The organism is Verrucomicrobiia bacterium (assembly GCA_035946615.1).
Taxonomy (GTDB): domain Bacteria; phylum Verrucomicrobiota; class Verrucomicrobiia; order Limisphaerales; family UBA8199; genus DASYZB01.
This window is the reverse complement of the sequence record DASYZB010000115.1, coordinates 1-57,671: the sequence shown is the minus strand read 5'-3', so window position 1 is coordinate 57,671 and position 57,671 is coordinate 1. Positions and strand designations below refer to the sequence as shown.

The 57,671-nt window shown below is 57.6% G+C and carries 49 protein-coding genes and 1 tRNA gene (1 of these 50 running past the window's edge); 15 read left to right on the top strand and 35 right to left on the bottom strand.

The window, feature by feature from the left end:
• The 7 genes from rpiB to tilS form a co-directional block, all read right to left on the bottom strand.
• Nucleotides 1-527, bottom strand: partial view of a ribose 5-phosphate isomerase B gene (rpiB, locus tag VG146_16875; protein ID HEV2394028.1) — the beginning only. 1,639 nt of this gene lie to the left of the window's left edge; the window shows 527 of its 2,166 coding nt (coding positions 1-527); its start codon is at nucleotides 525-527; the stop codon falls past the left edge of the window.
• Between the two features lie 49 nt (nucleotides 528-576).
• Entirely contained in the window at nucleotides 577-1,572 is a 996-nt protein-coding gene (locus VG146_16870; GenBank protein HEV2394027.1) for a S41 family peptidase, read from the bottom strand.
• A 218-nt stretch (nucleotides 1,573-1,790) separates the two neighbouring features.
• Nucleotides 1,791-3,131 (bottom strand): Gfo/Idh/MocA family oxidoreductase, encoded by a 1,341-nt coding sequence (locus tag VG146_16865; GenBank protein HEV2394026.1) that lies wholly within the window; start codon nucleotides 3,129-3,131, stop codon nucleotides 1,791-1,793.
• A gap of 186 nt (nucleotides 3,132-3,317) precedes the next feature.
• Nucleotides 3,318-4,736 carry a phosphoglucomutase/phosphomannomutase family protein gene (locus tag VG146_16860; GenBank protein HEV2394025.1) on the bottom strand — a complete coding sequence of 473 codons (1,419 nt, stop codon included), beginning with the start codon at nucleotides 4,734-4,736 and terminating at the stop codon, nucleotides 3,318-3,320.
• 27 nt (nucleotides 4,737-4,763) lie between these two features.
• Nucleotides 4,764-5,468, bottom strand: coding sequence for a ribulose-phosphate 3-epimerase (rpe, locus tag VG146_16855; protein ID HEV2394024.1), 705 nt, complete (start codon nucleotides 5,466-5,468; stop codon nucleotides 4,764-4,766).
• A 283-nt stretch (nucleotides 5,469-5,751) separates the two neighbouring features.
• Complete coding sequence (ftsH, locus tag VG146_16850; protein HEV2394023.1) at nucleotides 5,752-7,770, bottom strand: ATP-dependent zinc metalloprotease FtsH; 2,019 nt, start codon at nucleotides 7,768-7,770, stop codon at nucleotides 5,752-5,754.
• 57 nt (nucleotides 7,771-7,827) lie between these two features.
• Nucleotides 7,828-9,279 carry a tRNA lysidine(34) synthetase TilS gene (gene tilS, locus VG146_16845; GenBank protein ID HEV2394022.1) on the bottom strand — a complete coding sequence of 484 codons (1,452 nt, stop codon included), beginning with the start codon at nucleotides 9,277-9,279 and terminating at the stop codon, nucleotides 7,828-7,830.
• Nucleotides 9,280-9,723: 444 nt separating this feature from the next.
• On the opposite strand from tilS, the gene VG146_16840 reads away from it, so the two are divergent.
• The 4 genes from VG146_16840 (at nucleotide 9,724) to VG146_16825 (ending at nucleotide 14,231) form a co-directional block, all read left to right on the top strand.
• Complete coding sequence (locus tag VG146_16840) at nucleotides 9,724-10,404, top strand: metal-dependent hydrolase (GenBank protein ID HEV2394021.1); 681 nt, start codon at nucleotides 9,724-9,726, stop codon at nucleotides 10,402-10,404.
• A 205-nt stretch (nucleotides 10,405-10,609) separates the two neighbouring features.
• Nucleotides 10,610-12,367 carry a BatD family protein gene (locus VG146_16835; protein ID HEV2394020.1) on the top strand — a complete coding sequence of 586 codons (1,758 nt, stop codon included), beginning with the start codon at nucleotides 10,610-10,612 and terminating at the stop codon, nucleotides 12,365-12,367.
• Complete coding sequence (locus VG146_16830; GenBank protein ID HEV2394019.1) at nucleotides 12,364-13,173, top strand: tetratricopeptide repeat protein; 810 nt, start codon at nucleotides 12,364-12,366, stop codon at nucleotides 13,171-13,173. Before VG146_16835 ends, VG146_16830 begins: the two co-directional genes overlap by 4 nt.
• 104 nt (nucleotides 13,174-13,277) lie before the next feature.
• Nucleotides 13,278-14,231, top strand: coding sequence for a PmoA family protein (locus tag VG146_16825; GenBank protein HEV2394018.1), 954 nt, complete (start codon nucleotides 13,278-13,280; stop codon nucleotides 14,229-14,231).
• 51 nt (nucleotides 14,232-14,282) lie between these two features.
• Here VG146_16825 and VG146_16820 read toward each other — a convergent pair whose 3' ends face one another.
• The 3 genes from VG146_16820 to VG146_16810 are packed head-to-tail and all read right to left on the bottom strand — an operon-like array spanning nucleotide 14,283 to nucleotide 17,847.
• The gene (locus tag VG146_16820) at nucleotides 14,283-15,608 is read right to left on the bottom strand and encodes a hemolysin family protein (protein ID HEV2394017.1); all 1,326 of its coding nucleotides are present in this window, start codon (nucleotides 15,606-15,608) and stop codon (nucleotides 14,283-14,285) included.
• Nucleotides 15,609-15,622: 14 nt separating this feature from the next.
• Nucleotides 15,623-16,609, bottom strand: a complete 987-nt coding sequence (locus tag VG146_16815) for a CNNM domain-containing protein (GenBank protein HEV2394016.1) — start codon at nucleotides 16,607-16,609, stop codon at nucleotides 15,623-15,625.
• Nucleotides 16,606-17,847 carry a hemolysin family protein gene (locus tag VG146_16810; GenBank protein HEV2394015.1) on the bottom strand — a complete coding sequence of 414 codons (1,242 nt, stop codon included), beginning with the start codon at nucleotides 17,845-17,847 and terminating at the stop codon, nucleotides 16,606-16,608. Before VG146_16810 ends, VG146_16815 begins: the two co-directional genes overlap by 4 nt.
• 232 nt (nucleotides 17,848-18,079) lie before the next feature.
• Here VG146_16810 and VG146_16805 point away from each other — a divergent pair.
• A tRNA-Lys gene (locus VG146_16805) sits at nucleotides 18,080-18,155 on the top strand.
• Between the two features lie 221 nt (nucleotides 18,156-18,376).
• On the opposite strand, the gene VG146_16800 is transcribed toward VG146_16805, so the two are convergent.
• Nucleotides 18,377-18,733: a hypothetical protein gene (locus VG146_16800; protein HEV2394014.1), complete on the bottom strand. Its 357-nt coding sequence runs from the start codon at nucleotides 18,731-18,733 to the stop codon at nucleotides 18,377-18,379.
• Between the two features lie 343 nt (nucleotides 18,734-19,076).
• Here VG146_16800 and VG146_16795 point away from each other — a divergent pair, with 343 nt between their 5' ends.
• Nucleotides 19,077-19,646: a DUF4256 domain-containing protein gene (locus VG146_16795; protein HEV2394013.1), complete on the top strand. Its 570-nt coding sequence runs from the start codon at nucleotides 19,077-19,079 to the stop codon at nucleotides 19,644-19,646.
• A 207-nt stretch (nucleotides 19,647-19,853) separates the two neighbouring features.
• On the opposite strand, the gene VG146_16790 is transcribed toward VG146_16795, so the two are convergent.
• Genes VG146_16790 through VG146_16780 form a run of 3 tightly spaced genes read right to left on the bottom strand, consistent with a single transcriptional unit; the run spans nucleotide 19,854 to nucleotide 22,167 of the window.
• A complete protein-coding gene (locus VG146_16790) occupies nucleotides 19,854-20,366 on the bottom strand; it encodes a DUF302 domain-containing protein (protein HEV2394012.1) in 513 nt (170 codons plus the stop codon).
• 12 nt (nucleotides 20,367-20,378) lie between these two features.
• The gene (locus VG146_16785; protein HEV2394011.1) at nucleotides 20,379-21,698 is read right to left on the bottom strand and encodes an SCP2 sterol-binding domain-containing protein; all 1,320 of its coding nucleotides are present in this window, start codon (nucleotides 21,696-21,698) and stop codon (nucleotides 20,379-20,381) included.
• Between the two features lie 46 nt (nucleotides 21,699-21,744).
• Nucleotides 21,745-22,167 (bottom strand): MarR family winged helix-turn-helix transcriptional regulator, encoded by a 423-nt coding sequence (locus VG146_16780; GenBank protein ID HEV2394010.1) that lies wholly within the window; start codon nucleotides 22,165-22,167, stop codon nucleotides 21,745-21,747.
• Nucleotides 22,168-22,246: 79 nt separating this feature from the next.
• On the opposite strand from VG146_16780, the gene VG146_16775 reads away from it, so the two are divergent.
• Together VG146_16775 and VG146_16770 are read left to right on the top strand one after the other, a co-directional pair.
• Nucleotides 22,247-22,462: an ice-binding family protein gene (locus VG146_16775; protein HEV2394009.1), complete on the top strand. Its 216-nt coding sequence runs from the start codon at nucleotides 22,247-22,249 to the stop codon at nucleotides 22,460-22,462.
• A gap of 816 nt (nucleotides 22,463-23,278) precedes the next feature.
• Entirely contained in the window at nucleotides 23,279-23,425 is a 147-nt protein-coding gene (locus VG146_16770) for a hypothetical protein (protein HEV2394008.1), read from the top strand.
• 24 nt (nucleotides 23,426-23,449) lie between these two features.
• Here the strand turns inward: VG146_16770 and VG146_16765 are convergent, their stop codons facing one another.
• Nucleotides 23,450-24,982, bottom strand: a complete 1,533-nt coding sequence (locus VG146_16765; protein ID HEV2394007.1) for a tetratricopeptide repeat protein — start codon at nucleotides 24,980-24,982, stop codon at nucleotides 23,450-23,452.
• A 250-nt stretch (nucleotides 24,983-25,232) separates the two neighbouring features.
• Complete coding sequence (locus tag VG146_16760; GenBank protein HEV2394006.1) at nucleotides 25,233-26,243, bottom strand: hypothetical protein; 1,011 nt, start codon at nucleotides 26,241-26,243, stop codon at nucleotides 25,233-25,235.
• Nucleotides 26,244-26,665: 422 nt separating this feature from the next.
• Between VG146_16760 and VG146_16755 the strand changes: the two genes are divergently transcribed.
• Entirely contained in the window at nucleotides 26,666-27,175 is a 510-nt protein-coding gene (locus VG146_16755) for a glutathione peroxidase (protein HEV2394005.1), read from the top strand.
• Between the two features lie 21 nt (nucleotides 27,176-27,196).
• On the opposite strand, the gene VG146_16750 is transcribed toward VG146_16755, so the two are convergent.
• Both VG146_16750 and VG146_16745 read right to left on the bottom strand, forming a co-directional pair.
• On the bottom strand, nucleotides 27,197-30,322 hold the full coding sequence (locus tag VG146_16750; GenBank protein HEV2394004.1) for a hypothetical protein: 3,126 nt from the start codon (nucleotides 30,320-30,322) through the stop codon (nucleotides 27,197-27,199).
• 250 nt (nucleotides 30,323-30,572) lie between these two features.
• Nucleotides 30,573-31,163 (bottom strand): hypothetical protein, encoded by a 591-nt coding sequence (locus VG146_16745; GenBank protein HEV2394003.1) that lies wholly within the window; start codon nucleotides 31,161-31,163, stop codon nucleotides 30,573-30,575.
• A 393-nt stretch (nucleotides 31,164-31,556) separates the two neighbouring features.
• Between VG146_16745 and ftsH (VG146_16740) the strand changes: the two genes are divergently transcribed.
• Nucleotides 31,557-33,551 (top strand): ATP-dependent zinc metalloprotease FtsH, encoded by a 1,995-nt coding sequence (gene ftsH / locus VG146_16740; GenBank protein ID HEV2394002.1) that lies wholly within the window; start codon nucleotides 31,557-31,559, stop codon nucleotides 33,549-33,551.
• A 78-nt stretch (nucleotides 33,552-33,629) separates the two neighbouring features.
• Nucleotides 33,630-34,670, top strand: a complete 1,041-nt coding sequence (locus VG146_16735; protein ID HEV2394001.1) for a DnaJ C-terminal domain-containing protein — start codon at nucleotides 33,630-33,632, stop codon at nucleotides 34,668-34,670.
• Nucleotides 34,671-34,769: 99 nt separating this feature from the next.
• Here the strand turns inward: VG146_16735 and VG146_16730 are convergent, their stop codons facing one another.
• From VG146_16730 to VG146_16715, 4 genes are all read right to left on the bottom strand, one after another.
• The gene (locus VG146_16730; GenBank protein ID HEV2394000.1) at nucleotides 34,770-35,345 is read right to left on the bottom strand and encodes a hypothetical protein; all 576 of its coding nucleotides are present in this window, start codon (nucleotides 35,343-35,345) and stop codon (nucleotides 34,770-34,772) included.
• Between the two features lie 100 nt (nucleotides 35,346-35,445).
• A complete protein-coding gene (nrfD, locus tag VG146_16725; protein ID HEV2393999.1) occupies nucleotides 35,446-36,705 on the bottom strand; it encodes an NrfD/PsrC family molybdoenzyme membrane anchor subunit in 1,260 nt (419 codons plus the stop codon).
• Entirely contained in the window at nucleotides 36,702-37,631 is a 930-nt protein-coding gene (locus tag VG146_16720; protein ID HEV2393998.1) for a 4Fe-4S dicluster domain-containing protein, read from the bottom strand. The genes nrfD (VG146_16725) and VG146_16720 overlap by 4 nt, the downstream gene beginning before the upstream one ends.
• Before the next feature lie 8 nt (nucleotides 37,632-37,639).
• Nucleotides 37,640-38,284: a hypothetical protein gene (locus tag VG146_16715; GenBank protein HEV2393997.1), complete on the bottom strand. Its 645-nt coding sequence runs from the start codon at nucleotides 38,282-38,284 to the stop codon at nucleotides 37,640-37,642.
• Nucleotides 38,285-38,450: 166 nt separating this feature from the next.
• On the opposite strand from VG146_16715, the gene VG146_16710 reads away from it, so the two are divergent.
• Entirely contained in the window at nucleotides 38,451-38,693 is a 243-nt protein-coding gene (locus tag VG146_16710) for a hypothetical protein (protein HEV2393996.1), read from the top strand.
• A gap of 25 nt (nucleotides 38,694-38,718) precedes the next feature.
• On the opposite strand, the gene VG146_16705 is transcribed toward VG146_16710, so the two are convergent.
• The 9 genes from VG146_16705 to VG146_16665 all read right to left on the bottom strand — a co-directional run bounded on the left by VG146_16705 (nucleotide 38,719) and on the right by VG146_16665 (nucleotide 48,573).
• The gene (locus tag VG146_16705) at nucleotides 38,719-40,488 is read right to left on the bottom strand and encodes a cytochrome b/b6 domain-containing protein (protein HEV2393995.1); all 1,770 of its coding nucleotides are present in this window, start codon (nucleotides 40,486-40,488) and stop codon (nucleotides 38,719-38,721) included.
• Between the two features lie 167 nt (nucleotides 40,489-40,655).
• The gene (locus VG146_16700) at nucleotides 40,656-40,868 is read right to left on the bottom strand and encodes a hypothetical protein (GenBank protein ID HEV2393994.1); all 213 of its coding nucleotides are present in this window, start codon (nucleotides 40,866-40,868) and stop codon (nucleotides 40,656-40,658) included.
• 218 nt (nucleotides 40,869-41,086) lie between these two features.
• Nucleotides 41,087-43,162, bottom strand: coding sequence for a hypothetical protein (locus VG146_16695; protein ID HEV2393993.1), 2,076 nt, complete (start codon nucleotides 43,160-43,162; stop codon nucleotides 41,087-41,089).
• Nucleotides 43,163-43,430: 268 nt separating this feature from the next.
• Nucleotides 43,431-44,945: a NapC/NirT family cytochrome c gene (locus tag VG146_16690; GenBank protein HEV2393992.1), complete on the bottom strand. Its 1,515-nt coding sequence runs from the start codon at nucleotides 44,943-44,945 to the stop codon at nucleotides 43,431-43,433.
• A 121-nt stretch (nucleotides 44,946-45,066) separates the two neighbouring features.
• Complete coding sequence (locus VG146_16685; GenBank protein ID HEV2393991.1) at nucleotides 45,067-45,396, bottom strand: cytochrome c; 330 nt, start codon at nucleotides 45,394-45,396, stop codon at nucleotides 45,067-45,069.
• 11 nt (nucleotides 45,397-45,407) lie between these two features.
• Nucleotides 45,408-46,742 (bottom strand): NrfD/PsrC family molybdoenzyme membrane anchor subunit, encoded by a 1,335-nt coding sequence (gene nrfD, locus VG146_16680; protein ID HEV2393990.1) that lies wholly within the window; start codon nucleotides 46,740-46,742, stop codon nucleotides 45,408-45,410.
• A gap of 2 nt (nucleotides 46,743-46,744) precedes the next feature.
• Nucleotides 46,745-47,551 (bottom strand): 4Fe-4S dicluster domain-containing protein, encoded by an 807-nt coding sequence (locus tag VG146_16675; GenBank protein HEV2393989.1) that lies wholly within the window; start codon nucleotides 47,549-47,551, stop codon nucleotides 46,745-46,747.
• Nucleotides 47,548-48,006: a hypothetical protein gene (locus VG146_16670; GenBank protein ID HEV2393988.1), complete on the bottom strand. Its 459-nt coding sequence runs from the start codon at nucleotides 48,004-48,006 to the stop codon at nucleotides 47,548-47,550. The genes VG146_16675 and VG146_16670 overlap by 4 nt, the downstream gene beginning before the upstream one ends.
• Nucleotides 48,007-48,240: 234 nt before the next feature.
• Nucleotides 48,241-48,573, bottom strand: a complete 333-nt coding sequence (locus tag VG146_16665) for a cytochrome c (GenBank protein HEV2393987.1) — start codon at nucleotides 48,571-48,573, stop codon at nucleotides 48,241-48,243.
• Nucleotides 48,574-49,003: 430 nt separating this feature from the next.
• On the opposite strand from VG146_16665, the gene VG146_16660 reads away from it, so the two are divergent.
• On the top strand, nucleotides 49,004-49,939 hold the full coding sequence (locus VG146_16660) for a radical SAM protein (GenBank protein ID HEV2393986.1): 936 nt from the start codon (nucleotides 49,004-49,006) through the stop codon (nucleotides 49,937-49,939).
• Nucleotides 49,940-49,946: 7 nt separating this feature from the next.
• Here the strand turns inward: VG146_16660 and VG146_16655 are convergent, their stop codons facing one another.
• From VG146_16655 to uvrB, 4 genes are all read right to left on the bottom strand, one after another.
• Nucleotides 49,947-52,247, bottom strand: a complete 2,301-nt coding sequence (locus tag VG146_16655; GenBank protein HEV2393985.1) for a beta-galactosidase — start codon at nucleotides 52,245-52,247, stop codon at nucleotides 49,947-49,949.
• A 10-nt stretch (nucleotides 52,248-52,257) separates the two neighbouring features.
• Nucleotides 52,258-52,716 carry a hypothetical protein gene (locus tag VG146_16650; protein ID HEV2393984.1) on the bottom strand — a complete coding sequence of 153 codons (459 nt, stop codon included), beginning with the start codon at nucleotides 52,714-52,716 and terminating at the stop codon, nucleotides 52,258-52,260.
• Nucleotides 52,717-52,837: 121 nt separating this feature from the next.
• Nucleotides 52,838-53,017 carry a CPXCG motif-containing cysteine-rich protein gene (locus VG146_16645; GenBank protein HEV2393983.1) on the bottom strand — a complete coding sequence of 60 codons (180 nt, stop codon included), beginning with the start codon at nucleotides 53,015-53,017 and terminating at the stop codon, nucleotides 52,838-52,840.
• A 4-nt stretch (nucleotides 53,018-53,021) separates the two neighbouring features.
• On the bottom strand, nucleotides 53,022-55,085 hold the full coding sequence (gene uvrB / locus VG146_16640) for an excinuclease ABC subunit UvrB (GenBank protein HEV2393982.1): 2,064 nt from the start codon (nucleotides 55,083-55,085) through the stop codon (nucleotides 53,022-53,024).
• A 222-nt stretch (nucleotides 55,086-55,307) separates the two neighbouring features.
• On the opposite strand from uvrB, the gene VG146_16635 reads away from it, so the two are divergent.
• Entirely contained in the window at nucleotides 55,308-56,408 is a 1,101-nt protein-coding gene (locus VG146_16635; GenBank protein ID HEV2393981.1) for a hypothetical protein, read from the top strand.
• Between the two features lie 397 nt (nucleotides 56,409-56,805).
• Nucleotides 56,806-57,492, top strand: coding sequence for a hypothetical protein (locus VG146_16630; GenBank protein ID HEV2393980.1), 687 nt, complete (start codon nucleotides 56,806-56,808; stop codon nucleotides 57,490-57,492).
• The last annotated feature ends 179 nt before the right edge of the window (nucleotides 57,493-57,671 follow it).

The following is a 57,671-nucleotide window of genomic DNA, read 5'->3' as shown; positions in this document are numbered from 1 at the left end:
TCATAGCCGCCGTGATCGGCTCCCAGGGCAACCGCGGCCGGACGGCCTGTGGCCACCTCGGGGATAGGCTGGCCCTGCTCGAGAAAGCGCAGCAAGGACGCTATCCCCTGCTCAATCTGATCCCGGCAGTTCAAATAAACATCATAGGAACCGCCGATGGGATCGCTAATGTCTTTTTCAAATTGGTCGAGTGTTTCGTCAAATTCCCTCAGCAAAAAGGTTTTCTCGGCCGCAAAGGGAAAAAGAAGCATCACCGTATCGATATGGCTGTGAGTCATGCCAAAGATATAATCGGCCTGCTGCACCAGCTCAGGGGTCAGCATCCGGCTGCGCTGGTTCGAGATGTCGATTCCCAATTCCTTCACCGCCGCTACGGCATGCGCGCTGGGAGGCTGCCCCTCCAGCGCCCCAAGCCCCGCCGAAATCACCCGATAATCGCCCCGCCCCTGAACGGCCCGGCGGAAAATGCCTTCGGCCATGGGGCTGCGGCAAACGTTGCCGGTACAGACGAAAAGGACGTTTCTCATCTCGATTTGCTGAACTTGGGTTGCCCTGCCAAAATCGTCAACGCGGAAATCAGAATCGCGATTGGCGCACTAATGCCAGCCCTTTCAATAAATCCAATGCCCTCGCCAGGACCGGGTCGTGGACCAAAGGCGGTTCGGCTTGACTATTGGCCGTGGCCGGCAGCTCGGAGTCCAAACCATCTCTGCGCTCTCGCACCAGCTCCGCTTCATTCAACCGCACCCGGCGCACGCGGTTAGTCGTGTCTCTGGCTGCGGAAAGGCCGCTCCCGGCGATCCGATTGGTCCTGGAAATCTCTTTGAAGGCATCGGCATAGTAGGCCTTTTCGTCCGGGGCGCTCACCTCGACGGTGATATCGGGCTGGAGTCCCTCCGGGGAGATTGCCGAGCCGTCTCCGAGCCGGATAGGCCCGGTTGCAATACGGAGTTGCTGCCCATTGTTCAAGGGGTATTCCTGGGCAATCATGGCCTGGCCGGCAGTGCGGCTGCCCAAAATCAGCCCGGCGCCTGCTTCCCGCAAGACCGCGGCCAAAACCTCGGCTGCCCCGGCGGTTTTACGGTTGACCAGGATCGCCACCGGAACGGTCAATGCCTGCGGGTTGGGTTTGGAAATCACCACGCCATTGCCCCAATCCATCAGTGGCTGTTCATTTTTAATCAATAATCCTGCGGCATCTGCCGCCGAGGCGTAATCCGTGCCGCCGGCATACCTAAGATCAAGCACAAGACCTTTGAGTTGATTAGTTCCGTGCCCTTTCCAACCATCCTGGAGCGCGCCCGCCAGCCCTGTCCCTATCTGACTGACACGCAGATAACAGATCGGACCATCGAACAGGTTGGTTTGAATGACTAATCGGCCTGATTCAGTTACCACGCCCGGGCGGCCAGCTAACGAGACCTTTGGGCTCAGAGCCGATACGAGCGCTTCGACCGCCGTTCGGTCCAGGTCTTGTGGAGTGCTGCCTGCAAGGTGCTTTTGAATTAGACCATAGACTTCATTGAAATCCGGCGCCGGGGCAGTCTCCGCCCCGCGAGCAAGGAAGAGCACCAGGCAACCGAAAAATGTCAACCAACGTAATCCCAAAATGATCATGCCTGCCTACCATGCGCGATGGACGCTCGAAAGTAAAGCAGGACAGGGAGGCTGCCGAGTTCGCGTGACACCCCCTCGGCATTCAAGGACAAGAATATCTTCGTTTTTGATTCAGCGCTGAAGGTTGGGTAAAGGTCATGTCTTAACGGGAAAGATGTTGGAGCATTTAGCAGCTATACCGGCTCGGGATGCACCCAAGGCGCGCGATAGGTGCGGCTTAGAAGACGGTTGGCATCTTCATCGCCGGCAATTCGGCCACTCGCCGGGTCCCACGCCAGACTGCGCTTCAACTTCATCGAGAGATTGGCAAGGATGCAGGACGCCGTCGAAATGTAGCCCTGTTCGATATCGGCCACCGGCTTGCCGCGAGTTGCAATACAGGCCAGGAGGTTTTTCATATGCCCGCGAATGGCTGGGGCGACATGCCGTTCCAGGTCCTTTTCGGTCCTATCCTCGGGATATTGCTCGAACTCATAGGTGACGTCTTTATGCACCGGTTGTCTGCCGTTTGTGGGAATGAAATCGTAGCTCATGACACTCGCCTTCAGCGTCCCTTTATCGCCGTAAAAGGTGGCTGCCCACGGATATTTCGGGTCGGGCGCATCGCCCCAGGTGCGGTGCTGCCAGACGATCTGCAGGTCGCCAAAATCGAACGTGGCCGTTTGGGTGTCGGATATGTCGGCTTTGCCGCCTTTGCTCACCAGGATGCCGCCGGATGAATCGACGGTTTTTGGCCAGCCCAAATCGAGCATCCAGCGGGCCATGTCGAACATATGGATGCACATGTCCCCGACGATGCCATTGCCGTATTCCATAAAGGCGCGCCAACCACGCGGATGGATCATTCGGTTGTAGGGCCGCATCGGGGCGGGACCTGTCCACATCTCCCAATCCAAATAGTCCGGCGGCGCGCTATCGGGAGGGTTCTGGGAGGAGCGCATGTGGTAATAGCAGCAGATTTCAACCAAGGCGATTTTGCCGAGCTTGCCTTCTTTAATAATGCTGTCGCGAGCTTCGATCAAATGGGGTGTGCTGCGGCGTTGGGTGCCAACCTGGACAACGCGCTGGTATTTGCGGGCGGCGGCGAGCATCGCCTGGCCCTCGCGGATGTCCACGCTGATCGGTTTCTGAACATAAATGTCCGCCCCGGATTCGACTGCCGCGATCATCGCCAACGCATGCCAGTGATCGGGTGTGGCAATGAGCACGATGTCGAGGTCCTTTTCCTTGAGCATCTCGCGGTAATCGGAGTAAGTCCGCGGCTTTTTCTTGGAAAGCTGGCGGGAGGCGACGATGTCGGCGGCCTCAGCCAGCATATGCTTATCGACATCGCACAGCGAGACCACCTCGACGGGGGCGACTTGGATTAAACGTAATAAATCGCATTTGCCATACCATCCTGTCCCGATAAGGCCCACGCGCTTTTTCTGGTCTGCGAATTCAGCGGCATAGCTGCCCAGCGAGGACAAAGCCAAACCTGCGGCCCCGAGCTGAAGGAATTTCCGGCGGTTCATGGAATGGTTTTAGGTCCAAGCGCGGTCAAAGGCAAGAGCATAGAGAATCCGGTGAGACACGAATTTTCACTAATTAACACGAATTGTTTCGAAGCCCACGGTAGCGCAAGGGCCCATTCACTTGGCTACAAGACGCAATTCCGCCCTTCCGTGCGAATTCGCAAAATTCGTGTCACGACCTAATGGCTAGACCTTGCGCGTGAGTTCCACCCCTAAGGCTAGCAATTTCTTCACATCCGCGCCCGTAGGGGCCTCCGCATAGATACGCAGGATAGGTTCAGTGCCGGAACCGCGGACCATCAGCCAGGAGGTGTCTTGGGCGATAAACTTCACGCCGTCGTAAGCTTTCAGCTCGGCCAGGGGAGAGCAGAGCAGTTTGGCGGGAGGATTCCTGGTCAGGAATTCCATCAACGCGCTACGCTGTTCGAGCGGAAATTGAGCATCGATGCGGCCATAACGGTGCGGACCAAACTGCCGCTCAAGGCGCGCGATCAATCGGTTGACCGACACCCGTTCGGTCGCCAGCAATTCCAGCAGCACCAGGCCGGCCGCAATGCCATCTCGCTCGGGGATATGCCCGGGGAACCCTATCCCGCCGCTCTCTTCAGCGCCGAGCAATACACCGCCCTTAATCATCTCTGCGGCGATATACTTGAAACCCACCCCAGTCTCGCTCAACTCCAGCCCATACGCAGCGCACATCTTATCCACCATCGAGGTCGTCGTCAGGGCTTTGACGACCCGTCCCTTGCCCTGCCGGTTGGCGACGAAATGATGCAACAACAGACAGATGACCTGATGGGTGGAGAGGGCCCGCCCCCGGCCATCCATGGCGCCGACCCGATCAGCATCCCCATCGGTGACAAGGCAAATGTCATGAGGATGTTTCCTCAAGAACGCCGCGCTGCGGCCATAATTCTTTTCAATCGGCTCGGGGTTAATGCCGCCAAAGAGCGGGTCGTGCTGGCCGTTCAAAGTTGTGACTCGGCATGTTGTGCCGGCCAGGAGTTGCTCGAAACACCCGGCGCCCACACCAAACAGCGCCTCATGGGCAAAACGCAATTTCGAGCGCGCAACGAGTTTAAAATCCACCAGTTTCTTTAAGGCGGCGAAATGCGCCGGGCGCAGGTCCTTTATCAAGATTTTACCTGCCTTAATAGCGGCGCTCAGTTCCAGGGACTGAACCGGATTGCGGTCCAGCAGTGCTTCGATGGCTTGGCATTTCTCTGGCTCCTCTGAGGCGCCGAAGTGAGATTTGAGTTTAAAGCCGTTAAAAATGGGGGGATTATGGCTTGCTGTGATCATGACCCCGCCGGCAGCGCGCCGGGTTTTTACGGCGTAGGAGACCGAGGGCGTAGGTGTTGGGTCCGGCACGAGCAGCACTTCGAAGCCATTGCCTGCGAGAACCTGGGCCGCGCGCCGTCCGAAGTGATCGGAAAGAAACCGGCGGTCAAAGCCAACCACCACCCGCTGGTCAGTGCCGGAAACAGGATTTGCCCGCCAAAAATCGGCAGCGGCCTGCGCGACGCGCTCGACGTTGGAAAAGGTAAAATCCTCGGCGATAACCGCCCGCCACCCATCCGTTCCAAATTTGATCGTTGCCATTGCGCGAATGCGGCAGACCGAGGCAGGCTAGGCCGGCTTAGGGTTCAGGACGTTGACCGGAGAAGAATCCGAGACTTGCGCCGCCTCTGCCGCTTTGCGCATTTTGCGAACAGCAGCGGCGAGATTGCGATGCTCAAAGAGGGTTGTGCCGCTGATGAATGTGTCGGCGCCGGCATGGGCGCATTCGGCGGCGGTTTTGAAATCAATCCCCCCGTCCACCCCGATGTCGAAGCGCAAGCGACGGTCGCGCCGCCAGGCATGGGCCTGCTGAATCTTGGGCAACATCTCGTAAATGAATGCCTGCCCGCCAAAGCCCGGATTGACGGTCATGATGAGGAGGGCGTCGATTTGGTCGAGGAACGGCTGCACCATGGCGATGCCGGTTGGCGGATTAATGGCCAGGCCAACCTTTCTGCCCAGGGCTTTGATCCGCCAGATCAAAGATGTCACCTGGTCGCCGAGCTCAATATGAATATTCATCTGATCGGCGCCTGCCCGGGCAAAGGGCTCGAGCAGAATCTCCGGCTTCGAGCACATCAGGTGTACGTCAAAGAACAAACGGCTTAGCGGACGAACGGTCTTGACCACAGCGGGTCCGAAGGAAATGTTCTGCACAAAATGTCCGTCCATGATGTCCAGGTGCAAGCGGTCTGCCCCGGAGCGATTGACCCGTTGAGTCTCTTTGGCCAAACGCCCAAAATCCGCTGCGAGCAACGAGGGCGCAATTATCATCCCGATACGCTAAAGAGAACCGGGGCGGTTGTCGAATGGGGAATAAACTCCTTAGCCGCCGGGGCCCTCCTGGCCTCTTCCGGCCCTGGTCCGCGCGAAGCGTCGTGGACTGCGCCAGTCCTCGGGCGCTTTTAGGCCGCATGTTGCGTAAAGCTGCACTCTCACGCCCGGTGGCATTGAATTGGGCAGGCGAGTTTAGAATGAAAGGACATCCAAAAGCGGTAGAGGACCATCGCAGTCTATGACTGCTAGCGCGCCCTCGATGGTTGGTCCGCGGACCCCTTTACACCGCTGCTGGCGCTGGCGTGCCCAAACCGGGCAGGTTGGGCTTGGCGGGCTTGCCAGGCGGCTCGGGCAAGGGCGTTCCGGCAGGAGCGCCCAGTGGCGGCTGGACATCGGGCATGGGCGGCGGCGGGGTGAACTTCCCGGTCTGCACAATTTCATGAACCTGGTCGCCGTCGAGTGTCTCGTACTCGAGCAAGGATTTGGCAATCAGCTCGAGCTTATCCCGATTGGACACCAGCAGGTCCTTGGCCGTTTTATAGGCTGCGTCAATAATCCGCTTCACCTCGGTGTCGATTTCCTGCGCGGTAAACTCGCTGTAAACCTTGGCTCGGGAAACCTCGCGTCCTAGAAAGACGAACTCATCGTCATCTCCATATTGCACCATGCCGAGTCGATCGCTCATCCCCCATTGGGTGACCATGGCACGAGCCATGTTCGTGGCCTGCTGGATGTCGCCCGCGGCCCCGCTGGAAATATCACCCGAGATGATTTCCTCAGCGATACGGCCCGCCATCGTCACGGCTATCATGTCCAGCATCTCCTTGCGGCGCCGGTTGAGGATATCATTCTTAGGCAGCGACATGGTCGAGCCGAGCGACTGGCCGCGCGGGATAATAGTGACCTTGTGAAGAGGATGGGTGTGTTCGAGCAGGACATTGACCAGGGCATGACCCGCTTCGTGCCAGGCGGTAAACTTCTTGTCTTCATCCGTCATCGCCAGGCTGCGCCGTTCGCGTCCCCAACGAACCTTGTCGCGCGCCTCTTCCAATTCTTCCATGCTCACGGCCTTCTTGTTCTCACTCGCTGCAAGCAGGGCCGCTTCGTTAAGCAAATTCGCCAATTCGGCGCCAGAATAACCCGGGGTGCCACGAGCGATCACCGACAAATCGACCGCCGGCGAGAGCTTCACGTTTTTAGCATGGACCTTGAGAATGGCCTCCCGGCCGCGCACGTCCGGCAAATTAACTGTGACCTGCCGATCAAATCGGCCAGGGCGCAGCAGCGCCGGGTCGAGGACGTCAGGGCGGTTGGTTGCCGCAATGATAATAATGCCCTCCTGCGTATCGAACCCATCCATCTCGACCAAGAGCGCGTTGAGGGTCTGTTCGCGTTCATCGTTGCCGCCACCCAGGCCATGGCCACGACTCCGGCCAACCGCGTCGATTTCATCTATAAAAATCAAGCATGGGGTGTTCTTGCGAGCCTGTTCGAACATATCGCGCACGCGGCTGGCGCCCACGCCGACGAACATCTCGACGAAATCGGAACCGCTGATGCTGAAAAAGGCGGCGTCGGCTTCCCCGGCAATGGCCTTGGCCAGCAAGGTCTTACCCGTTCCGGGAGGCCCAACCATCAGCACACCTTTTGGAATACGCCCGCCCAGGCGCTGAAACTTTTTCGGGTCCTTCAGGAACTCCACCAACTCGGAGACCTCCTCGATGGCCTCATCGATACCGGCGACATCTTTGAAGGTGGTCTTGTTGCGCTCCTTGGCCAGCAACCGCGCTTTGCTCTTGCCGAAGCTCAGCGCGCCTTTGCCTGCCATTTTGATCTGGCGAATAAAAAAGAACCAAATCAGCGTGGCGATCAACACGATGGGCAACACACTCCAAACCACGCTCAAGAGCATGGTATTGGGCTCGTGCGGTTCAAAGCCGTCGTTAAGGAGTTTCTCCTCCATTTTGGGGGTCAATCGCACTTTGGCGTGGAATGGCGCCTCGACCTTGTGGTCCCCCTCTATTTTCATGTATTTGCCCACGACCTCCGTGAGGGAGGCGCTTTGGGGCGGGCTGTAGTTAATTGTGGCTTGGGTGATCAGGTTCGATTCAACCAGCCGTTGAAAAGTGGCTTGGCTAATCGCGTCATTGGGCGAATCCATCCGCTCCTTGAAGAGCATCAGAAGAATGATGCCGCCAAAAATTGCAATCCAAACAATCCAAGTACGGGGCGGTACTCGAAACTCGCCGCCCTTTCGGGAATTCTTGTCGTCGTCGTTATATTTATTATCGTCTGCCATCTTAAAATCAGTTGCGCATAAACTACCATCTCCACCCCAGGGCCGCAACCGCCTCAATTAAAGCCGTCGCCAAGTCCAATGCAAGCGGCGAATGGTCTTGGCCGTAAGCTTAAACCGTTCCGTTACCCTTTGGCCCTCAACCCAAAACACTTCACCCAGAGGCGTGGTAGCCACAATTAATCGGTGGCGCTCTCCCTGCGGCACCTTACGGTTGGTGAGAAAATCCTGGAGTTTTACCGAACGGGGCATGCCAATGGGCTGAAAGCGGTCCCCAGGCAGCCAATGCCGCAGCAGAACCCGGCTGCCAACCTTTTCCGCATCGAAGAACTCACGTCCAGTCAATGACTTAGCCACTCGGCCCGGCGCGCCCTCCAAGACCTTCCATGCCACGTTTAACCCCTCAAAAACAATCCGTCCAGCCTTTCCCAAGCGCACTTCCAGCTCGCTGGTGTTGCTAAATGGCCTTGCCGCATTTTGCACATGTAGAATGCCCTGTTTATCTCGCACGACCGCGCTCCGTTCGGGGACGCCTATTGGCTTAGCTTTTGGCGCACCCGCTCTTCCGATGGTGATTTTTTTTTCGGCGGTCAAACGCAACTGTTCGACCAGATCAAAGGCCGGCGCAATGTGGTGTTCGCGCAATTGCAGTTCAAGACAGCGCCGCTGAACCGCGGCGTGCAAGTTCTCAAAGGGGATTGGCTCTCCTTTGAGTGGGGGACTTCCACGCGGTCGATCGCCCCTAATCGTGCGCGTTTGTCGTAACCACTGCTGCGCCCAAGCCGAGATGAAGTCCGCTTCGGCCCCAATGATGGAGGCAACGCGCAGCAAGGTCCTATCTACCGCGGGCTGGTACTTGGTTCGCAGAAACGGGAGCAACTCATGGCGCACTCGGTTCCGGGCGATATCCAGACATGCATTCGTCGCGTCTTCCCGAAACCGAATTCCATTTAGCCGGGCATATTCACGCAACACCGATTTGGGTTGATCGAGGAGCGGCCGGACCAACTGGACCTTTCGGTCGCTCGGCGATGGGCTTCGCCATCTCATCCCGGCAAGGCCTTCGCCGCCGCTGCCCCGCAGCAGGCGCAGCAGGAAAAGCTCGATTTGATCGTCAGCATGGTGGGCCAAGGCGATTGCCCTTGCCCCCACGCGAGCGGCGGCACCGGCCAGGAAATCATGGCGCAGCTTGCGTCCCGCCATTTCCATTGAGATTTTTGCGCTTTTTGCAAACCCGGGCACATCGGCTGACTCGACCACAGCGCGCAAACCCAAGCTCTGTGCCGCGCGGCAAACCAGCCGCTCATCGGCGTCGCTGCTGCGGCCCCGGAGCCGATGGTTCAGATGGCCAACGATCAGCCTCCATCGATTCTTTTGGGCCAGGGTGTGAAGAACTGCAAGCAGTACCATCGAATCCAGGCCTCCTGAAACAGCCACCAGGACGGAGTCTCCACGGCGGAGCAAACCCTGATTGCGGATTGATTGCGCAACGCGCTCGGCAAGGCCACTCACCCTCTGATCTTATGAGAGCCTGCCAGGGAAGCAAGAGAGAGATTTGAGGAGCGGGATTTGATTCTTCGCTGGCAGCCGGTGTGCAATGAGCTTATCGAGAGCTGACGCGAAGCCCTTTGGCTTTTCTGGCGTTGGTGTCTTTGCGTTAATCGTTTTCTTGAGATTCTGATTTAAACGCAAAGACGCCGTGGAACACTGCAGGCCCAGAGCCGAACCAATCGGCAATGGCGATGCTCGTCTGTAGGAGGGATTCCTTGTGTTCGGTTTGCCAAACGGAAGAATTATAATAAATTGCGGGGGCGGGCGAGGAATCGGGAAGAAATGTTAAAACAGGCGCTACCAGCGTGTTTTGAACATGGCTTGCTCCCTCTCCTTATCGTTCTTGTCCTCGATTCTTCAGGGCCTTCAAAAACGGGGAGGAGAACGAATGGCGGCAAATGATATATGAAAATCACTTACTATGGGCATGCGTGTTTTGCGGCGCAGGTTTCTGGCCGAACGCTGCTGTTCGATCCGTTCATCAGCGGCAATGAACTGGCCAAGGCGATCGATATCAAATCAATTGCTGCTGATTATATTCTCATCTCGCATGGTCACCAGGACCACATGGCCGATGCCGCCGAAATTGGCCGGCGGACCGGCGCCACACTCGTCTCGAACTATGAAATCGTTCAATGGTTCAGTAAGCACGGCCTTTCCAAAGGCCATCCACTCAATCATGGAGGAGGCCACCCATTCGATTTCGGACGCGTCAAATTCACCAATGCCATTCATTCCAGCAGCCTGCCCGACGGCGCCTATGGCGGAAATCCCGGCGGCTTTCTTGTCGAAAGCCACGAAGGCAATTTCTACTACTCCGGCGACACGGCCTTGACCATGGATATGAAACTGATCGGCGAATCCACAAAACTCGCCTTCGGAGCTCTATGCATTGGAGATAACTTCACGATGGGCGTGGACGACGCGGTCAGGGCGGCGGATTTTATCGGCTGCCACGAAATCCTGGGATTGCATTACAACACCTTTCCTCCAATCCAAATTGACCAGAAGGGCGCTATCGCAAAATTCAAGGCGGCCAGCAAAAACCTGGTTCTGTTGCCACCAGGTGGGAGCCATACCTTCTAATCCCCCCTGGCGGTTCCCAACCATTCCAGCAGCACCTTTGCCCGAACAAAATGGGCGCTGAATTGTCCATATAGAAGCGCTGGAAAACTTGCGCAGCGCCGCGCGGTTAACCGAGAATGAACGAATATTGATGTTTGTGTTACGTGTCCATGGCATGAGAGCCAGGAGTCCTTCCGCCTGGTGGAGGTGGGATTTGAGACTGGCGATGGCGCTTTGCCTTTGCCTGATGATAGTGATTGGCGCTGATGCCGCCACGTTCACCGCCACCCTCGACCGCGACACCATCACTCTGGGAGAGAGCGTTTCATTGTCACTCACTTTTGAGGGAGGGACGCCAAGCCAATTGCCGGGGTTGCCAGCGATCCCCAACCTGCAAGTCGCAGGGTCCGGCACCTCGATGTCCACCTCCTTTATCAATGGGCAGTCCACATCGAGCACCAGTTACAATTTCATCGTCACTCCCAGCCAACCGGGCAATTATACTATTCCGGCCTTGGCTGCCAATGTCGGTGGCCAAAAACTCACCACACAGCCTTTGGTGCTTAAAGTCCTTAAACCGACAGCTCCGCCGCCGGACGTTGCAAACTCAGGCGCCCAGGACGCTTTCCTGAAACTCGTTCTGCCGAAGAAGGAAGTGTATGTCGGTGAAACGTTCACCGGCCAGATTGAAATCTATCTGGCCAGCCGCGTGCTGGGGGTCGGCGCAATCCAGCTCACCGGGTTTCCTGCAGACGGGTTCAATGTCGGCAAGATGATCGAAGGCCAGCGCCGCTCGGTTCAAATCAATAATGGCGTCTATACCGTCATTCCTGCCTTTGTGGCGCTCAAGGCCATTAAAGCCGGGCCGCTGACCATTGGCCCTGTGACCTTCAACCTCGTGCTGGAACTGCCCTCAGCCAATCGCCAGCGCGATCCTTTCGATCCTTTCGGCTTTTTCGGCAGCCGCAATGAGCAAAAGCAAGTTGCCATTGCATCCGATGCCATGGCGATGCAGTCCTTGCCACTGCCCCGCGAAAACGTTCCCCCCTCCTTCAATGGGGCCGTAGGCAACTATTCCCTCTCAATGACAGCCGGACCGACCAATGTGGCTGCCGGTGACCCCATTACCGTCAAAGTCCAAATCTCAGGCCACGGCTCCCTGGACTCGCTCCTGCTGCCCGAGCAACCTGCCTGGCACGATTTCAAAACCTATCCTCCGACTGTTAAAGTCGATACGGTAGATAAGCTGGGCACCCAGGGAACAAAAACTTTCGAAGAAATCATCGTCCCGCAAAATGCCGAGATTAAAGAGCTACCGCCGATTTCATTCAGCTTTTTTGATCCTGACCAGAAGGCTTATCGGACGCTTACGCATCCGGCGTTGCCGCTCCTGGTGCGGGGGGCGGGAGCTGAAGCGGCGCCGAGCTTCTTAGCCGCCTCGCGCGGACCCGAGGATAACGCGCCGCCAGCGCAGGGCATCGTGCCAAACAAACAACGCCTCGGGACGGTTGCGCAACTGGAGCCGCCGTTGCTTAAGCGAGGTTGGTTCCTGGCGCTCCAAGGGGTGCCCTTGCTCGCATTGGTTTCAGCCTTTGTGTGGCGTCGGCGCGCCGAGAAACTGGCCAACAACCCCCAAATCAGGCGGCGCCGGACCGTCAGTCGAAGAATTCGCCACGGGCTCGAGGAACTGCGGCAACAGGCTCAACAGAACCAATCCGAGCAGTTCTTCGCGACTCTTTTCCGCCTGCTGCAGGAACAATTGGGCGAGCGGCTTGATCTGCCTGCCTCGGCCATAACGGAGGCGGTGGCCGAGGAACGTTTGCGCCCGCAAGGTGTGGGTGACGAAATGCTTGCCCCGTTGCAGGAGCTGTTTCAGGCCTGCAACCTCGCGCGGTATGCCCCAATCCGAACCAGCCAGGAGTTGACGGCGATGATTCCGAAAGTTCAGGACGTTCTCCGGCAATTGCAGGAGCTCAGGTTATGAACGGCTTCAACAACCGCCGTAATGCGGCGCACTCCAGACGCTCCTCCCCGTTCGGGCGCTCCTTCGCCGCCCTGTGCATCTGCGCCTTGAATTGCTGGGCCGTGTCCTTGCAGGCTGCCCCTGTTGAGATTCCCGATGCCACGTTTGACGCCGCCAACAAGCTCTATGAACAAGGCAAGTTCACCGGCGCGGCGGCAGCTTTCGAAAAGCTGGCTCAATCAGGCCGGGTGTCTGCCGCTCTTTATTTTAATTTGGGCAACGCCTTTTTCAAAGCGGGCCAGCTCGGGCGCGCTATCCGCGCTTATGACATGGCAGAGCAAATCAATCCAAGAGACCCGGACCTGAGGGCCAACCTGCAATTTGCGCGCAACCAGGTCCAGGGACCCACCCTGGCTCCCGGCTGGCAGGAACGCTGGCTGGATAAACTCTCTCTCAATGAATGGACCTGCCTGGCGGCAGGGGCGGTTTGGGTTTGGCTTCTGCTGTTAAGCATCCAACAGTGGCTGCCGCGCGCCAAACCGGCCTTGCGGGGATGGATTCCACCGGCGGGTCTCGCCTCAGGTTTGCTGTGCGCCTGCATGGCTGTCGTATGGGCGCGCCACTCCCGGCATGAGGCCATTGTGGTTGCGCGCGAGGCCGTCGTGCGCCAGGCGCCTCTTTTGGAGGCCCAGACTTCTTTCAGCACTCATGACGGCGCGGAACTGCGCGTGCTCGATTCCAAAGGCGACTGGCTCCAGGTCAGCCCTGACCCGCAGCGGATTGGATGGGTGCGCAAGGACCAGGTCCTCCTGGCGCCGGGGGCCTAAAGGCTCACCTCCGCCTCATGAAGAATTAGCATTGACCGGGCCTGCGGCGCTGGGTCAAAGTCGTCGCTATGTTAAGAACGGTTTTATGGTGTATTGGAGCTGGCTTGTTCGCAACGCACCTGAGCGCCGGGACGAGCCAGGGCCTGACTCCCGCGCAATTGGACCAAGGCGTCCAAATCAAGCAGTTGTCAGATAGGTTGCGCATTGAAATCGATGGCCACCTGTTCACCGAGTATCGGTTTAAAGACGTGCCGCGGCCCTACTATTACCCTCTCATTGGTCCCGGAGATTTGCCCATGACCCGCAATTGGCCAATGAATGACGCGCCCGGCGAGCAACACGATCATCCTCATCACCGCTCACTTTGGTTCGCCCATGGCAATGTGAACGGCCACGATTTCTGGTCCGAACAGAAAGGTTTTGGCAAAATTGTTCATGATGGCTTTGCAGAGACGATATCGGGCAGAAAGGAGGGCGTGATCAAATCTCGCGATAAATGGGTCACTGAAGACGGCGTTGTCGTTTGCACGGATGAAAGGACACTGCGAATTTATGAACCAATCAGTCCTGCCGAGCGCCTCTTTGACTTTGAAGTCACGCTCCATGCCTCAAATGGCGACCTGACCTTCGGTGATACGAAGGAGGGGACAATGGCGGTGCGTTTGGCCGCTACCATGCGGCTCAAAGGCAAAGTCGGTCAGGGGCATATCGTCAACAGCGAAGGTGTCCGAGACGATGAAACCTGGGGCAAGCGAGCCGATTGGTGCGATTACTACGGCCCGGTCCAAGGCCAAACAGTCGGCATCGCCATTTTCGATAACCCGCACAACCCGCGGCATCCGACCTGGTGGCACGTGCGCGACTACGGCTTATTCGCCGCCAATCCATTCGGACGCCACGATTTCGAGAAATTACCGAATAAATTAGCCGGAAACCTCACGATCCCCGCCGGCCAAAGCGTCACCTTCCGCTACCGCTTTTACCTTCACCAAGGTACTGAGCAGGAGGCAAAGGTGGCGGAAAAATACAAAGAATACATCACAGCAGAAAAACATTAAAAACAGTCTCTCAGCCATAACAATTCAGTTAACAGCAGCACGTCTGAATGGTTACGGCTCAGGTCTTTTAGAAACGCGCAATCGGGCGACGCGCATTCCATCGGTTTCCTTGACCTGCAGGTCGTAGGACCCCGCCTTCAGCACATCACCCGGTTTGGGAAAGCCCCCCAAGCGGTGCGTGACCCACCCGCTCACGGTTGTGATGCCTTCCTGGGCCAAAGGCGCGCCCACCAATTCCTCGAGTTCGTGCAGCGGCAGTGCCCCGGCGGCGTCCCAGATCGAGTCGCTGACCCGCACCAGCAACGGCTTTTCCTGATCGAACTCATCCTGGATTTGGCCGACCAGTTCTTCGAGAATATTTTCGAGCGTAATCATCCCCACCGTCCCGCCGTATTCATCCACCACAATGCCCAAGTGCAGTTTGCGTTCCAGAAACAGGCGCAGCAGCTTTTCCAGATGCCCCACCTCGGGGACATAAATCAGTTTGCGGGCAACCGGGAGCAGGTCTGCCCCGCTGCGGACCTTGAAGCGCATGGTAAAGAGGTCTTTGATGTGAATCACGCCGAGCGTTTTGTCCAGGTCGCCCCCTTCGCAGAGTGGGAATCGGGAATAGCGGGTCTTTTCTGCCACATCCAGGCATTGAGCGATGCTGGCCTCGGTATCGAGGCAAACGATTTCCTGGCGTGGCCGCATGACCTCGCATGCCAGGCGCCGTCGCAGGTCCAAAGCGTTGAGAAAAATATCTCGCCCCAGGTCGCCGCCGCCGGCCCGCCCTTGGAAGCTGCTCACCAACAGGCGTAGTTCCTCTTCGGACTGAACCCGTTTGGTTTCGCCAACGATGACAATGCCAGCCTGGCGTAATATCCATTGGGCGGTCAGGTTCAGCAGCCGGTTCAAGGGATAGGATGCCAGATAGAACACGCGCAAAGGCAGGGCAATCCGCAGCGTAAGCGGCAGCGGATATTGGATGGCCAGCCATTTTGGGGCAAGTTCCCCGGCGCTGATGTGCAGAAAAGTCAGTGCCGTAAACCCGACGGCAAACGCAATCGAATGGCGGACTGCCGGCGACTCGACGCGCAACCAGACCAGAACCGGCGAGAGCAGCGCCAAAAAGACGGGCTCGCCCGCCCAGCCCAGGCCCAGGCTGGCCATGGTAATCCCAAGCTGGGTGGCGCTCAGGTACGAGTTCAGGTTGGCAATGATCGACCGGGCCACTTTCGCCCGCCGGTTGCCCTTGATCACCAGCATGTCCAACTGCGTCTCGCGAATCCGCGCCAGCGCAAACTCCGCCGCGACGAAGAATCCATTGACGCTCACCAGCCCCAGGACAAGCAGGACCTCCCACAAGATGGTCAGAAGATTCGCGGCATTCTGCATGATATCAATTCAACTCATAAACTGACCTGCCCGAAAATGACCTTCAGCACGTCCTGCAATGTCAGAATGCCAATCTCCCGCCGCTCGCGGTTCAGGACAATGCCCAGGCGCTGGCCGCTGCGTTGCATGCGGCGCAAGGCAACTTCCAGGCGCAGGTCCTCTTCCAGATAAAGCGCCGGCTTAACCAGTTCTCCCGCAAGCCGGGCCGGCTCGATCTCGGCTTGGAACAGGAGCGGGTTGATGTTGATGAGGCCGATAATCCGCATTTGGCCGTCGCGGGCATCCAGGACGGGAAAGCGCGAAAGCTTGCGCTCGCGACAGAGGGCCAGGACGTTGCCCACTGGGGTTTGCGCCGCAACCGTGACGGCGTCCTTGAGAGGAACCATCACTTGGCGCACCGTCAGCGCCTGGAGATCGAGCACCCGGTTAATCATCATGCGTTCTTCCGAGGTAAAGCCCTGGGCGGATTCCTGCATCACCAGCAGCAGCTCTTCCCTGTTCCCGAATAGATGGCCGGTAAAGGCCTTCCCGCCGCGCCAGCGCAGCAGCAGGTCGGAGAACCACTCCATGAGGATGACCAGAGGGCGCAACATCAAATGAATCAATCGAAAGGGCCTGGCCAGGAACAGGCAAAGCCGCGTGGGGTATAGGCGGAACAGCATTTTGGGCAGGAAATCGAACCAGGCATAAAACAGAAACACGGCCACCACGTAAATGAGAGTAAACCAGAACAAATGCCGGCCCAGCGTCCGGTTCAGGATGACCACCAGCCAGCCCAGGATTAGGAAGTTGGCCAGCGTGTTGCCCACCAGGATCGTCCACAAAAAGTCCTCCGGGTTTTCCAGATACTCGTGCAACGCCCGGGCCGAGCGCCGCCCGGCGCGCATCTGCTGGCGGATGCGCAGCCGGCTTAAGGCGAACACCCCGGACTCCATCCCCGATAAAACAAAGGACAATACCAGGCTCAAGCCAAAGCACACCCAAATGAGCGTCTCGGTCATTGCACCCCCTTGACGGCTTCAACCAGCAACTCGCGGACGCGCCGCTCATCAGTCGCTTTGGCCGTGAGCTTCAGTCCCCGATAGACCGCCGAATCCCCTGGCGTCGGCACCACATCCACCAGGCTCATCAATAAGCCACCCATCGTTTCGACTTCCGGCACGTCTCCCAGGGCGGGGTACTCCCGGCAAAAATCGTCCAGGCGCAGCGCGCCGCTGACTCGCCAGCGGCCCGGCCCGAGCTTTTCCAGGACGAACCCATCGGTCTGGACCTCACTGCGAATTTTTCCGATCATTTCCTCCAGGATGTCCTCCATCGTCACAATGCCGGCGGTGCCGCCGAACTCGTCCAGCACAATCGCCAAACCCCGTTGCTGGCGCTGAAGACTCTTGAGCAGTTGGAGCAGGTTCATCGTTTCGGGCACAAACGAGGGGAACTCGATGGCATCGGCGAGATCGATTTGGGGGTCCAGCAGCAGCGCCCGGGTGTTGAGGATGCCCACGATCGTATCGGGGTTTTCATCGTAAATGGGCAGCCGGCGGTGTTTGAAACAGCGGGCAGCGGCGATCATTTCCTCAATGGACAGCTCGTCGGATATGGCGGCCATCTGCGAGCGGGATTTCATCACCTCCTTGGCCTTGCGGCGGTCCAGGCTGATGATTTGGAGGATGATTTCCTTTTCCGATTGCGCGAGCGCCCCTTGCTGGTAGGCCATTTCGAGCAATTCCTGGTACTCGGCGTCGGTCAGGCCGCTGGGAGGCTGGACCGTGCGCGGGGTCAACCGCTTGAGCAGCGCGGCATTGGCCCCGCCAGCTACCTGGCATAAGGGCTGGCTGACAGCCATGATCCACGATAACAGCCAGGCCACCCGCAGCGCCCATTGCTCGGGCTTGCGCACGGCCATGGTTTTGGGCAGCACCTCGCCGGCGATGAGCATCAGCCCCAACAACCCGCCGATAACCGGGGCCGAAGGCCAATGCCGGTGAAGGACCATCCAGGCGGCGACCACCAGCATCGCCGCGTTGGCTGAGGTGTTGCCCAGGGCAATGGCCGCCAGGAGGTCCTGAGGCTGTGCCAACAGCCGGGCCACTGTCCTCCCGGCCACCGGCTTGCGCTCAGACAACTGCCGCACCTGCCATTTGCTCAGAGAAAAAAGGGAAGTCTCCGCGAGTGAAAAGAAGAAGCTTGCCCCCGCAAAGACCAAAACCAGCGCTACAGGGATTATCGGCCCGGCCGCCATGCCCTCAGCATGAAGGATTAAAGACCCAAAGGCAAACCGGGAAAGAGCGTCGGGTCCCGCGCCAACCGTGGACTGCGACAGCCCTGACTAATTCTTCCGCGTATTGCGCGTATTCTGCGGCCTAAAGAAATTCTTCCGGCGAGGTTTTGGGACTCCCGAAACCCCTTGCGCCCCTACAAATCGTCAGGTAGTTTGCGCCGCCCCTTGGATTGGCGTCGAGGTCTTCCACAACGGGTTGGTAGCTCAGTCGGTAGAGCAGCGGCCTTTTAAGCCGTTGGTCCTGGGTTCGAGTCCCAGCCAACCCACCACCTTCAAACCTCCCGAAACCGCTGAAAAACCCCTGAAAACACGTTCTAGAACACGCTTCTGCTCTCTCGCTCTCCATTGCGCCATTGAATTTTCCGCCGCCTTGCAGCATCAATTTTCGCAACTTGAAAACCGACGCCAATTTCCAAAGCGCCATATGCAGGTTTACCTCTCTTTCTCCGCAAAAGATGTACGAAACACCAGCGGCCTGCAAATGCGAGAGCTAATCGTTGCCCACGCGCTCGGTCACGAGGAGCACGACGTGGTCCCCACCGACCTCGTTTTCCTGGAACCGCAGCACGCCTTTCGCATCCGCGCCGATCGCCAGCCGCTTCGCGTTCGGCTTTGCGACATGGTCACGCCGGACAAATCCTTTCGGCGCGCGAGGCAATTTTATTTTGCGCCCGTCAAATTCGTCCATCGTGGTCGTGCCAACGAGCCATGCTCCGATGCCGAAACTGGCTGCTGTCGTTTCGAATAAATCGCTCTCGTGCTTGTACCCCGGCAGCTTTCCCCAGCGGTGGCCCAGAATCCTGCCGTCCACCGTGGTGCACATATGACAGAGGACGTAAGGTCTCATGCGTTTCGAAAATGACTTTCATGCCGAACATAGCCCGCCTATCAACAAAGAACAAACGCCTCAGACAACCCGATATTGCCGGATTTGGCAGTGATGAAACTGCCGTCAACAATCAGCGCCTCAAACAGACCGCTGGATCGCATGGCCGCTCAAAAGGACCTCGTGACCGTCCTGGGCCAGTTCGACCAAAAGCTCGTCAAAATGGCGGCCCACAGGGAAAGGGCGGAAGACTAATAGGTGCAGAATGCAGAATGCGAAAATCGCGCAATTTACCAGTCGTTCCTAGGCTGCTAAGCTGAAACCAAAATCGACGGGATGAAAAAGCATACTCGAACTGTCATTTATGAATAAGAGCAATAAAAAGGAGTTATCCCCAAAACAACGTGAAGCGCTGCTCACAGCGTTGAAAGCGAGGTTCGAGAAAAATATGAACCGCCACAAGGGTCTTGAATGGGCTAAAGTGCGAGCACGGCTGGAAGCCAACACTGAGAAACTGTGGTCGCTCAATGAAATGGAAAGAACCGGCGGTGAGCCGGATATTGTGGACCATGATAAACAGACGGGCGAATACGTTTTCTATGATTGTTCGCCGGAGAGTCCTAAAGGCCGCACCAGTGTTTGTTACGACCGTGAAGGGCTGGAATCCAGGAAGGAACATAAACCCGAGAATACCGCCATGGATATGGCAGCGGCCATGGGCATTGAACTTTTAACAGAAGAACAATATCTGGAGCTGCAGGGTTTTGGAGATTTCGATACCAAGACGTCAAGTTGGGTGAAGACACCTGCTGATATCAGAAAACTCGGCGGCGCGCTCTATTGCGATCGCCGCTATGGCCGAGTCTTCGTGGGTCACAACGGCGCCCAGTCTTACTATAGCGCCAGGGCGTTCCGTGGCTGGCTAAGGGTCTAGATTTCCTTCGGCTTCAGCGGGTTGGAACGGCAACACCTCCGGGTGACGGGAATGGACCTCCCAGACGAGAATGGCACGTACGTCTTGATTGCGTCCGTGCCCCAGATGAAGCGCATCGAGGTTGGCCCAGTGGGCGAATTTGACATCGTTCCTGGTTCTTACGCCTATATGGGAGCGCTTTCGGAGCCGGCGGGCTCGATAGATCCTTTACGATATCGCAATCTCTCGAACCAGCGCTTCCAACTTCCGTTCGAGCATTTCCCCAGTATTCAGGAATTGAGGCGAATCAAACTGGCCAAAGACCTTTGATGGCGCGTCGTAGGTGATAATGGTCCGATCCATTCCGTCATCATGAAACATGACCCGCATCGGCGCATAGACTCCCGCCTGTTTGAACTCCCGCATTAGGCCGACCGCCGTGAGCGGGTTTCCAATGAGGAACATTTGTGCATGGCTTGGCCCGTTCAAGGCTGACATGATGAAGCCGTGACGAACGGTCCCCAGAATCATTAATCCCAATTCGCCACCGACCTTTTCCAGGTAGTGCTCCAATCCTGCCTTTCCCCCCAGTCTGGCATAGACCAAAAGCCGGAGCGGGTGCGGCTTTCCCAGAATCGTAAGCAGCCGTTGCAGGCTTTTCGCGAACGGTTGATTCAACCGCCATTCAATCCGGTTGGACGCGAATGGATGGTTTGCAGGGTGGAGAGCCGATGAGTTCATTGTGCCTTTCGTTTACGAAGGAAAACATCGGCTGAACGCCAACAACCATTTGGGATTTCCTTTGATCCTGATTTTGCGGGTGATCAGCGCCCAAAACAGGTTTCTTTCTTTCGCCAGAAATCCGAGCCAGGTTTCGGCGTCCGCAATGACGTGGAGGTTGGGTTGACCTTTCAATCCCTGTTCGACCGTGATCGTCCCTGAGCGGATGACCACGGTTGCCTCTGTGGTTTCCTTTCCTCTGAAGGTGAAATGGTAGGTGGCGCCCAGCGTGCCGGCCGCCTGCCGTTGGAAAGAGAGGGGTATCCCGTTCAACAGGGCGGCGATACTCCGCGGCCGCAGCGAATTGCGCACATGGCGCACGTTCTTGTGCGGGTGCCGCTTCTGCACATGGGCTTCCGCGTCCGAACCAGGAACCACATACACCGGCTCTTGCTTCGCTTGCAGCGGTCGTACCACATCGTCCAGAAAATCCTTTTTCGACGCTAAGAATGGGCCGATCACATCCTCGCCCGCCGGGCACACGGCCATGCAATACGCCGCTTTGTAGTTCGGGCCAAAGCCAAGACTCTGCCAGGTGGAAACGCTCTCCGATTCCTTTACCCGCCGCCGGTAATCCAGTCCGTTGCGGCTATCGACGATCGTTTCCACCCAGTCCGCAAAGCCGCCCATGAACTCGCGATAGTTGTGCGTGTAACAGGCCGAAAAGTTGAACGCGCCGTCCGGCAAAATCGCCCCGACGGGGCACGCCGCCACACACAGCTTGCATTCCAGGCACGGGTTATAGCCCAGTTCGCGAGAATACTCGCTGATTTCTTCCGCGACTAGAATGGTGCCTAGCAGAACAAAGTTCCCGAAGCGCGGATGAATCACGTTCCGGTGTATCCCCATCCGGCCCAACCCCGCCGCCACCGCAACGGGTTTGTGAGCGACCAACCACATTCGTTCGGTCATCCAACGGTCGGCTTCCATCGGAAACCCCATCGGCGGATTCAGCGCCCGGACGCCAGCGCGTTCCAAGGCCGCGGTAACCTTGCGGGCAATGTGGTTCACCTCATCGCCCGCCTCATGGAACTCAGAGTTGGCCACCGAACGCGCCGGGCTGCGGACATTGTCCCGGTTCATCCGCACTACAAAGCTGACCAGACTGCGAGCATGGCGAAATGCCCTCTCGATGTGGGGTCGCTCCGAAGCCAGCGCTGGCCGTTCCAGTTCCACAAAGCCGACATCATCGGCGCCGGCTGCGAGACAAAGTTCACGCAGCCAGGCTGCATCCAAAGGAGCTCTCGGCCGCGCTGCGGGCTGAGAAGGAGAATCTAACGCAGTGGTGTGCATATACACAACAAGAGTTCAATAGTTTTTCCCGGTGGCAGGTTCGAGTTCATTTAGTCAAAGCAAGCGCCGCCCTCTCTAGATCGGTAAGAATCGCCGACCAACGTTCCGCGCCGAGGGTCTTCACCGCGGCTTGCTGGGCCGCGCGCCAGGCCGGCATGGCTTCGGCCAGCTCTTTCTTCCCTTTAGCCGTAAGGGAGAGGCTAACTTTCCCGCCGCGGCCAGTGCCGCTCAGTTCCACTAAGCCGTCACGCTCCAATGGGCGGAGATTGCGCACAAGCGTCGTCCGTTCCATGCCAAGCCAATCGCTCAGTTGGTCCATGGACCAACCCGACTTAGCCGCGAGCGCGCTTAAGATGGGTGTTTGTGTCGGGCGAATGCCGTGCCGGCGCAGTTCGGCGTCGAAAAACTTGGTTACCACCCGCGCCACCCAGCGCAGGTTGAAGCACACGCAGTTTTCCATACCCGCCATGTCCAGTTCCTTAGCCAGCTAGTGTGCATATACACATCCTCCGCCATCCTGTCAATAGAATCTTTTCAGGGAGGACCAATTGCCAACGCCGACGATTTGCAATGCCGCAAACGAATCCGCCGGAGACGTCTCCCTGGTAACGACCGCTCACTCCGAGGGGATTGTGATGTGCCAAACTGCGATCAGCCTTGCGACGGGCGCCTCAATTAACGGCCGACTGTTGGCCCAAACCGCGATCACCCTTGACGGCAGTACGGTCACTAGCCCCGCAGTGGCAACCGGGACCACCTTATAGGCGTAAGAACCAGGAACGATGTCGAATCTGCCCAATGGGCCAACCTCGATGCGCTTCATCCGCTGCAAGCTGGGGTTCAGCCAGTTGCCGGATCTCCCGAGCGAGTTGAAGCGCTCGTGCTGCAAACGGTCCTGCCGGCTCTTTTGACCGGCCTCCGGCCATAGCGCGCTGACTCTGGAAGGCGGAAGGCATAACCCGATGGCGCCTCCATTCGATTTCCTGGCCAAATGCTTCATGTCCCTCATCCATCGCATGGCCATCGGTAGAATTGGAATTGCGGCGCCACGGCTTTTTCCCCCGCTGGCGGCGGAAGTTCCGCGCCCGAATCGAGCCTGCGAATAAGCTTTCAGGGCTGGATTTGCTCGATCGCGGTTCCATTCGAAGCAGGCAGGCTCGAATTCTCGTCTCCAAACTTCCCGAGAACGTAGGACAGAGGGATCTGGCAGTCTTTCGCGACGAACTTAAGTGGCGGGCTATAATTAGAGCGGCAACCACGCGTTGGGCGGGACGCTGTCCACGTCGGTGTCGTGATCTTCACAGCCGCTGAGGGCAACACACAGGGCAAGCAGCGCGAGCAAAGCGAGAAAGGTTTTCATAGAGAATGGGTTCATGGTTTTCGGTCAACTGTCAATGCCAAATTGTAATCCGTCTGCGCGGAGAGTGCAACGGAGGGGCCCCGTATGACATCAGCGACACAGTACGAGCGCCTTAATGTCGAGGAAGGTAAAGGGCATCCTCTTCCCGCCCTCTCCTCCAAAGCAGGAGAGGGGGTCGGCGAGCCGCCCTGAGCCTTAACTCAGGAAGCGCCGTTTGACCATGCTCCAAATCATCGCGTTGCTGATCACCATCACGGCTTTGTTCAGCTATGTGAATTTCCGATTCTTCAGGCTCCCGACGACGATTGGGGTCATGGTGCTTGGCCCCTTCGTCCGCCGCGCATTTGGGGAAAGAAAAAAGAATTGAGGAATCATGTGCCCTTCCCGATAGTCAGGGGTGAAAATGGTGGGGGCGGTGTTGCTCATATAACCGCAGTGTTGATGCCATATTCTCACGCATTTCTGCAGGAGAACCCTTAGCCGCCAAAGCCTGCTTCTGGTACTTGATCGCCGCGTCAAAATCGCCAGTTTCGGCATAAGCCGCGGCCAAAAGTTCCAATCCGCCAAACTCCTTGCAGCCTTCTTGTTCGCAGGCACGTTTTGCGGCATCGAGTGCTTCCTTTCCATTTCTGAAAAATGCAACCGGACAGGAAGCTCGAACCCAAGCCAAGTGCGCATAGGGCATGTAGTTCGTTGGATCGAGCCGGATGGATTGGTAAAAATCTGCGAGCGCCTGCTCGAAATGTGATTGCTCCATATACGCATATCCCCGCTGGTCCAGGGCGGTTGCATTCCTCGGATTGAGATCGATCGCGGTACTCAAATCCGCCAACGATAGGTTTTCTTCATGGTTGCGGTAATAGGCATAAGAGCGAAGCAAGTAGAATTTGGGGTTCTTCGGCTCTAGCTGGATCGCGTTGCTGCAATCTTCAATGGAGTCCAAATACATGCCTTGCGTAAAAAACGTGCTGGCGCGGGCTGCGTAGGCGGCAGCGTCCAGGTGGTTCGCTTTGTCCTCGGATTGCAGTTGCCGGGTAATTCTATCAATCGCCCGCCGGGCATCGCCTGCGGGCCGCCAGTCAACGTCGCCCTGCAAGTAGAGACAAAACTCCTCGCGCGCATCACGCAGCTTCCCGTCCAGTTGGTATGCCCGCCCAAGCTCATACCGAATCAGAGGAAAATCTGGATTCGAGTTTAGAGCCTCACGCAGGCGCTTGACTGCCTCAGCCCCTTTCTTTTCGCAAACGTCAACCACACCCTGAGCGTACGATCCCCACCAAATTTTTGAGTCTATCTCGATACCCGACTGAAGTGCCATTCGAGCTTCCGGGAACCGGCCTTCTTGCGCGAGGTCCATTGCCAGGCAGAAACGAACCCAAGGCCAATCCGGCATAAGCTTTTCGGCGAGCTTGTCCAGAGCGATAGTGTCCGACCGAGACTGAGCCATGTACGCTGCTATGGCTTGAAGATCATCCTCGAATTGGTATTCCTCGTGTGGAGCGCCAAACCAGCGATAAGAAGGATCTGCAAGCAGAGTCTTTCCGTTCACGAACACGCCGGCGCAGACGTGAGACACAAGGCGGCCGCGACAATCCCTTATTATCCAAACCGGCCACGCCTGCAGCCCCACCTCCCGAGCCAAGGCGACATACAGGAACGCGTAATCCTGGCAAACGATCCGCGCCCAGGGGTCCGACCAAGCCTTAAAGGTCTGTGCAGCCGTGCGCTCACGGTCTTCAAATGGTGGATTGAATCCGGAACTGAAATCAATGCGCGTCACCAACCCGTAAAACAAGCGGCGCGCTTTCTCCATATCGTTGGGTGCATCGCCAACTAACTGATGTGCAAATTTTGCCATCTGAGGCGTTGCGGCCAAAGGATTCTTTGCCAGGCCAAACTCGTGGGGGGTCAACCGCGCGCGCAAAGCCCTCTTCAAGGCTTCGGGCGTGAAAGATTGTGGAGGGACCGCCGGCACAAAATGCGGCGTCAAGCGGGGTTTCAAACGCCTCAGCGCCGCATACGCGGACTGGACCGCAAGCGGGAATACCCCCTGAGGCTCGGCGCGGGCGATGAAGCGTTCGTAAAGGTTTGCAGCCTTCTCGGTATCATTTAAGGCATCATTGAATCCTGCGAGCCTGCTCAGAACCGCCTCGCTATTTGTAGTCAAGCAGCTCTCAGTTATTTGCGCCTCTTCGAGCGCTTTTGTCCCGTTGAGCTAAATTGAAATAAGCTTCAACGCAGTCCATGTGGAGCGATGCGCTATTGGGTGAAAGCCTCTGGGCCGAGCGCAGGAGCGAAATGGCTTCCTCCCATTTGTCGTCCACGTGCCCATAGAACAGTCCCAGAGATTCAAGCGTATCGGGATTCTCCGGATCCATCTCCTTCGCCTTTAAAAGCTCTTGCTTCGCAAACCGTTGCTCGTCTTTGGAATTTTCCCAGGCACCTTTGGTAAAGAGGATCTCTCCCAAGAGTTGGTGGCCAACCGATCGATCAGGTCTCAGTGCGATAGCGTTGCGAACGGCATCGGCGGCTTCATCCCATAGGTTCTGCGCTGCCAAGACGCTTCCTAGGGACTCCTGCGCAATCGCGAAATTTGGGTCCAGCGCGATCGACTGGCGCAGGTATTGCTCGATAGCGGCTGCCGCATCACCAGCATTCTCGGCTCCAAGCGCGCGGCTAAAGAACTCCAGGGCTAGGGCAGAAGTTGTCACCGGAAAGTCCATCTTCTTCTTCTCTTCAGGCGTGGGAACGACTCCTAGCGCCTTGAGGATACACCTCCTGGTTTTACAGACTACCCCAAGCCAATCGGACGCCTCCGCAGTGAAAGGTCCGGATGCGTCGCCAGTGCCGACACCTGCAACCCAGACAGTCAACCGACGATTCTGGCCTTCGACCGCGTAGTTTCCCCATACCACTCGGTCGGCGCCTATCTTTCTGCCTGTTTCACGTGCCAGGTCATATACCGCTCCCGGCGCTTTGGACAGGTCGCTACAGCAGAACTGCGCGCAAGAGTCTGATTGGAAACGACCGGAACCGCGCGGCAGGATGCAAAGGGCTTCTGTTTCCTGAAGTTGAGCCTTCAGCAGGAGGGCCAGCGTGTATTGCCAATGATCGCAATCCGCCTCTCCGGTAGTGTTCTGGGGCGGAAGCACCGCGAGGGTGATACGCTCGCGCGCCGGCGCCACTGTAAGAATGGAGAAGAAAACCAGTGCCACAAAAAGGAACGCGCTAAACTGCTCACCGCCGTGAGATACGAGATTTGCCCGTTGGCAATCGTCCCCCGGACTGGAACCCAGGAATGCATTCTCGACGTTCCGCATCATTTGGCTCATTTCAATTTTATATCAGCGACACTTTTGTCAATGAGTTTCCCCCCTTACTAAATAATTGAAAAGACTCCCGCGAGTCCCATTTTTCCCCAGATCTTCACGAAAGAGATGAGGGTCAAAGGGGAATGTGGAGAAACTCGTCAGCAGTCCGGGTCGAAAACCGCACGATCGCTGCCTAACGCTTTCGAGCATTATTTCTGAGGAATCGTTGACAAACCGGCGGGGCGTGCTACCGATGTGTCATGAAGTCTGCCTACTTGATTGCATTGGCCCTGATTATGACCGCCACGCTTGCTTTTGCCAGTCCGCTTTATGATATCCCGCTCAAGGATATTGACGGGAAAGCCACCTCTCTCGGTGCATACAAAGGCAAGGTGCTGCTCATCGTGAACGTTGCCTCAAAGTGCGGGCTGACTCCACAATACAAGGCGCTCGAGGCCATTCATGAAAAGTACAAAGACCAAGGGTTCACCGTGCTCGGTTTTCCGTGCAATCAGTTCGCGGGGCAGGAGCCGGGCAGCAACAGCCAAATCAAGGAGTTCTGTTCGAGCCGATACAGCGTCAGCTTCCCGCTTTTTGATAAGCTGGAAGTGAACGGAGCCAACCGCCATCCGCTGTACGTTGCGCTGGCCGGGAAGGATTCACCTTTTCCGGGAGACATCAAATGGAATTTCGGCAAGTTCCTGATAGATCGAGATGGGCGGATAATCAAGCGATTCGAACCCAAAACCACCCCTGACTCACCGGAGGTGACGCAAGCGATCGAGACTGCGCTGGCACAAAAATAGCGCATTCCAGGAAAGCTTTCTTCAATACGGGACCACACGATAAAACCGGTTGGTGGTGGTTCCCGGGGGGGTGCGTCCGTTTTGGCCGGTGTCCAGGAAGCTTTGCGCCCCACCGCTGGTGTTGGTGAACGTTTGGAGCACCTGCCAATCCTTCTGGGGAATTGTATCGGAGGATTGAAGTTGCCATATGGTGTCCGCAGGGCTTTCTACTGACAGGATTGGACCAACCGCGTTTGACCATTGCAACGATACGCAGGGCAGTATGGGGTGGTACATGACCCCCTTCAGGGAAATGTCGAAAGCGATGTCGTCGTAGTCAGACCAGGTGTTTCCGATTTCCACTGCAATGGTGTTCGTGCCGATTTGCAGCAATGACGCGTAGGGCGTCAGGTCGAAGTAGCGCGTTTCATTTCCCTGCATCGTCACCGTATCGATCACCGCCGGAATCCCAATGCCATTGAGGAACAACCCGAGCGGGTAAATAGTGGCAACCGAGACATCCGTACACGTTGCCGAAAGAAGAAGTTCCTCGATGTTTGTTGAAGCCAGGGTGAACTGCCTGCGGAAATAGAAATTGGGCAAGAGCTGGGGCAAGCGGGTCACGATATTAGTGGGGCCGCTGCCGGCGCCAAATTTGGCCCTGCCTAGGGGCCATGAGCGGTCATCAAAGCGCGCCGAAAACCAATTGGCCGGCGGCGGGTTGGTCATGTAGCGCCATACGGCCCCGAAGGGAACTATTGTGCTCCAGCTGGTCGCGCCGGGGTTCGGTATCTGTCTGAAGAAAACATCATCCAGATAAATCGACCCGCTTCCAGCCCCGGTGATGCTGTAGCGATGCCGCAGTTCGATATTTGGGAAACCGGCCGGGAGCTGAAACGTGCGGTTGACGTAAGTCCAGTCCACGGGAGCCGGCCCGGCAGAGAAATGCGGCGTGTAATAGAATGGATCGGGCAGTGCAGGACGAGTGTTGGTGTTTGACCCGGTTTTTGTCGAACTCCATTCGAGCCAATGTTCCGATGGGAATGAGAGGCCCGTGCTTTTGAAATAACAGCCGAAGCTGTAGAAGGCGCCGGGGATGACATCGATCGAGGAATCGGGTATGCCATACTGGTTGTTCTGAGCGATGGTGCTGTTGTCGGCCTGGTTATCGAGCAGAATCTGCATCGAACGATTGCCCTGGTAGGCAATGTTGGTGCTGACGCACATATTGGTCATTGCAATTGTCCCGGTAAACCACTTGTCCCAGCGGCAGTTATCGTCTCGCTCGAAACCCGAATTGGCCACAAGGTTTCCGTTCAGCAACGGCAGCAGCGCGAAGGGCGCCGAGAGTACGGTCCGGCCAGTATATACCGCGCCGACCTCGTAAAAGTATTGCCAGCCTGCCCGAAGACCGTAGTCCGTGTAATTAGTCGTACCGGGAGTCAAGGTGGCGATTTGCACAAATGGCCCGCTGGCCTGGTCTGCGCGGAAAATGCGGTAATACTCTGGCGCCGTCGGTCCGGTCCAACTGAAGCTTGTCCGATTGTACCCCGCGGTGCGGACATTGACCGTCGGCGTGCCGGCAGGGTAGAGCGACACGCCCCAATTACCGTCCCGCCGCATGTTTCCACGGTGTGTCGCCCAGGAAAGCAGGTTCGTGCTGTTCGAGCCGAAGTTCCAGATATACATCTGGCCCAGCGTGCTGCGGCAGACGACATCCAGCCGGCCCACACCTTCCACATCAGCGAGCGCCGGAATTTGTTTGATCCCGCCGGCCACGGGCACGCTTTCCTTGAGCGTCCCGTCCAAAGCATAAATGCGCAGTTCGCCGTTGCCCGTGGCGCCGGTCGGATCGTAGGTGCCAACGACGATTTCTTCGGCGCCGTCTCCATCCACATCACCTACCACGGGCGGCGTAGGCAGCAGCGGATAGAAATCCTTCGGCCACCCTGCATGGTCCACCAGTTCGATACCGTCCCAATAGCGGTACGTCAGCTCATACGATTGGTTCCAGCCCAATACGTCAATGTGGTTGTCGTGGTCGGGGTTCACAGGAATAAGTGACGCGCTGTTGAGCCAGCCGGAGTTGTTTGTCAAATTCACGTGCGGCAGCCAATGCCGCCAGAGAATGCCCCCATCGTCATCGAGGATTGTTTCGTTCGGTTGCCACTGCGAGCTGAGTTGTGTGCCGGCCACCAGCACCTCGTCGAGGCCATCTCCGTCAATATCGGCGGTGTAGATGTCGATTGGGACTTGGTAGGAACCAGTCATCAGCCGCTGGTTCTTGCCGAATTGTTTGTGCAGCATGCCTTTTCCCCAGAGACCGAACGGGCGCGATTTATCGAAGCAAACGACACTGTCGCTATCGTTGAGCGCGTAAATGTTCAACGGCCCGGTGGGGTTGGCCCTGCCGACTGCCAGTCCTGCTTCAACCAATTGATGCAGATGATACACGAAATCCTGACGGCCCGTGGCGGCAGTGAAGGTGACGACGCCGCCCGACCAACTCTCGCCCATCGTGCCCCACTGGCCCACGCCGAAAATGGGAAAGATAAACGGGTTATAATCCTGGCCGCCCGTGAGGGGGTCGGGCTGGATTTTCCAGGCTGTAATTACCTCGTAATTGCCCGTGCCGTTGAGGTCCATCACCATCGGAGGCGAGACCTCTGAGGAAAACACTGCGCCTGCTGGGAGGTGATTCAGCCAGGCGCCCGTCGGCCACCAATAAAATCCATTCGTGACCGTTTGGTAGCCTCCATTAGGAACGTAAGAAGCCGAATCGACCGTGTTGGACCACATCACCGACCCGTCACCGCGCAAAGCGATGACGTGATTGCCACGGGTGAAAAGGATTTCGTCTCGCCCATCGCCATCCAGGTCAAAGAGGGTCGGCGAAACATTGATCGGGTCGCCTCCTGCCGCGTAAGGGAACCCCGGCAGCCGTTGTCCGGTGTATTTGAATGCATCCAAAAACCAACTCCCGCTGGAATCGCGATAGGGCACAACAATTTCCAAATCAGGCGAGCTGTCGAGGTTCCCAACCGCAATCGTGCCCAACTGCCAACCGGTACCGCCTGAAGGGAAAGAAGCAATCTGGACCGGTGCGGCGGAAAGAGTTCCCGCCACCCACCCCCAAGCGATTGCTGCCCGCAAGAAGATGCAAGCCATTCTCCGCTTCTCAATTGTACACGGACCACGCATTTGGAACCAAAGTCTGATTTTTCAGCCTGCATCCTAGAGGAAGCGGATAAGGAATGCACCAAGTCATTTCCGAGGGGAATGGGTTGGGGCTCGAGTTGGAAACCGCCGGAAGGGTAAGCGAGGGCACATTGAAGCTGCTGTTTCCGACGATTCGCCTCCGCGAAGGAAGCCACGGTTGAGGTCGCACGCCCGAGGCTCAAGCACGACGCAACCACCTTCAACAGCGGCGCACCAGATGAGGAAAGTTCAATTCCAGGGTCTGATAAAACAAGCCCGGATGCTCGCGGTCCCACAAGGGCACGGCGCCATCCAAGGCATCGAGCACCTCCTGGGCCTGCTCGCGAGTGGGGGCGAAGAAGCGGCAGCCATGCTTTTGATACAGCTCAAAGACCTGCATCGAACCAACATGCATCTCCTTCACTTCGCGGCATGTGTCCAGCCAGAATTCCTGCCGGGCGGCCATAGCGGAAGCGGCATCGGCTCGCACATTGGGCGCCTGAGACATTGCGGCCAGGGCCTGTTTTGCTGAATCGCAGGCTGTACGAAGCCGATGGGCCTGCATTCGGGTGCTTTCGCTTATGAAATCGCCCGAACTCGAAGATTTCAACCCGCCAGATTCCTCTCTCTGGTCTGAATCGGAAACCGGAGGGTTAGCGGAGACCGCTGGCCTGGGCTGGCGTCCCGGGTACTTGTATTGACGTATCAGGCGCGCCGCTTCGGTAAGCGTCAAGGGCCGAGCAACCACATAGCCTGAGTTTCGCAAGAGCGCCAGTTGCTGCTCAGTGGCTGGTTCATCCGTCCAATTCATGACAGGACGTTGGTTGAGTGGTACGACACGAATATGCACACGCGGGACGGCAATTGCAAGTAATGATTTGGTTAAACCATTCTTACATTCTTTAAATGTTGCAAACTCCCCTGTGCCAAGGGTTCCTCGGGATTAATGACGGAGTCGTAGCAACGAGCCGCAATTCCTGAGTGTAGGAGACGACGTAAGAAGTCTCTGATCAGCAACTTCCGGGTGAACCAAAAGCGGCCAGTTGACAATCTTGATCAGGGACTCCTTACGCCGTCTCCTACAAAGGTTTGGAACTGACCTTGTCATTGGCCCTGCCAAGGGTTCCTGTCCGGGGACGATTCTCACTAGCGAATCAACCAAAGCAGCCTTAACTTACCCTGCGCATTCAGGAGCGGCAAAAATATGGACAATCGCGAACCACCACCTAAGAAGGACCTGCGACCCAAAGTGCCCAAGTGGAGTTCACCCCTTTGGTATCTGCCCCTGATGCTCCTGCTGCTTTGGTTCTGGCAAAGCACCTTGAGCCAGTTTTCCTACCGCACGATCCCCTACAGCGAGTTCAAGCATTACCTCCAGCACCATGAGGTCGTCAAATGCGTTGTGCGCGAGGACGACATCCAAGGAGAAATCAGACCCAAGGCCCAATCAGCGGGCAAACCTGCGGAAACCTCGACCAACGCCGCAGCCGCCAAGAGCGCTCAAACAGCGGAAACAAAGCCTTTCCTGTTCCGCACTGTGCGGGTTGAGGACCCCAAGCTGGTCGATGAACTTCAGGGAGCCGGGGTTCAATACACCGGTGAGCGCCCCGGGTTCTTCTCTCAGTTCTTGCTGTCGTGGATTGTGCCCTTGGGGATTATGGTGCTGATCTGGTCCTTTATCGGACGGCGCCTGGGCAGTGCGGGCGAGTCCATCCTGAGCTTTGGCAAAAGCAAAGCGCGCCTGGTTGCCGAGAAAGAAACCGGAGTCACATTCGGCGATGTGGCCGGGTGCGAAGAAGCCAAATACGAGCTGCAAGAGGTGGTGGATTTTCTCAAGCATCCTGAACGCTACAAATCCATTGGGGCAAATATCCCGAAGGGGGTGTTGCTGATCGGCCCGCCCGGCACCGGCAAAACGCTCCTGGCCAAGGCCGTGGCTGGCGAGGCGCATGCGCCATTCTTTTCACTCAGCGGGAGCGATTTCGTTGAGATGTTCGTCGGGGTGGGGGCCGCGCGAGTGCGGGATTTGTTCGTGCAGGCCAAGGCCAAGGCGCCGTGCATTGTATTCATCGACGAACTGGACGCCATTGGCCGCCAGCGCGGCGTGCATGTCGGGGCGGTCAACGATGAACGCGAACAAACCCTCAACCAATTGCTCGTCGAGATGGACGGCTTCGCCGCAAATGCCGGGGTCATTGTGCTGGCGGCGACCAATCGACCCGACGTGCTGGACCGCGCGTTGTTGCGGCCCGGACGTTTTGACCGGCAGGTGGTTGTCGATGCCCCGGATATTGATGGCCGGCAGGCCATTCTCAAGGTCCATGTGCGTGGAAAGCCACTGGCGCGAGACGTTGATTTGCGCCGGGTTGCCCAGGCGACCCCTGGTTTTTCCGGCGCCGATTTAGCCAACGCGGTCAATGAAGCCGCCTTGCTGGCCGCCCGCCGCCACGGCAGGGAAATCGAGCAGAAGGACCTCGAAGATGCCGTCGAGAAAGTTGTCGCCGGCCCCGAGCGCAAGAGCCGGCGTTTGAAGGAGCAGGAAAAGAGGCTGGTGGCTTACCACGAAACCGGCCACGCCCTGGTGGCTGCCCACAGCAAATACGCCGACCCTGTCCACAAGATCAGCATCATCCCGCGTGGCCGGGCTGCTTTGGGCTATACCCTCCAATTACCCACAGACGACCAGTTTCTCATGAGCCGCTCTCAACTGCTGGACCGGATTCGTGGAATGCTGGGTGGCCGAGCGGCTGAAGAGGTTGTTTTTCAGGAAGTCACTACCGGCGCCGAAAACGACCTCGAACATGCCACCGCGCTGGCCCGCCAAATGGTCTGCCTGTTCGGCATGAGCGACACAGTCGGGCTGGTTCATTGCGCCACGCGGCAGAATGGGATGCACCTGGCGGGAATGGACGGAAATTTTCAACGCGATTGCAGCGAGCGCACCGCCCAGGAAATCGATGTCGAGGTCAAGAGAATCCTCGACCAGGCCTATGGAGAGGCCAAAGACATACTGGAGCGGCATCGGGACCAACTTGATCTGGTGTCGGGGAAACTGCTCGAAAGTGAAACCCTGGACGCCCAGGCATTCAACGCCCTCATTGGCCGATCGCCCAAGCAGGACGAAGACCCTCCGGGGCCAGCCGTGGAACTGGCTCCGCCTAAATTGGTCTCAGGCAACGGCGGTCCATCGCCTGTTTAATTCCAAATAAGCCATTTTCGAGCGGAGCGCCTCCTTTTGACAAATCGGGCTGCGCAGGCATCATGGGGAGAGGCATCTATGCCTGTTCAATACAAAGATTATTACCAAATCCTGGGCGTGGCGCGGGATGCGAGCGAGACCGACATCAAGAAGGCCTTCCGCAAACTCGCGCGCGAGTACCACCCTGACGTCGCCAAAAACAAAAAGCAAGCGGAAGAAAAATTCAAAGAGATTAACGAGGCCTATGAAGTATTGAGCGATCCGGCCAAACGCAAGAAGTACGACGAGCTGGGGGCTAACTGGAGTTCCGGCTCTGAATTCAGGCCGCCGCCGGGCTGGGGGTCCTTCGGTGCAGGGGGCTTTCCAGGGCGCGGCCCGCGCGGTGAGGAGTACGAGTTTCACTTCGGAGGCACCGGCTTCAGCGACTTTTTTGAGCAACTCTTCGGCGCGCGGGGGGCCAAGGGGTTCGGCAGGCGCGGAGGCATGGCTGAGGAAGACCTGGCGACGGAGCGCGGGCAGGATATCGAGGGAGACATTATGGTCACTCTCGAAGAGGCGATGCGCGGCTCGGTGCGCTCGGTCTCTGTGCGGCATGGGGTTCCTTGTGAACATTGCGGCGGCACAGGCCAGCGGGCGCGCCATGTGTGCAATGTCTGCGGTGGCACCGGCCAGGTCGCCAAGACCGACACTTACCAGGTCAAAATCCCCGCCGGCGTTACCGAAGGGCAGCGTTTACGCATCGCCGGTCGCGGCGAGGCCGGCTTGGGCGGCGGGGCTGCCGGGGACCTTTTCCTGCGAGTGCGTTTTGCCAAGCACCCGGATTTTGAGGTCGAGGGCCATAACCTGATTTGCGAGACCTCAATTACTCCCTGGGAAGCGGTGCTCGGGGCCAGGATTTCCGTCCCAACACTCGATGGGCGAGTCGATATCAAGATACCCCAGGGCACCCACAGCGGCCAGAAACTGCGCCTGCGCGGGCGCGGTCTGCCGCAACGAAACGATGGCAGCGGAGATTTGATCGTGGTAACCCGGATTGAAGTGCCCACACGCGTGAGCGAATCAGAACGCAAGCTCTGGGAACAATTAGCGCGCGAATCCAGGTTTAACCCTCGGGAATAAGGCGCAAAGGTCCCTCTTGAAGGCCACGCTCCATAAAGATGGTTTGGGCTAAGGGTCGCGTAATAGCAGGGCGCCGCAAAAAGCCGAATGTATGGCTATTCACTCGCTCAGGAGTTCTTCTACCTGGTTGCCGGCCAATCCAGGCATCGACCTCGAGGCAGGAGACAGCGGCTGGGCGCTTTTAGAGCGCTGCAAACCGCTGAAGAGGCGCTGGGCAAATGCCCAACGGTTGGGAGCCGGGACCTCGACCACCTCATGGACGTGCGCGGGCATTCTCAGCAGGCGCCGAACCTCAGCCCTCAGGGAATCCATGGCAAACGGACGACCCAGCACCACCTCCGCTCCCGCTTCGGTCATGTAATACTCGGCGTCTGTGGGGACAGAGAACGCCACAATCGGATTCTTGTGCCGGCGCTTGATTTCCCGCACAGCGCTGGTCACTTCCTCAATGCCAACCGAGCCGTTGCGCCGCGTGGCTTCCGGCAGCAGATTGTCCGGCGACACGAGGATCAGGTCAAAGGCCGCCCGAGAGCCGGCGGTTGCGAATTCGTCGATGCGCAGGGCGCGCACGAAATGGACCACGGCCTGGTTGAAACAGACATCGAGGATCATGGCCTCGATGAGGTTATTGGTGCGCCGATCCGCGTTAGCTAAAAGTACATTAATCGTATCCATAAGGTATCTCGCGGCTGAGAGAGCACCTTGCTTGCCAGGGCAAAAAGGAGTGGAATTGGCCCGAAATGGGACAAGTGTGTCTAAATCAGGGCCAGTCGCTTTACGCTCCGGCGTCCGACGCCTGGGCCGGCATGCCTTCATTAGCCCTGCACAGGCGGCCCTGAAGGATGGGGATGGCCATCCGAAGGAAGAGCGTATAACAAAGCAAACCAAAAGACCAAATTCCCAGGCAAACCAGAGTCTCGTTGAGCGAGGGGGTGTATTCGACCATCTCACCCAGAGGTGTGGGAATGAAGCCGGGCACTACCAGGCCCATGCCTTTTTCGATCCAGATGCCCACAATAGCCAGAAACGACGCGAGGTTCAGGTAACGCAGGCTGCGGCTCAGCGGCAGCACCAGGAGCGTCATCGAGACGAGGTTGAACACGATGGCTACCCAAATCCAGGGGACCAGCGCATGATAACCGTGAAGGCCAACATAGAGGTACCTCGAGGAGGCCACGTGCGACGTGCGAGTATAGAACTCTTTGAAGATTTCGTTCACCAGGAGGAAGACGTTGATGAGCATCGACACCTGGACAATGCTGCGCAAGGTCAGCAAAGCCCGGTCACTGATCTGGTAATCGGTCACGCGGCGGATGATCTGCAAGGCCAGGATGATCAGGGCAGGACCTGCGGTAAAGGCAGACGCCAGAAAACGCGGCCCGACAATCGAGGAATTCCAGAATGGCCGCCCGCCCAGGCCGACATAAAGAAAGGCGGTGACTGTGTGGATGGAAACAGCCCAGGCAATGGCAATGAAGACAAACGGAATATAAAACCATTTGGCCGGTTTTTTGCCTAGATACCGGCAATAGAGCAGGTAACCGCAAATATGCACGTTGAGCAGCAAATAGCCGTTCAACACGATCACGTCCCAACTGAGCATTGAGCCGGGGAAATTGAACTGGCCGATGCCGGGGATTAAATGCCAGAATCGATCGGGCCGCCCCAAGTCCACCGTGACGAACGCCAGGCACATCAGAATGGCCGCAACCGCGAGCAATTCCCCGAAGATAACCAGATCATGCAATTCCTTGTTATTATAAATATAGACCGGGATGACCAGCATGGCGGCGGCCGCCGCGATGCCCACGATAAAAGTGAAGTTGGCGATGTACACACCCCAGGAAACCTGGTCGCTCATGCCCGTGACAATCAGGCCATTGACGAACTGTTTGGCCCAGGCATTAATCCCCAGGAGGATGACGACGCTCAACAGGCCCATCCAGATGTAATAACGCCAGTCGCCCACGAAAGCGATGCGCCCGCAACGGGCCAAAAAGACCAGGTAATTTCTCGTTTTAGCCCGCAGGTTCATACGTCGAAGTAATAAAAGAAACGGGGGGAGGTCCCCAACTCCTCCTTGAGCTGGATGAAGACCCGTTTGTTCTTCAGGATGTAGGCGACCTCGCTTTCAGGGTCCAATACGTTCCCGAATTTGCGCGCCCCGGCAGGACAGACCTCCAGGCAGGCGGGGTACTTTCCCCGACGTGTGCGCTGGACGCAAAAATGGCATTTTTCCATCACCCCCTGTTTGCGGGGACGATTCCCCAAGTAGGACATGTCCAGGTTCAGCCGTTCTTTAGGCACGCTGGGGCTGGTCCAGTTAAAGCGGCGGGCAAAGTACGGGCAGGCCGCTTCGCAATAACGGCAGCCGATGCACCAGTCGTAATCGATGACCGTGATGCCGTCGGGTTCCTGCCACGTCGCTTTGGTCGGGCAGACCTTGACGCACGGCGGGTTCTTGCAATGCTGGCATTGGACCGGCATGTAAAAGAACCCCTTTTCCGGCACTGACTCCGGCGCGTAATTGTGGTCGCCTTTTTCCATATCGAGCGAACCATGCGGCATTTTGAGCACGCGAATGTATTGGATTTCCGGGGTGCGCGACTGGTTGTTTTCGGCCACGCAGGCATGGACGCATTTGCGGCAGCCGATACAGCGGGTCAGATTCAGGCAATAGATGAACTCGACCCCATCCATCGGCTTGTAATCGCGCACCGTCGGACGGAGGTGGTATTGCTGCTCGACTTCGCGGGCGATGCGGTCGAGCACCTTCTGCATCTCAGCCGGAGTCATTTCCTTGTAATGCTTCTGCAGGAATTGTTCGACCGAGGTGTAGTTCTTCAACTCGCGCAGCGGAGCGAGGCTGGCGGCCAGGGCGGCGACGCCAGAGGCCAGGACCGCGGAATTGCGCAGGAAACCGCGCCGGGAGATATCGCCCGGAGGAGGAGAATCAGGCATAAGTCAATTTAATTGGACGGTTCAGCCGCCGGCGCCTCGGCCAGGATGGGATGCAGCGGGTGCGGGCCGGGCGCGGGTTGGCGCGATGGAAACGGCGGCGCATGCGGGTTGTGGCACGAAACACACACCTTTCGATCGATTGGCCCCAGGTCGCGTCTCCAGTAGCCGCTGGTGCGCCCATGCACTCCCGCCTCCCAATCCCGGTAGGTGGGGCCGTGGCAACTCCCGCACAGGGCCGGGCTTTCGGTGATTTTCAAGTGCCGTCCGTCGCGCGTCTCCAGTAAAACCAGGTTGGTCTCATCATGGCAGTTGAAGCAGTTGTTGTTGCGATGATGCCGGCCATGGCCCATCACGATGTCCTTGTGCTCCGGCGGCACGATGATGTCCCCATCTGCTTTGAACTGCAATTTGGGCGGCTTATTCTTCTCGTGGCAGGCGTAGCAGTCGAAATCTGACATGTCGCCCCCGCTGGCCAGCAGGTCCACCGCCGAAACCCGGGCTGTGGCCGTGCTGATGAAATTGGTATCGACCAGGGGGATGGGCGCCAGGCGCACCGGCCGGCTCCAAAGGTCCAAAGAAAAGGCCGCCGCCAGCCCTATAAAGGCGCCAGTCAGCAAGCCCAGGACCCAGTCCGTCTTGGCAGCAGGTTTCATCAGGGGTCATTCTTCTGGATTGCAGGAAAGCTGCTTTACATCCTTTGTCGATGGCTTTGCATTTTTTGGCTTCTCTATGGCAGAATTTTCTTGGGGTCAGCACCCCATTGTTCTCCAGGCCGCTACGCCTCAGAATGGTGCTATCTTAGAAAGAGTGGGGGAACTTATGTCTGCCAAAACAACGAATGGAACCGACATCGAGAGCAGGGTCAAACGCGTTTTGCGGCATCGCGCCTCTCGCGCCTACTTCAAGCATGGGGGTTGGACGAGCAATGCCGAAGAAGCCGACAGCTTTTCTGACGCCGTGGAAGCGGCGGAGATATGCGTCCGCTACGGGCTCAACAATGTGGAGTTGGCTTTGCGCTACCACGCGGCGGGCTCGGACCTGTTCTGCGTAGTCATGCGGTAAGAGCACAGAGTCATTCGACAGGCTCTTAATGATGTACCGCTTCATCAAGGCGGCTTTCGGCAGGTGGGGTCTGCGTATCTGACTCGGCCATGCCGGGCGCGGACTTGTCCAATGGGTGCTCTTCCTGCTGCCATTCGGGTGTGACTTTTCCTTTCCAACAAGCCCAGTTAAGAGGATAGATATCCGGGTCGAGGATGACGTGATAGAAGTGCCAAACCACAATGGCCAGGCAGGCCAGTATCGCCTCGTAGTAATGGACTGTAAGGGCGACATCAACAATCCAGCGCGGAAGGAAACGGGTCACATCCATCTTGAACCAAATCATTAGTCCTGTGACCCCCATAATGATTGTTCCCCAAATAACGGCCCAATACTCCATCTTCTCGGCGTAGCCGAACCGCCCAATCCTGGCCTTTTGCCCGCCTAACCCCAGCAAATAGCGGGCGGTCTGCACGAGGTCCGTGAGGTCCTTTTTGCTCGGGAACAAATCTTTGACGAGTTGGCGTCCTTCCTTGCGGGTCAGAATATAGGCCAGGTGATAAAGGCCAGCGCCCAACAGGACGATGCCCGCAACCCGATGGGTCCACCGCCGGAACATTTCGTTCGAGCCCAACAGCTTTGCGACCCAGGAATCGGGGAATTTCAATGCAAAGCCGGTGATGGCCAGGATGATGAAACTGGCCGCCAGGACCACGTGTTGGAAACGCTGTGAAGCGTTCATGCGCAGAACCGAAAGGTTAGCGGCTCGATAGCGGGCAGCCACTTTCCTGCCGAAAACCAAGAGGTTGTGGGCCAGCATGAATCCAATGGTAAGGACGATAAGCCCGAGGTACACCCGGCGAATCCACCAGTTGATCTTCTCACCTGCCGCGTTGCCGCCGCTGGCGGAGGCGGCATCCACATGCACCTTGCTTTGGGCAAAATTTGCCGTCGCCCCCGGGTGGCATTTGCCGCAAGTCACCACCAGGTTGGCTTTATTGATGGTCGAGCGCGGGTCGGTTGAGGGGAGTATCTTATGGAATCCATGACAACTGGCGCAATTGGCAGCCACCGTTGAACCATATTCAGCCGCCAGCCCATGATAGCTCTCGAAGAAGGTCTTTACTCGGTCGGGCGGGAGGTTGTATTTGGTGTTCAGCCTCTCGGAAGCATGGCAGTTACTGCAGATTTGGGCTGATATTTCGAGCGAGGAGCTGCCCTTGAGCGCCACGATCTTGTGCTCGGAATGGCAATCGGTGCAGGTGGGCGCGTCGCGATGGCCCTGGGCGATGGCTTGGCCATGAACACTTTCAGCAACGTCTTTGGCCGCTTGCGGATGGCAGGCTCCGCATGTGGCCGTCAGGCGCGACCAGTGGAGCGGCGACTCCGGCGAGCTCGGCGGAAGGATGGCGTGGCCATCATGACAATCGCTGCAAGTGGCCGCCGCCTTCTGGCCCCGTGCCAGGGCCAGCCCGTGCACACTGGCCCCATAACTTTCGGATTGCTTTTCGTGACACCGGGCGCAATCGGGGGCTTTGACGGCTAAGTTATCATCGGGATGTTTCGCGGTGACATCGCTGTGGCAACTGGCGCACGTGTTAGTCTTATGAACCGAGGCAGCCAGCTTGGCTTCATCGACGAACAGCGAGATGGCTTTGCCCGCCGCGTTGGTTTTGTAGAGGGTTTTATCCGAATGGCAATCGAGACAGGCGCTGTTCTTAAGCCGCTCGATCGAGGCAGCACGAACTCCAGGGGCGGCAACAACCACATAGAGTCCAGCGGCCAGCAGGGCCAATCCGCTTCGGATGTGACACATAACCAAGCCAAGGTTCGGCTTGGGCCGTAAAATCTCTCTACATTCGTTGCCCTTTCCTTCGCTTTTTTTGCATGCCTTAGAATGGAAAAAGGGGAACCGGCTCCCCATGCATCGAGAGGCGCATCAAGGAGGGTCGGGCAGCGCACAGGCGTAAAGCCAGCGCCAGCTCAGCGCGTCCGGCCAGGACCGTTGGCGTTGACGAATAACGTGCCGACGACAATGGCGATGATCGACCAGTCGAGCAGCAGATCGCGCAGGTTCAGTGAGCCCGATGACGACGAGCCCGCCGGAGCACCTTGCGAGCTGGTGGCATTCAAAACGGCAGCCGCTAAAAAAAGAATTAAGGTGCCGATGATCAAAAACAGACGCTTCCGATTCATGGAACGGTCACAGCATTTACCCGCTTCACCTCTTTATCATGCCGCAACCCTTGGAATAATAACCTGGGGTCTTTGCCCCAGGCTGGCCTAACGCCATGCCCCGGGCTTCGGGGCTTCTCGGCTACTGAAGCGCGCGCCCATCAGCAGGTTCAATATCAATACCACTCAAGACACCATAATGGCACGCTAAATGGCAAATAAAATGCCGGGACCCGGCTTTAGTGCGTCAGGCGCGTCACCATCGCGTAGAGGATGAGGACGAGCAAAATCACTCCCAGCCCGAAGAAGAAGTAGCCGAAGGTCCGAGCGATGCTTTTCCAGCGCAGCCATTCGTCCCGGATGCGGAAGTCATCAAGATGCCCTTCGGCGACGAGCCGGTCATACCACCGTTTGCGTTCATGAAGCATTTCGTTTTTAGAGACGCGGCCAGAGAAGATAACGGTGTCCATGGGGAACTTCTCGATGCGGAAATGGGTGTTGAAGAAGTGGATCGAGAAAATAAATCCCGCAGCCAGCAGGGCTTCGTCGGAGTGGATGATTAAGGCAATGTTAATAATCCATCCCGGCAGAAACCGGGTGAAGAAGGTCGGAAACCACATGATAAGCCCTGACGAGCCGATGATGAGCACGCCCCAAAAAACGGCGAAGTAATCGAACTTCTCCCAATAAGTCCAGCGATCAAACTGGGGGCGAGGTCCTTTGCCGAAGAACCAGCGGTTGTGGGCGACGAAATCGCGCCAATCCTGCAGGGTCGGCATCATGGAATCGGGGCCAAAGACCGTATGCCAAAGCCGTTTGAGACTCCATTGGCCAGTCTGCGGGTCGCGGATATGTTTGCGCCCGTTCCAGGACCTGGCCAACAGCGCGCTCAAATGGAGTCCAAAGTAGAGGAAAGTCACCAGCGCCCCGAGGCGGTGCAGGGCGCGGGCCGTTTCGGCGCCGCCGATGATGTTGAACATCGTCTTGGCCCAGTCTGCGTAATAGAACTTCAGGGGCATGCCGGTAATGACCAGGAGGAGAAAGCTGGTGACTACCAGGAAATGGAGGAAGCGCTCGAAAGGCGCAAAGCGGGTGAACCATTCGCCTCCCTCTTGCGAGCTGATCTTGGCCTCGCGAAATGCCTTTGAATCGTGCAGGTATAAATATCCGGCCCGAAACAGCCAGGCCCCCGTGTGCGCGCCAAAGAAGACGAACACGCCGACCAACAAAGAGGTCATGGACAGGAATGTCAGATGAAGCAGCGGGTAGTTCTTGCCATCCAGCGGATTGGCATGGGGCTTATAGAGTGTAAAGCCGATAGTGGCCGCAGGGTGACATTGCTGGCAAGTGGCCAGGATATTCGTCCGGGACAAGCGGGAGAGCGGGTTGGCTGCCGGCAGGACATCGTGATGGCCATGGCAATCGTAGCAGGCGGCCACATCCGAGGCGGCGTTCGGTTTGCCCAGGGCCATGGCCTTGCCGTGGTAAGTGTCGCGATAATGCGCCAGGCGATCCTCGTGGCAGCGGCCACAGCGCTGGTCGCTGATCATTTTAAAATGCCCGTTCTGCGGGTTCTCGACCTGGTGCGCCGTATGGCAATCTGTGCAGACCGGCCCGCGTTTATCGCCTTTGGCCAGCAATTGGCCATGAACGCTGTTATTATAGATTCGTTCCACTTTGACGTGGCACTTGCCGCAGGTCCTGGCGACGTTGGCCTGGTTGATGGGCGAATCACGATCGACAGCCCGTTTGATGTCATGCACCCCATGACAATCGTTGCAGGAAGGAGCGACAATCAGGCCCATCTTCAGCAACGCCCGGCCATGGATGCTATCCATGTATTGGGCGGCTGCCTCGGGGTACTTCATCTGGTACTCTTTAGTGATGCCGGAGTTAGTGTGACAAGCGGCGCAGGTGTTGGGCAGGTTCAACTTGAACACCGGGGAATCGGCGTGCTTGGCGGGAAGAATATTGTGTGAACCGTGGCAATCCCAGCAATTGGCGGCGCCAGAAGCCCCGAGTGTATGGCTCACCCCGTGAATGCTAGCGGCATATTGCCGTCCCTCCTCCGCGTGACAAGCAGCACAATTAACCGGTTTGGCCGACACATTGTCATCCGGATGCTTGGGCGTGATATCTGCATGGCAACTGGCGCAGGTGTTGGTGTTGTGGATGGCGCGCGAGAACTTGGCTTCGTCTATGAAGAGCCAGATGGCCTTGCCGGCGGCATTGGTCTTGTAGAGGGTCTTATCCGAGTGGCAATCGAGGCAGGCAGCATTGGGGTTTTGTTCGGCGGCATGGACCCCGACAGGCAACCAGCAACAGAACGCCAGCGCCAGCCCAACCAGTGTCCTCCAGGAACTGCACCCGTGACGGGCTGGTACTGTGACATAGAAGTTTCGAGACAGAGGGCCTCCTCTCCCTGACCCTCTCCTCCAAAGGAGGAGAGGGAATTGCTTTCCGACGCATGTGAGGGAACGTAGTTGCCAGTTTACCAGGGGCGCCAGGGCCGACGCCAAGGAAGACGTCGGAAGGGCCCGAAGGTTGCGGGGTCCCTCGGGAGCTTTGAGAGGCATCATGGTCTTACAAGCCGCCGGTGTGGCAATCATTGCAGGCTCCATCCACTTCATCTCCCGGATGTTTGAATTTCTGTCCCTTGGGAGAAAGTTGTTCGAGATCAGCCGGGCCGCCCTGGGCGATGATGGAATGGCAGGCATTACAGTCGTTGGCCTTGATTGTGCGCTTGCCATCAGGGGTTTTGTGCTGGCCATCGTGGCAACGGAAGCAGCCCGGCCAATCCTTATGCCCGATGTTATCCGGATAGTCCTGCCAATCAGCCTTCATGCCGGCAAAAAAGTTGTTGGTATAAATCTCCTGCACTGAATCGATGGTCATACGGACCTTGTCCTGGCACCCTGCGAATTTAACTGCCGAATAGCGGTCGGCGATAATGGTGGCGATACTTTCGAGGGCCTGGGTGGAATTGGTGTAGGAGCGGGTCAGGACATAGACCGCGTTGGTTTTAACATAGGGCAAACCGCAGTCGATTTTATTGAGGAACATGGCGAGATTGACCGCGCTGTTAGGGGTTTGGTAGCGGTGGGCGGGGCGGTTGTGGCAGTCCATGCAATCCATGCGGCGGACTTCCGCCTCGCTGATCTCATTGGTGAACCGGGGGGAGCGATACTCAGTGACAACGCCTTGGGGGTTCGTGACGCGCACCCAGGGAATTCTCTGACGCGCTTCGTCGGCCGAGACGTATTCGACCTTGTTGCCGACGTTCATGTGCCAATGGATGCCACCCACGGGGCCGTGCGTCGGGTCACCGCCGCCTACATTCATTAACATCCGGACGGTGAACGCGGTGTTGGTCTCATCGGAAAGAAAATAATGGAAAGTCCGTTCGAGGCTGCCGACGAATTTTTTCGGCCAATGGCACTCCTCGCAGGTCTCTTGGGCGGGCCGGAGATTTTTGACAGGGGTAGGAATGGGGCGGGGGAATTTATGCGCCAGGGTAGCATAGACCTGGTAGGTGCCCGAGAGCTTCGAGCGGACGTACCAGGAAGCGCCTTTGCCAATATGGCACTCGGCGCAGGCGACGCGGGCGTGGGGCGAATGGGTGTAAGTGACCCATTCGGGTTGCATCACCCCATGGCAAGCTTGTCCGCAAAACTGCACGGACTCAGTAAACTGATAGGTTTGATAGCTGGCTACGGCTGTGATGAGCAGAAACAACACGCTGCCGGCAAGGAAGAAGCCGAAGATACGCCGGTCTCGCGGGCGGGTCAGATCGATGCGCAAGGGAGGCATCGGGCCGGCGGTCTTGATGATTTGGCGGCGGCGAAGCCAGGCGCCCAACGCGGCCAGAGCCAAGCCGAAAAAGAGGATGGCCGGCGCCACGAGATACGTCAGGATGCCAATATACGGATTGGCAAAGTGCGACAAGGAATCCAGCAGGAGCAGCAGGAAGAAGGAAAACAAACCGCCGATGATGACAACAAGGCCGGTAGCGCTGAGCCAATTGCGAAAAATGGATGAGGGCCGCGGGGCGGAAGCAGGAGCCGGACCGGGAGCGGGGGCTTGCGGGTTAGGATTCATTCACGGCAATGGTTCTGCGGGTGTTTAGCAGGAGCCAACGGACCCGCGGAGGAACATCATGGCTCCGAGGGGAGCCCCGTTGCTTGCGCCAGACGGGGCTCGAATGCGCAAAGCAAAAGCCCTATTTCTTAAAGCTGCGCATATAGGCGACCAAGGCCTTGGCATCTGCATCCGAGATGCCTTCAACGGGCTTCATTAAAACGTTTCCCTCTTTGTCTTTAAGCCCTTCCTTGATGGCCTTGATAGCCGCCTCGTCTTTAAGCTCATCCTGCACCTTCGGGTCGGTGTAATCCTTGGCGCCCTTCTTTTTGCCCATTGTGGTTTGGCCTTTGCCGTTCTCGCCATGGCACTTGGCGCAGTCTTTGTTGTACAGTTCTTTTCCATCTGCCGCCCGAGCAGACAGAGCTGCCATCGCTGCGATGGCGACCAGCAGGGGGAGTAGTTTTTTCATGTATGTCTTTCCTAGTTTTTATGTTTCAACTGACTGTCAGTTTCGTCCGAACCACTTGATGACGGCACCGCGAAGTCATCGTCAAAAGCGGCCGGGCCGAAAGCATTGCGGGGTGGTTGAGCCGAAAGGGTCTGGAGCGGAACGGTGCTGAGAAGCTTTTCAGACAGGAACAGCTTAATAAACACGGTCAGCACAATGAACGGCAGGATCAACAGAAAAGCCCCCATCAGCCACCCTTCCAACCCTGCAAACTCCATCTTGTAGGTCATAATGCCGCGCAGGCTCTTGGAAAAAGTCTGGCCGCCTATGACCACGTTCCAGCGCATCGCCAGCACTCCGACCAGAATCAAAGCGGAGCTGGCAAAGTACATGCGCCGGCGCGGCAATTCCGGCACACGCCGGCGGATCAATTGGAGTGAGCCCAGCAGCAACAGCGGCATCAACGTGCCCATCGCCACCTGGCCCAGGCTGAGCGTATAAAAAAGCTTTTCTCGCGCCATATATTGGATGACCTGAAAGCCCTCCTCAGCGGAATAGATGCGGTGAATCCAGTCCAACCCCTCGATGGCGGCATCCATAACGAGGGAGTAGAAAAGGAACATGCACATCGTATCGAGGCATTTCATATCAATGGCTTTGCGCCTGACCCAGCTCAGGACCATGTAATTGAAAACGCATAAGGCGATGCCCGAGACCATGGCAGACATAATAAAAATAATGGGCATCAGCACGTTGCCCCACCACGGGTTGGCCTTGATGGAGCCAAAGATGAACCCGACATAACCGTGCAGCAAAAAGGCTGAGGGAATACCCACAATCGAAAGCACCTGGCCGATCTTGTGGTCCAACTCAACCGCCGGCGCCGACACATCCGTCACACCCACTGTAAACAGCCGGTAGAGCATCCCACGGAACCCCGGCGTGATTTCCGACCATGCGACAAAATCGGCGCGGTAATCGAACCACAGTTCCAGCAGGAGCACGGCCATCAAGTACCACGCGTAAATGAACCCGAAGATGGCCATCGGCGACGTCAGGTGTGGCGTCATCATCACCTCGAGACACCGCTCCGGGTGGCCAAGGTGAAACAGCAGCGGCAAGGGCGCGCACAAGAGAAAAGCAAAGGCGGTGAGCATCGACAGGCGGTACACCGGTTCGAGGGCTCTGACTTTGAAGACGCGCACCAGGGACGCCATGATAAACGCGCCCGCGACCAGGCCCGTGATATATGGGTACAGAACAATTAGTATCCCCCAAAGCGGCTGCGAAGTCGCTTCGTTGGGATAGGCATACCCCTCGAAATGAGGAATGACTTCAAAGACCAGATTCGTAACGGCAGGGGGCATATTTACCTGACCTCCTTATCCAGGCCGGCGTAAAAAACACTGGGGCTGGTCCCCAAGTAAGGTTTGAGTACCTCGACACGGTTGGCCTGGTAGAACTGATGAATTGGATCGTCCGCCGGGTTCATTAAATCACCAAACACGCGGGCCTGGGTTGGGCAGACCTCAGCGCAGGCGGGTTTAAGCCCTCGCGTAATGCGATGGTAACAGAGGGTGCATTTCTCGGCCGTCTTGGTGACCGGGCTGAGGAACCGGCAGCCATAAGGACAGGCTTGGACGCAAAAGCCGCATCCGATGCAGTAGGTCGGATCGATCAGCACCACGCCGTCGGGAGCGTCGAATGTGGCCCCGACAGGACAGACCTGGACGCAAGGCGAGTGCTCGCACAGGTTGCACAGTTTAGGTACGAAGAAGGAATGCTGGATATCGCCCACGGGAACCGGCGGCTCGGGAAACCCGTGCATGCCGCCATAGGGGGAATCCACGAGTGTTTCGCCACGCGCTTCGCCCGAGCCGGGTTTGGGTTTGGTGATGATGTAGCGTTCAATCCAGGTCCGGTAGTAGGGACCCTCGGGCACGTGATTCTCCTTTTTGCAGGCCTCCGCGCACAACCCGCACCCGATGCAGCGATTGACATCGAGTGCCATGCGCCATTTGTGCTTAGTAGGGTCATAGCCTTTCGGCGCGTCGGAGGCGACCAGCACCTTTTGGACAGCGGCTTTGGCGGCCCTCGCCACGGGCAGGGCCAGAACACCAGCCAGGGCGGCGCCCATTTTGCCCAGAATGCTGCGACGGGAGAGTTGCGGTTTCATGGCACTTCAGAAGGGGCGTGAGGCACGTGGCACTCGGCGCATTTGGAACCGGTGTAATGGGTTCTGCTGACAATCTGTTTGTGCCACTTGGGCCGCGAGGGGTTTGCTTCGTGGCAACGCACACAGGGGCTATAGCTGTTCTTATCGATTGCTATGTCCGGGTTGTTCGCATGCGCTTCACCGGGGCCATGGCAGCCTTCGCAAGAAAGGTTCTTGTGCTCATACTTGAGCAACTTCTTAACTTCCTCTGAATGGCATTCTTCGCAGGCATTTCTTCCGGCAAAGACTCTTTGGCGGCTGGCTAATTCCGCCAATGCTTCCCCGCGATACCAACCATATTGGTGGAACGACGCCGGCGTGAGAAAATACCGTGCGATCGAATAGATGGTCACAATCCCAACCGCCAGCAGGAAAAGCCGGAGGGCCTGGGGCGGCATTTTAAAGAGGCGTCGCATGGACTGATTTATAATTTGGGCATATCGGCCACTGCTCTAATTAACGTTCACAGAATTTAGAACACGCCCCAAGAACGGCTTCACTTCCGTTGCTAATCTATTAGCCTTTTTTGCTATCGCATTGTCCAAAAGCGTTTCAACGAAAGCCGAAAACACGCGCTGGAAGTTCCACCACAAAACAAAAGGGAGCTCGCGCAGACGCGAACTCCCTGAACAGACTCAGCAGAGAGGCGGTTACTTCTTCAACCCGCGGACGTAAGCAACCAGGGCCTTGGCCTCGTCATCGCTCAAGTCGCTGAAGGCCTTCATGCGAGTCCTGTCGGAACCGCTTTCCTTGACGCCTTCCTTGATGGCCTTGGCCATCTGTTCGTCCTTAAGCGAGCTCTGCAGCTTCGCGTCAGTAAGGTCTTTAATCTCCAGCTTTTTGCCCATCTTGGTCTCACCCTTGCCATCCACTCCGTGGCACTTGGCGCAATCCTTTTCCCAAACGGCTTTCGCGTCGGCGGCCCGGGCGGACACTACTCCCGCCAGGCATACGGCAGCGGCTAATACAATCAATTTTTTCATATCGGTTTTCTACTATCCGGTCATTCCTTTGGACGCCCGGTTTGTGTTTCAATTCAAACAATTGTGGGGCGGCCTCTTGCCATCCAGCCAACAACTGTCTTGCTGGAAGGAAAATGGCGCATCGGCGAGGTCGTTGCTTTACCGGGCTTGTCTTTTGATTGGCATTTTTTGGCCAGACAACTTTAGCAAGCTTTATCCAACATGCGTGCAAGATATGGAAAGCTGCATCATCCTCCCGGTCCAAATCCCCGTTTCGTTTGCGGGTGCTTTGGCGTTCTTTTGCGGCTAACAAATTCCCCCATTATCTGCGGTTGGCGACTGCTCGGAAAGCAATCAGGGTTTCTAAACCAAACTGGAAATCGAATAACCGGCAAAAAATGTCCATTGTTTAGCAAGGCTCGTGTAGTGCCAGGGGGAGGCTAGTTTTAGGGTGCGTATCGAGCTTGTGGAAGAAGTGACTGCTAACAGTGGGCGAGCGAGCGAACCGGTTGATACGCAGAAGAAGGTTCCTCTCCGGCTCAACGGGATTCGCGAAACAGCGTTTGGGTCGCCGCGCGATTTTCTGGATAACCGCTTTGTATATGCGGTGGTTTCAGCCCGCGCGCACGGCTTGTCGGTGGGTGTCAACATCAACCCGGATAAGGCTTGCAACTTTAATTGCATCTATTGCGAGGTACATCGGAACGGGGATTCGCCCCAGCCGCTGGATGTGGATTTAATGGCAGGTGAATTAAGGAAGACGCTTCTGCTGGTTCGCGCGGGCCGGCTGCGGGAGCGGCCCTGGTATCGCTCCTTGCCTGATGAGCTGCTGCAACTGCGCCATGTCGCCTTGAGCGGGGACGGCGAACCCACTCTGGCGCCGAAGTTTCCCGAAGCGCTGCAGGCGATTATGCACGTGCGGGCTCTGGGAGGTTTCCCCTTTTTCAAACTGGTGCTCATCACCAATGCAACCGGCCTGGACCTTCCCCACGTCCAGGAAGGCTTGAAGCATTTGACGCGCAGCGACGAGGTTTGGGCAAAATTAGATGGTGGCTCTCAAGCCTATCTTAACAAGGTGAACCAGGCTGATGTGCCGCTCGAGAAAGTCTTAGCCAATATCCTGATGCTCGGACGCCAAAGGTCCATAGTCATTCAGAGCCTATTTCCCGCCATCGGTGAGGAGGAACCTTCTCTCGAAGAGATTGAGCAGTACGCCAAACGCCTGTTGGAGTTGAAAAAGGAGGGAGCGGATATTTCGCTGGTGCAAATCTACTCGGCCACACGACCTTCAGCCAATTCAAGGTGCAGCCATCTCCCCTTAAGGACCCTCTCACGGATAGCTCACAGCGTGCGGCAGATCACCGGCCTGAATGCCGAGGTGTTTTAATCCTTTGTCACGTGAACACAGCCACCTCGTGGTCCAGGAGCGAGGGAAGCTCGAAGCTGGCCCAACCCCTTTTGGAAGGCGCAGAAATAGTCTGGCGCGCCACCAACAAACGGGCTTTCCTGCCTCTCACTGTTTCGGGCAGCTTGATGCGCACACGCAGGGGACCCACGGGTATCAATTCATCGACCGGCTGACCCCAGGTTCCGGCATTGGTTAGGTTGATCAGGTGGAGAATGATCCGGCCAGGTTGGTGGTACACGTGGCAGTCAATCAGGCCAGGGCCTTCCACAAAAAGGGGCACTTCGTCTTTGGCCGCCCAACGGACCAGGTTGGCGAGGAGATTACCGTGGTCTGGAAGATTGTCTCGACCAAAGCGACGATCGAGGTCGGCCGGCATTAATGCGATACGGCTGCCGCCCCGGGTCGCGTTGAGGATCAACGCGGGAATGTCTGTACTGGGCTCGCGCATCCATGATGTTTCAGGAGGAGAAATGGGAAAGGGTCGAATAAAGGTCAGCAGCACTTGAGCCCCGGCATCCACTTTGAGAGGCTCCAAGGCGCCACCGAAGGGTAAGATATCCGTTTCTTGAAATCCGCGCAGAACAGCATGGCGCGGTCCCTTTACTGGCGGTTCGTTCGGGATGTGCGGTCCGTTGGTGGCAGCGCGCAACTCCGGCGCCAGCCGCAGATAGCTGTGGGAGGTTTCCGAGGCCCATTTCCTGCGGATAGCCTCGCTGTCGGCTTGCCGGGGTTGAAGCGCGTGTGCTCCAAACAAATCGCCCAGGGCGAAATCAGGTCGGGGGTCGCCCCACTCATCAAAAAGGCTGCTGTGTCCTGTCGCAAGGAGATTGCCGCCCCGCTTGACGAATGCGCGGATCGCGTCTGCCTGCCGGTCCGACATCACGGCCAAATTCGGCAGCACCAACAGCGAGAACTGCGCCGCATCTCTTTCCAGGTCGTCAGCGTGGACCGGCAGATAGGGAATGCGGGCGCGAATCAGGGCTTGTGTCATGCCGCGCCAGGGCAGCTCGACCAAAGGTTCGGCGTCATCGCGGCCATAGAAATCATTGTTACGCTGCGACCAAACCACCCCCACGGTGGCAACCGGGCGGCGGTTGAGCAGGTACTGTTCATTGGCCCTATGCCATCGGCAGATAGGTTCGGCGATGCGATACATCCGGCGGTCCTCATCGTAAGCGCCGATGTGATGCCACCAGGGTTGCAATCCTCCGGCGATGCCTTCGAGCATCCACAACCGTGCTTCCGGTTCGGGTTTGCTGGCAAGCCGGAAGGTGGGCCTGCCGGCCTGGTACAAAGCCATGCTTTCGGGAATGAGCTTGTCCCAACCGAGCAGCCCATGAATGAGTTTGCCCCTTTCACCGTTATTTTGAAAACCGCTCGAATCGCTTCGCGATTGATGGTCCAACATAATGAGTTTGGCGCGCCGGCAGATTTCCCTGTAATCCCGGAAGCTCTGAGATTGTCCGTTCACCGAGCCACTGTTCATCCCAATCCAGAGGCATTCGGGACCGCCGGCACTTTGGGTCACTTGGTTGTTCCTGTCCCACAACTCGAGCCGCCGCTCGTAATTCCACTGTATCCACTGGCGGTACAGAGGTTGATTCCAGTTCTTCTGGTTCGGAATCGCCTCACCGGTTCGGTCGCGGAATTTCCTCTGGCAGTTCTTACAGAAACAGGGGCTGCCTCTCCCCAACCCGCTCCAACTGTTGTCGGTGAACCCCTCCGGACGGCAGCGATCGATGATCTCTCGCATAATGGCCGGAATGTATTCTTCATAATAGGGGCTGTTGACACAGGTAACGAAGAACTCGCCGGCTTTGCGCGTTTGACCGGAGCTGTCGAGCGCGAACCAATCAGGATGGGCTTCGTACAGGTCTTGGCGGGCCTTGCTCGAATCCATCCGCGCGAAAACTGCCAACCCGTCCGCATGCGCTGCATGGCACAATTCGCCGAATAAATCGCGGCCATTGAGGTACAGCGCCTGGTGATGGTACGGGACCTGGCTGGGATAATAAGCGACAATCCCGCCGGCATTAATAATGACACCTTGGGTTTGTGTCTGTTTCCAGTAACTGCGCCACCAGGGGATGTCGTAGCGTTGAGGATCGATTTCCGTGATATTGGTTTGCCCCCACCGGAATGCGCGGCGAAACCACGGAACCGCCGGCAACGCAGATAATGCAGACACCTTGCCGGCGTGTGCAAGGCCTGTTGCTGCGCCGGCCAACCCGGTCACCAGCAAACCGGTTTGTTTGATGAAACTGCGGCGGCTTTCAGCCTCTGGCATGTCCATACCCCTACACCGCCTCTGCAGCGGGCACAGGGAGAGGCGGGAGCTCGGGTGTCTGCGCTTCAGTGGACGAAGAATCCACCGCCACAACCGGCGGAGCTTGTGCCGGTTCCAGTTCAACCGCCTTGCGACTGGGCAGGGGAGCAAGGCCAGTCGCCGCGATGGTTATCGGCCTCTTGGCAGACGCCCGTTTGGCCAGCAGGGCGTTTCGCCTCTTTTGCCTGGCGACTTTATCGACAAGCGCCTTCAACTCCTCTTGCGCCCGGCGGGCCAGCTTTGCGGCCTTCTTTGCGCCCTTTTTTGCCTCTTTAAATGTTTTTCGCGCCTCCTTAAAACTGCGCTTGGCTGAACGCGCTTTCTCCTTTTCGGCATTGGCTGTTTTTTCGGCAGACAAGGCCTTGGCGGTGGCGGAGCGGAGTGCGGTTTCGGAACTGAGATCGGCCCTGTTGGGCGTGGCCGTTTTCATAAAGCAACGCGCTTGAAATTTATTTTTTTGGTTTGTCTGGCGACCGTAATGCCAGTGTCACCAAACTGCAATGGAAATGTTGCAAGAAGGTCCAAGGAAAAACGCAGTCGCCACGAGGCTCTTAATCTCCGCGCACTTCCACTTCGAGAACCTCGCCGGGTTCGCATTGGGCGAAGACTTCGAAGGGGCGGCAGCAGACCTCGCAATCGCTGGTAAATCTCTGGACCGGGATGCTCGTGTCGATAGCCAATTCAAAGCTCTGCCCGCAAAAAGGGCATTGAATGGGTTCTGAGACTTCCATTGATTCAGAATGGCATTTCTTTTCGAGGCGCGCGCGACCGGGCGCCCTTGCGGTAGCTGACAGGTCTGGAAGCGGTGGGGTCCGAGGCCTTGCCGGCTGCGTTGGCATCTGACCCCCGTTTCAGCTCGCGGATTTGGTCGCGGAGCAGCGCCGCCTTTTCGAATTCAAGGTTATTGGCGGCGGCGAGCATTTCCTCCTCAATTTCCTTGATGGTCTCGTTAATATCGAGGTCCACACCGGACTCAGCCAGAAAAGCGCGCGCGCGCTGGTTGACACCCCGGTAAGCGGAAAGGCTTTCTTCTACTGCGCGGCTGACACTGCGGGGAGTGATATGATGTTCCTGGTTATAGGCCAACTGCTTCGCGCGCCGATATTCAGAAACTGCCAGGAATTTCTGGATGCTCTGCGTTTTGACGTCGGCGTAGAGGATGACCTCGCCATGGAGGTGGCGGGCGGCGCGTCCGGCAGTCTGGATGAGGCTGGTTTCGCTTCGCAGAAATCCTTCCTTGTCAGCGTCCAGGATTGCCACCAGAGACACCTCCGGCAGGTCGAGTCCTTCGCGCAGGAGGTTGATTCCCACCAGCACATCGAACTCCCCTTTGCGCAACGCCCGCAAGACCTCGACGCGTTCGATGGCGTCGATTTCGCTATGGAGGTATTGCACCTGAATCCCGATCTCGCGCAGGTAATCGGTCAATTCCTCGGCTGTCCTTTTGGTGAGGGTGGTCACCAGCACGCGTTCCTTGGCGTCGGCGCGTTTGCGGCATTCATTGATGAGGTCGTCGATTTGGCCCCCGAGCGGTTTGAGCGTCACTTTAGGGTCCACCAGGCCCGTGGGCCGCACGATTTGCTCGACCACGCGGGATTTGGCCCAGCCCAGCTCGCGCGGGGCCGGAGTTGCACTGGCGTAAATGCTCTGGTTTTGGAGTCCCTGGAACTCCTCGAAACTGAGGGGGCGATTGTCCAAGGCGCTGGGCAAGCGGAACCCGTGTTCGACGAGGACGGTTTTGCGCGAGCGGTCGCCTTCGTACATCCCGCCGATCTGGGGCAAAGTGGCGTGCGACTCATCGATGACCAGGAGGAAATCCTTTGGAAAGAAATCGAACAGGGTGCAGGGCCGGGAGCCCGGCGCCCGGCCTGAGAGAGGCCGCGAGTAATTCTCGATGCCTGAGCAGAAGCCCATCTCCTCCATCATCTCGAGATCGTACTCGGTGCGCATCTTGAGCCGCTGGGCTTCGAGCAGTTTGCCTTGTTTCTCGAACCACGTGATGCGCTCGCTCAATTCCTCGCGGATGGCCAGCAGGGCTGGCCGTAGTTTCTCGGAAGGCATGACGAACTGTTTTCCGGGGTAAATCGTCACCGCATCCAGGGCATCCAGCTTATGGCCCGTCAACGGTTCGAAACGGGTGATGCGGTCGATGTCTTCGCCGAAAAACTCGACCCGCAAGGCGTCCTCGCGCCCCGCCGGCCAGAGTTCCACCGTGTCGCCCCGGGCGCGAAACTCGCCGCGGCTCAGTTCGACATCGTTGCGGGTGTATTGGAGGTCCACCAGACGATGCAGGAAATGTTCCCGGCCCATTGCCTGCCCCGCGCGAATGGGAATGACCAGGGCTTCGTAGTCTTCCTTGCTGCCAATGCCGTAAATGCAGGAAACGCTGGCGACGACAATGACATCCTGGCGGGAAAAGAGGGAACTCATGGTCGAGAGCCGGAGGCGCTCGATCTCGTCATTCACACTTGAATCCTTCTCGATAAAAGTATCGGTCCGGGGGATATAGGCCTCCGGCTGGTAATAATCGAAATAGCTGACGAAATATTCGACCGCGTTTCTTGGGAAAAAGGATTTGAATTCCGCATAAAGCTGGGCTGCCAGGGTCTTGTTATGGGAAATGACGAGTGTCGGTTTGTTCAAGTTCTTAATGGCGTTAGCGATAGTAAAGGTCTTGCCCGACCCGGTAACGCCCAGGAGGACCTGGTGTTTGGCCCCGGAAAGGAGACCCTCGGTAAGCTTGGCGATGGCCTGGGGCTGATCCCCGGCCGGCGCGTATGGTGAAACCAATTCAAACATTGAGTTTCAAAGTACGTGTCCGTTCAAGTGGAGTCAACGGGGGCAACTTTCAGCTTCCAGTTTTCGGGTTCTCCCGTGGATTTGAAATAAGACAACCGGTTGTTTTCGGATTAATGTTCGGACCAAGCCCACAGCCATGTTGGAACAGGCGGCTGGAGAACCCTGGGGCGCGCCGGTCTTCCTCCTCCGGCACAAAATCTGCTTATTCTTCTCTCGCATTGTATGATTACATCGAACGCGTCTGCGCCGGTCGCATCGGCCGATTGGAACTTCGATACCATCCCCGACCGCCACCTCATCGCGTGTTGCTACTGGGAATACGCGCGCGAATCCGCCTTTCTTCGCGCTTTCAAATCGCGCTGTGTCGAGAGCAACCGCCATCCCAAACCGTTTCGCGAGGCCTTCGAACTCTGCGGCAAAGACGCCCGCCGCGTCCTCTCGATCGGCAGTGTCGCCAACTCGTTCCTTCTCGGCTTCGGCTTCGAAGCGGACGACCCCCGGCACCCTGGCGTTGCGCGGAAGCTCGACCCGAATCAGCCGGTCTCGGGCAACTTTCCGGCTTCCTGGCAATCGCTTTGCGCCGGCGAACGGGACTACCGCGCCGAGCTCGCCACCGCGCCCGTCCCTGGCGGTGCGGCCCCTTTTGAGCGCGCGTCGGGTTGCGAGGCGGCTAATGCGCTGATGCTTCTGACGTCCATTATGCTCTCGGACATGCCGGTGGCGCCTCCTTGGGCCATCAACGACACTCTCGAGCGCCAACTCGAGCAGGTAAACAGCCACGCCGCGCCCGCCGGGCCGAAGACAGACGGAGGCGGGCCGGAATGTAAGGCAGGCGGGGTTGCTGCGGTTGCGGCGCTCAAGCCCGACCAAGGCGTGCTGCCCTGGCCCACGCCATCCATCCAACGGTTCGACACCCACAGCCGTTGCGCCGACGAAATTGCCCTGGTCCAAATCCAGTGGGGCAGCTTCAGCGACGCTGAAATGATGGAGTCGTTTCGGGCGTGGCTCAAAGCCAATCGCCCCGAGGCCGTAGGCCCGGTTCCCGGGCGGGGTCATAAACTCAAAGACTGGCGGGCAAACCTGACGCGGCTTGGGGTGATGCGGCTGGTCGCCCGGTTCTCCGCCCTGGAGCTGCTGGACCCCAAAACGGACCTCATCCCCGGGCTGTGGGAATCCAGGCAATTTTCCGGCCCCACCTGGCTGGACGTGGTTAAATGGCACGATGCCCGCCGCGGAGCCCGCGCGCTGTTCCATGAACTGTTTCCGTTCCTGTCTCCCGCGGAGGAACCCCTCTCCTGGCCCACGGCCCACCAGCGGCCTTAGAGCCCATCACATGCCGCGTCGTGTAGTCGCCCGAGAATCCCGAAGGGATTCCGCCCTCCGGCCCAGGGTTGCGAGGAAACGAGCTACCCTGGGTAATCTAAGTGCGTCCGCCTCAACTCCGAAGGAGTTGTGCCCCCTTTAGAATCCAACTAAATCCTGTGCCGCAATCACTCTCTGCCGTTCTTGCGACGGCCGCCATGCCCCTAACTTGATATCGCAAATTGCGACTTCAAGCTCACCATAGTTTTAAAGGCGCACCGCGTAGCGGTGCCGTGCCGGTAGCCGTGGGCCTCGGCCCACCGAATCGAGCCCATCACACGCCGCGTCGCGTCGCGACGCTTGAAAACCTCGCCCGTATCCAAGACTGCCTCCCTGGACTTTCAAGCAGGCTGGGGATATGACATTATCCAACCGCATGAATCTGGCGGATTACCAAGAGCAGGTTGGCCGGGTTCCCTATGGGAAACGCCTGCCGACTGCCCTCTACGTCCATCGCGAGGGACTGGCCACTGTTGGCGGCAGCCTGGGCGAACTGCTGGCTCAAATCGTGGCCCGCTACCAGGTCACCGCCCAATTCAACCTCGCGAAGTTCAGGACCGATGAGTTGAAGTTGTCCTTTCTCGCTTACCCCGAGTTTGAATCAGATCCCCATCCGGCGCTCAAGCACGCCGTTACGATTGACCTCGCTACCGGGAAAGCCAGGCGCACAGATTATACGGGCAACGCGAATCCACCGATTCTTCATCGAAAGGAAACCTTCTTGCCTGCGGGTCATCCACTCCGAGCGCAGTTCGAGGCGCTCACGCGCGCCGAGGAGCAGGCGGGGCTTTACGCGAGCCCTGCCACCATCGGCTTCAAATTGAATTGGGAGAAGCTGCTCGAGTCGAAAGGGCTAGCCATCATCGGTCATAATCTAATGCACCGTTCCCAGGTCGAGCACCCCGCGCCCAAACCCGCCCCGGAGGGACGCCCGGCAATAGCCCAACGTTTCAACGTTGGGACGGCTGACTCTCAAACAAAAGCAAGCCCCGAAGGGGCGGCTGAAACGGTAGATGCCCCCACCCCCAGCCCCCATAGGCGCTAACTTAATGAAAGGGTTTCCCAAGGATACCTGCTCCGTTAAGACGTCCGAGCGCGACGCCGTTCTTTAAGCTGGGCTCGGATAGCAATTCCGTTGCTCACCAATTGACGCGGGCGCAACGGCCGGCTGACTACTGATAGGACAGCATCCCGGGTTTCAATGAACTCGCGCCAATGACTCGG

Excerpts from the sequence above, each read along its gene's own strand:
- VG146_16865 (HEV2394026.1), bottom strand. The coding sequence starts at position 3,131 with ATGAACCGCCGGAAATTCCTTCAGCTCGGGGCCGCAGGTTTGGCTTTG.
- VG146_16860 (HEV2394025.1), bottom strand. The coding sequence starts at position 4,736 with ATGGCAACGATCAAATTTGGAACGGATGGGTGGCGGGCGGTTATCGCC.
- rpe (HEV2394024.1), bottom strand. The coding sequence starts at position 5,468 with ATGATAATTGCGCCCTCGTTGCTCGCAGCGGATTTTGGGCGTTTGGCC.
- ftsH (HEV2394023.1), bottom strand. The coding sequence starts at position 7,770 with ATGGCAGACGATAATAAATATAACGACGACGACAAGAATTCCCGAAAG.
- VG146_16840 (HEV2394021.1), top strand. The coding sequence starts at position 9,724 with ATGAAAATCACTTACTATGGGCATGCGTGTTTTGCGGCGCAGGTTTCT.
- VG146_16835 (HEV2394020.1), top strand. The coding sequence starts at position 10,610 with ATGGCGCTTTGCCTTTGCCTGATGATAGTGATTGGCGCTGATGCCGCC.
- VG146_16830 (HEV2394019.1), top strand. The coding sequence starts at position 12,364 with ATGAACGGCTTCAACAACCGCCGTAATGCGGCGCACTCCAGACGCTCC.
- VG146_16820 (HEV2394017.1), bottom strand. The coding sequence starts at position 15,608 with ATGCAGAATGCCGCGAATCTTCTGACCATCTTGTGGGAGGTCCTGCTT.
- VG146_16815 (HEV2394016.1), bottom strand. The coding sequence starts at position 16,609 with ATGACCGAGACGCTCATTTGGGTGTGCTTTGGCTTGAGCCTGGTATTG.
- VG146_16810 (HEV2394015.1), bottom strand. The coding sequence starts at position 17,847 with ATGGCGGCCGGGCCGATAATCCCTGTAGCGCTGGTTTTGGTCTTTGCG.
- VG146_16800 (HEV2394014.1), bottom strand. The coding sequence starts at position 18,733 with ATGAGACCTTACGTCCTCTGTCATATGTGCACCACGGTGGACGGCAGG.
- VG146_16795 (HEV2394013.1), top strand. The coding sequence starts at position 19,077 with ATGAATAAGAGCAATAAAAAGGAGTTATCCCCAAAACAACGTGAAGCG.
- VG146_16790 (HEV2394012.1), bottom strand. The coding sequence starts at position 20,366 with ATGAACTCATCGGCTCTCCACCCTGCAAACCATCCATTCGCGTCCAAC.
- VG146_16785 (HEV2394011.1), bottom strand. The coding sequence starts at position 21,698 with ATGCACACCACTGCGTTAGATTCTCCTTCTCAGCCCGCAGCGCGGCCG.
- VG146_16780 (HEV2394010.1), bottom strand. The coding sequence starts at position 22,167 with ATGGCGGGTATGGAAAACTGCGTGTGCTTCAACCTGCGCTGGGTGGCG.
- VG146_16770 (HEV2394008.1), top strand. The coding sequence starts at position 23,279 with ATGCTCCAAATCATCGCGTTGCTGATCACCATCACGGCTTTGTTCAGC.
- VG146_16755 (HEV2394005.1), top strand. The coding sequence starts at position 26,666 with ATGACCGCCACGCTTGCTTTTGCCAGTCCGCTTTATGATATCCCGCTC.
- VG146_16750 (HEV2394004.1), bottom strand. The coding sequence starts at position 30,322 with ATGGCTTGCATCTTCTTGCGGGCAGCAATCGCTTGGGGGTGGGTGGCG.
- VG146_16745 (HEV2394003.1), bottom strand. The coding sequence starts at position 31,163 with ATGAATTGGACGGATGAACCAGCCACTGAGCAGCAACTGGCGCTCTTG.
- ftsH (HEV2394002.1), top strand. The coding sequence starts at position 31,557 with ATGGACAATCGCGAACCACCACCTAAGAAGGACCTGCGACCCAAAGTG.
- VG146_16735 (HEV2394001.1), top strand. The coding sequence starts at position 33,630 with ATGCCTGTTCAATACAAAGATTATTACCAAATCCTGGGCGTGGCGCGG.
- VG146_16730 (HEV2394000.1), bottom strand. The coding sequence starts at position 35,345 with ATGGATACGATTAATGTACTTTTAGCTAACGCGGATCGGCGCACCAAT.
- nrfD (HEV2393999.1), bottom strand. The coding sequence starts at position 36,705 with ATGAACCTGCGGGCTAAAACGAGAAATTACCTGGTCTTTTTGGCCCGT.
- VG146_16720 (HEV2393998.1), bottom strand. The coding sequence starts at position 37,631 with ATGCCTGATTCTCCTCCTCCGGGCGATATCTCCCGGCGCGGTTTCCTG.
- VG146_16715 (HEV2393997.1), bottom strand. The coding sequence starts at position 38,284 with ATGAAACCTGCTGCCAAGACGGACTGGGTCCTGGGCTTGCTGACTGGC.
- VG146_16710 (HEV2393996.1), top strand. The coding sequence starts at position 38,451 with ATGTCTGCCAAAACAACGAATGGAACCGACATCGAGAGCAGGGTCAAA.
- VG146_16705 (HEV2393995.1), bottom strand. The coding sequence starts at position 40,488 with ATGTGTCACATCCGAAGCGGATTGGCCCTGCTGGCCGCTGGACTCTAT.
- VG146_16700 (HEV2393994.1), bottom strand. The coding sequence starts at position 40,868 with ATGAATCGGAAGCGTCTGTTTTTGATCATCGGCACCTTAATTCTTTTT.
- VG146_16690 (HEV2393992.1), bottom strand. The coding sequence starts at position 44,945 with ATGAATCCTAACCCGCAAGCCCCCGCTCCCGGTCCGGCTCCTGCTTCC.
- VG146_16685 (HEV2393991.1), bottom strand. The coding sequence starts at position 45,396 with ATGAAAAAACTACTCCCCCTGCTGGTCGCCATCGCAGCGATGGCAGCT.
- nrfD (HEV2393990.1), bottom strand. The coding sequence starts at position 46,742 with ATGCCCCCTGCCGTTACGAATCTGGTCTTTGAAGTCATTCCTCATTTC.
- VG146_16675 (HEV2393989.1), bottom strand. The coding sequence starts at position 47,551 with ATGAAACCGCAACTCTCCCGTCGCAGCATTCTGGGCAAAATGGGCGCC.
- VG146_16670 (HEV2393988.1), bottom strand. The coding sequence starts at position 48,006 with ATGCGACGCCTCTTTAAAATGCCGCCCCAGGCCCTCCGGCTTTTCCTG.
- VG146_16665 (HEV2393987.1), bottom strand. The coding sequence starts at position 48,573 with ATGAAAAAATTGATTGTATTAGCCGCTGCCGTATGCCTGGCGGGAGTA.
- VG146_16655 (HEV2393985.1), bottom strand. The coding sequence starts at position 52,247 with ATGCCAGAGGCTGAAAGCCGCCGCAGTTTCATCAAACAAACCGGTTTG.
- VG146_16650 (HEV2393984.1), bottom strand. The coding sequence starts at position 52,716 with ATGAAAACGGCCACGCCCAACAGGGCCGATCTCAGTTCCGAAACCGCA.
- VG146_16645 (HEV2393983.1), bottom strand. The coding sequence starts at position 53,017 with ATGGAAGTCTCAGAACCCATTCAATGCCCTTTTTGCGGGCAGAGCTTT.
- uvrB (HEV2393982.1), bottom strand. The coding sequence starts at position 55,085 with ATGTTTGAATTGGTTTCACCATACGCGCCGGCCGGGGATCAGCCCCAG.
- VG146_16635 (HEV2393981.1), top strand. The coding sequence starts at position 55,308 with ATGATTACATCGAACGCGTCTGCGCCGGTCGCATCGGCCGATTGGAAC.
- VG146_16630 (HEV2393980.1), top strand. The coding sequence starts at position 56,806 with ATGACATTATCCAACCGCATGAATCTGGCGGATTACCAAGAGCAGGTT.